Below are 57,671 nucleotides of genomic sequence, written 5' to 3' on the forward strand. Positions count from 1 at the left end.
ATCTTGAGCAAGGAAATAACAGACCCGTAGCAGGTGATGCTTTGGGAAATCCAAATTGGATGGCTTACGAAGTGGCTAATACGGTGGATGTGAGATGGTTAAACCCTGGCCATGATGCTAATGGAAATGAAATTTTCTGGAATGATGCAGGTATTGTAACTAACGGTTATTTCTTCATCAATAAATTTAAGCAAACGGATACAAAAGACCGTTTCATTGGTCAAGCGTCAATTTCTTATGATTTATTGAAAAATTTGACCTTGAAAGCTACCACAACTCGTGACGTTTACAACTATAATTTTACGAGTATCATGCCAACAGGTGGACAGTATATTCCACAAGGACAATATGACGGAATCAAATCGGACGTTTCTGAAACGAACAGCATGATTACCGCTGCTTATAATACCAAATTTGGTGGAGCAATCGGTTTATCAGCTTTAGCGGGAGCAAATACTCGTCAATTCAAAAACAACCAATTTGATTTTTACGGTCAAGAATATACCATTCCTTATTTTTATAGTTTCTCAAACTTGGCTACATCTTCTGCTACGCCAAGTACGAGCAACATTAAAACAAACTCAGTATTCGGTTCTGCGGATATTGATTACAAAGGAATTTGGTTCTTAACATTGACAGGTCGCCAAGACTGGTTCTCGACTTTAAGTCCTAAAAACAATAACGTATTTTATCCAAGTGTAGGAACAAGTTTAATTGTTTCAGACATCGTAACTATGCCGAGAGCATTCGACCAAGTAAAATTACGTGGTTCATGGGCTCAAGTTGGTGGCGGTGGTCCTGACCCATACACAATCAACTTAGCATACAGTAACGTACCAAGTGCAAGTAGTGTACCCTTACAAAACGTTAGTTCGGCTTCAATTACCAACGCAGAGTTAAAACCATTTACTTCTACAACATTTGAACTTGGTTTAAGTACAAGAATGTTTGGTGGTCGTTTGAACTTAGACGTGGCTTTATACGACAAAAAATCATCAAACGATATTGTTAGTGTGCCAATTTCGGGAGCATCGGGTTATACAAGTGCCATCTTGAACTCTGGACAATTAAGCAATAAAGGAGTTGAATTATTGATTGAAGGAACACCCGTTAAAACTGCCAATTTCTCTTGGAACACAAGTTTCAACTTTGCGTATAACAAAAGTGAAGTATTGAAATTAGCGGACGGAATCAACACTTTCTCAATTGGTAACTCTGCCAACGGTAACGCATTTATCAACAACCAAGTAGGAATGCCTTTCGGTGGAATTTACGGTTATCGTAAAAAGACAGATGCAGCAGGTAATATCATTTACGATACCAACTCGAACTTACCTTTACAAACTGATAATAACCAATTCTTAGGAAACGGTGTGCCTCCGTACACAATGGGTTTAACTAACACATTTAAGTACAAAAACTTCTCTTTCGATATGTTAATTGATGGTAAGTTTGGAAGTAGTATTTTCTCTGTAATGGAAGTTTATGCCACTCGTTTAGGTTTATTAAAATCAACACTTCCAGGACGTGAAAACGGTTTAGCTCTTACAGGTGTAACTGCCAAAGGAGATGCTTATTCTTATACAGTACCAGTAGCGAATTTACGTAGTGCGTATTACAATAGCTTAAACAGATACACTGAATTATTTGTACATGATGCAAGTTTTGTAAAATTACGTCAAATCATTATTTCGTACCGTTTGCCAGCAGGATTCTTAAAATCATTAGGAGTTCAATCTGCGAGCGTTTCATTAGTTGGACGTAACCTTTTGATTTTATATAAACAAACTGACAATTTTGACCCAGAACAAAGTTTAACCAATGGGGCCGCACAAGGTATTGAATCTATCGGTTTGCCTCGTACACGTTCTTATGGTATAAACTTGAATCTGAAATTTTAGGTAGAGGTTCGTTTTTCGAGGTTCGACAAAATACTGCGTTGGTAAAACTTCCCGAAAGTAAAAAAACTTTCGGGAAGTGGGAAAAACTTATTAAGGGAAATTGTAAAAATAAGAGTATCGTTTAACTTCCCGAAAGTAGAAATAACTTTCGGGAAGTTCCTCCAAGTCAAATATCGTACTTTTAAATTTACAACTTCCCTAAACAGTGTACAAAATACCTATAATCGACATTCTCCATAAACTACTGATTATAAGCATTTTATAAAATTTCAATTGTCAATTATTCATTATCAATTACTTATATGAGACATATACTATCAAAATATAAATTTCCATTATTCGCAGCGTGTAGCGTTATGCTCCTATCATCCTGCGATAAAGATTTCGCTGAAATCAATACCAATCCTAATGCCGTATCAGTACCAACAACTCCATATATTTTCAGCAAAGCTCTTTATGACGGTGCTGCCAATAGTGGAAACAAAGGCAACCTTTTGTTTGGATTGATGCAGTACACAACCAGTTACAATGACGTAGAAGGTTTTGGTTCTAAATACACGGCTTCGCAAGTTAATGGTACAGGGGCAGTTTTCACGAACTCCTACCCTGCTCAAATTAATGAAATTGGCGAGGTTATTAAAGCCACCAAAGACGACCCAACGAAAGTTAATATGTACGCAACGGCTCGTATTTGGCGTGCATATTGTTTCAGCCGTCTGACCGATTTATATGGAGACATTCCATATTTTGAAGCAGGACAAGGTTATAATCTTTCATTATTTCAGCCTAAATATGACGCACAAAGTGCAATTTATGCAGACTTATTGAAAGAATTAGAAGCAGCAGCAACCGCTTTGACAACTTCTAATACCAATACATTTGGTAAATCTGATTTGATTTATCAAGGAAATGTAACCCAATGGAAAAAATTTGCCTACTCGCTTATGCTACGTTTGGGAATGCGTTTAACAAAAGTTGATGCTACTTCTGCACAAAGTTGGGTTAATAAAGCCATTGCTGGTGGTATCATTAGAGACTATGCAGATATTGCTAAAATGACTTATGTTTCAGGACAAAACATCAATAAAAACCCTGTTGCTTGGCAATTTTTGAGTGATAACTATCTTCGTGCTGATGGTGTCAATAATACGGAAGGCGGTAAATATCAACAAGTATTTATCAGCTCTTTGAAAGCAAATAATGACCCACGTTTGAGCGTCCTATCGGTTGTTTATGTAAATGGAACGGCAAGTACAGACGAAAGTATTCAAAAAGGAATGCCTGCTACTATCAACGGTACAAAACCTTCTGATTTTGTTACGTATTCAGAACCAAGACAATCGACGGTTTTAAAAGTTGATGCTCCATTATTGTTGTTCACAGTGGCAGAAGCTAACTTTTTGTTATCAGAAGCAGCTTTGCGAGGCTGGTACACAACCGAAACGGCTACCAACTTGTATGAAGCAGGAATTCGTGCTTCTATGAAACAATGGGATTTAATTAGCGGAGTAACCAATATCATTCCTCAAACACGTATTGATAGCTATGTAACGGCTCATGCTTTGAAAACTTCTGGTTCAGTAGCAACTCAAACGGAACAAATTTATAACGAATTTTGGGTAGGTCTTTTCCCAGATGCACAAGAAGTTTACAATAACTACCGTCGTACAGGATACCCTGCATTAGTACCAAATGTTTATCCAGGAAATGCAACAGGCGGTAAAATTTTCCGTAGATTTTTATATCCAGTTTCTGAACAAACATTGAATAGAACATCATACAACGAAGCCCTAACTCGTCAAGGCGTTGATGATTTATTGACTCGTGTTTGGTGGGATAAATAATTGTGTAAATTAGGACACAGATAATGGAACACAGACAACACCCACAATGGAATTGAGATGCTTCGCAACACAGATTTAAAAGGATTTTTTTTCTGCAAAAATTTGTGTCGTTCAACTTCCCGAAAGTTTAAAACTTTCGGGAAGTTCCTCCAAGTCAAAATGAGTAAGTTTAAATTTATAAGCTTCTTTAGCTGTGTCCACTTTTTCACACTTTCGTTAAATAGTTATTTGATAAATATTTTGCAATTTTCTAAATTGACCAAAATCAACCGTTTAGCTCAATCTTATGTTTTCAAAAAAGATAATTGCCTTCTTTATTTGCTCTTGCTTTTTGTTTCAAATTAATGCACAAAAAGTTCAGATAAATAACAAACCAGAACGTATCAACTGGTTTCAGGATTTAGCATTTGGAATGTTCATCCATTGGAATGTTGACGTTTCTTTAGGAGCAGTCATTAGTCATTCGATGGCAGGAGCATCAAACGAATACGTTGAAAAATACATCAATGAACTACCAAAATACTTCGACCCCAAAAAGTTTAACCCAACCGAATGGGCAAAAAATGCCAAATTAGCAGGAATGAAATATGTAGTTTTTACAACAAAACACCATTCTGGTTTTTGTATGTTTAATACCCAAACTACGCCTTTCAATGTAATGAACACGCCTTATGGCAAAGATATTACGAAAGAAATCATTGATGCTTTCAGAAAAGAAGGTATTGCCATTGGTATCTATTTTTCGCCCGAAGATTTTAATTATTTTCATAAAAACAATATTCAAATTGGTCGCTTGCAATTACCTGAACATTTTCCTGCAAACAACAAAGGTTTAATGGATTATGACAAAAAGCAATTGCATGAGTTATTGACCAATTACGGTAAAATCGACATTTTATTTATCGACGGCCCAGGTGATGGATTACGTGAATACGCATGGAGTTTGAATCCAGAATTGGTCATTACTCGTGATATTATGACAACGCCAGAGCAAAATACACCCGATGAACCAATGGCTCGTCCGTGGGAAGCTTGCTACACAATGGGAACTGATTGGCAATATAAACCAACCAACGACCCACACAAATCTGGCACTGAAATCATCAATATGTTGATTGAAATCAGAGCAAAAGGTGGTAATTTTTTATTGAATGTTGGACCAAAACAAGACGGTGAATTACAGATTGAACAACAAGCTCTTTTACAAGAAATTGCCCTCTGGAATTTTGCCAATGCAGAAGCCATCCATGCAGTAAAACCGCTTTCTGTGGTGCGTGAAGAAAATATTTGGTACACCCAGTCCAACGATGAAAAGTACATTTATGCTTTTGTACAAAGAAGCGGATTTGAAGATTGGAAATACGGTACTCGTAAAAATTTGGTCTTAACACACATCGAAGGAAATACCAATACAAAAGTGAGTATCTTAGGTTATAAAAGTGAATTAGTGGAATATAAAAAAGATTTCGACGCTAAAATTTACACTGCTCCCACCAGCATTGGTTTGGTAGTAAGTGCGGTAAACGGGCAACGTTTTTACACGAATAATCAGTGGAAAAATGCCGTTGTTCTAAAAATCGAAAATGCTAAATTTAGAAAACTAAATACTCCAACCACAAGTCAAAGTAAAATAGACGGAGCAAAATAATAAAATTAATATTTAAAATTAAGGTCGGGATTAAGACGGACAACATTTAATCAGATATTCGTAACCTTGCGAAAGATGAATTGTACGAATAATTTATCTACCTTTATCAACATCCAAATTGAAACAAAAACAACATTAAAATGACTACAATTGAACAACTTACCCCTGAAGCTGCCTTTGAAACTCTTGGATTATCATTACCTCCTGCCCCACTTCCATTAGGCGTTTACAAACCTTTTTTAATTGATGGGAAATACTTGTATTTATCTGGTCATGGGCCTGTAAACGATGATAAAAGTTTAATCATTGGCAGAATTGGAAAAGATTTAGACATCGAAGAAGGTAAATTAGCGGCTCGACAAGTGGGTTTAACAATGCTTTCAACCATTAAAACACACGTTGGAAGTTTAGACAGAATTAAGCGTGTTATTAAAATTTTGGGTATGGTCAACTGTGTAACAGAATTTGAGCGTCACCCTTATGTAATCAATGGTTGTAGCGAACTTTTTGCCCAAATTTGGGGAACAGAAAACGGAATTGGTGTAAGAAGTGCCGTAGGAATGGGAACATTACCTGATAATATTCCCGTAGAAATTGAGGCTTTATTTGAACTTCACGAAGACTAAGGAACTCAACCGAAATAACTTATCCATCTATGAATCCATCTTTTAACCTTACTCTTCGGTAAAAAAACTTAGTTTAGCGGTGCATACGTCTGTTTTTTTACCTTGATTAAGTCTAAAATATTAACTCCTAAATTGGATAAATATTTCAGTTGCGTTCCTATGCCATACGCTATGAGTAAAACTATTGAGTACAATATAAAAAACATAAATACGCTCGACACACCCGCTTTGGTAATTTATCAAAGCGGTGTTAAGCGTAATATCGAAAAATTAGTTGCTTCAATTGATGATGTAACTCGCTTACGTCCGCATATCAAAACGCACAAAACCAAAGAAGTAACCAAGCTTTTACAACAAGCAGGCATCCAAAAATTCAAATGTGCTACCATTGCCGAAACTGAATTATTAGCTTCTTGCCAAGCACAAGATGTACTTTTAGCCTATCAACCTGTGGCTAAAAAACTGCTACGATTCATTGAAATTATTAAGACTTTTCCAGATACAAAGCTTTCTTGTTTGGTAGATGCTTTGCCTGTTGCAGAAGAAATGTCAAAAATTGCTTCTGAAAATGATATAACGCTTTCTGTTTATATTGACCTAAACGTAGGAATGAATCGAACAGGAATTAGCCCCGAAAATGCTTTTGATTTAATTCTTTCGCTTCAAAAAACACCTTCTTTAAAAATTGAAGGATTACATATTTACGATGGTCATATTCACGATGCTGATATTGAAATTCGTAAACAAAAATGTAATGAGTATTATCCAAAAGTTGAATTGCTTGTAGCTAAACTTGAAAACGAAGGAATCCAAAACCTCAATATTGTAGCAGGAGGAACGCCAACGTATCCAATTCATTCGCAAAGAGAAACCATAGAATGTAGCCCAGGAACTTTTGTTTATTGGGATAAGGGTTATCAAAATTTATTTCAAGAACAAGATTTTGAGCCTTCTGCTTTGGTGATAAGTCGGGTCATTTCTCTGCCTGATAAAGATAAAATTTGTTTGGATTTAGGTCATAAATCTATTGCGGCAGAAAACCCGTTAGAGAGAAGAGTTTTTTTCTTGAATGCCCCCAATGCAACGTTTATCGGACAAAGTGAGGAGCATTTAATTTTAGGGGTTTCAGAAAATCATTCTTACAAAATTGGTGATATTTTCTATGGTCTGCCCATTCATATTTGCCCCACTTGTGCCTTGTACGAACGAGCTTATATTGTTGAACATGAAAATCTTACGGGTGAAGAATGGAAAATTATTGCCCGAGATAGAAAAATTAGTATTTAACAGCACAACAAGTTTTTGGTACAAACTTCCCGAAAGTTTAAAACTTTCGGGAAGTTAATCCCCTTAACTAAACGAAATTGGGTTTTAACCATCATCTTTATTTGACGGGGTAGAAACCCGTCCTACATATTATGTTTACAATTGACGCACATCTTGACCTTAGCATGAATGCAATGGAATGGAATCGAGATTTAAGATTATCGGTTTCAGAAATTCGTGAGCGTGAAAAAGGTATGACTGATAAACCCGACCGTGCCAAAGGAACAGTTACTTTTCCAGCATTAAGACAAGGAAATATTGGCTTAGTGGTCGCCACTCAAATCGCTCGTTTTGTAAAACCAGATAGCACTTTACCGGGTTGGGCGTCTCCAGAACAGGCTTGGGCTCAAACTCAGGGGCAAATTGCTTGGTACAAAAGCATGGAAGAATGTGGCGAAATGGTTCAAATCAACAATCTGGAATCATTAGAAAAGCATTTGCTACTCTGGAACGACGGAACGCCCAATGACAATAAACCAATCGGTTATATTTTAAGTTTGGAAGGTGCTGACTCAATTGTGACGATTAATCACGTTGAAAAAGCCTATCAATATGGTTTAAGAGCCATTGGTCCCGCTCATTATGGAGCAGGTCGATATGCACAAGGAACTGATGCAACGGGTTTTATGGGTAAAGCTGGGCAAGATTTATTGAAAGAAATGGAAAGGCTCAACATCATTTTAGATGCTACCCATTTATGTGATGACAGTTTTTGGGAAGCCATGAATCACTTTAACGGTGCTGTTTGGGCGAGCCATAATTTATGCAGAAGTTTAGTAAATCATAATCGTCAATTTAGCGATGAGCAAATCAAAGAATTAATCAGCCGAGATGCTGTAATTGGTGGAGCTTTAGATGCTTGGATGATGGTGCCAAATTGGGTAAGAGGCAAATCAACTCCCGAAGGCATGAATTGCAACTTAGCCGTAATGGTTGACCACCTCGACCATATTTGTCAATTAGCAGGCAATGCTCTTCATGTGGGTATTGGCTCAGATTTGGACGGTGCTTTTGGTCGTGAACAAAGTCCTTATGATTTAGATACCATTGCAGATTTACAGACCCTTCCTTCCATTCTTGAAAAAAGAGGATATACCCAAACCGACATCGAAAATATTATGCACGGGAACTGGCTTAGATTTTTAAGAAAAAACTGGAGTAAATAGAAATTATGTTATTATGAAAAATTGTATTTGAGAACCTTACAAAAGATTTTCTCAAATACAATTTTCGTTTTTCCCCTCTCCCCCATGTCAAAATCAACTATTTTTTTTTGTAAACTTATCACGTTGATGTTCATTTTGGTAACAAGTGTTTCTGTTGCTCAAGAAGTTGCAATCATTCCCAAACCCGTATCTATTACTTTAAATCAGGAGAAATTTAGCTTAAACTCATCTACCACAATTCAACAAACTTCAATTCATTTAAAGGGAAATGCACAATTTTTAAAAGAAGCTCTCAACGGAATAACTAAATTTAATTTTGCGGTTTCTACCAATTCGACGCACAATTTCATTGTCTTAAAAATTGACTCTACAAAAGTTTCGCCCAAAGAAGGCTATCAATTAAATATTACAAAAAAATCAATTGAGGTCATTGGACATGATGAAGCAGGTGTTTTTTACGGAATACAATCGTTAATTCAACTTGTTTATGATGCTCAAAGTAATCATTATCAATTACTTGGTTGTCAGATAAATGATTATCCAAGATTCTCCTACCGAGGTTTACATTTGGATGTAGGTCGAAATTTCTTTCCAATTTCATTTCTCAAAAAATACATTGATTTACTCTCATTTTATAAAATCAATACTTTTCATTGGCATTTAACTGACGACCAAGGCTGGCGAATTGAAATCAAAAAATATCCCCTTCTTCAAAGTATTTCTGCATACAGAGACGAAACCATTATTGGGCATAAAAAAGATTCTCCGCACCGTTTTGATGGCAAGAAATATGGTGGATTTTATACACAAGAAGAGGTAAAGGATTTAGTAAAATATGCTTCAAAAAAGTATGTAACCATCATTCCAGAAATTGAAATGCCGGGTCATGCACAAGCAGCATTAGCGGCGTATCCACATTTGGGATGCGTTGGAGCTACGTATAAATCTGCCACATTTTGGGGCGTTTTTGAAGACGTTTTTTGTGCAGGAAACGACAGTACCTTTACTTTTTTGCAGGGAGTTTTAGATGAAGTTGTTCAACTTTTTCCTTCCAAATACATTCATATTGGTGGAGATGAATGTCCGAAAACTCGTTGGAAAGTTTGTCCGAAATGCCAAAAACGCATGAAAGATGAACATTTAGCGGACGAACACGAATTACAAAGTTATTTTATCCAAAAAATGGAGAAATATTTAAACAGTAAAAATCGTGAAATTATTGGTTGGGACGAAATTTTGGAAGGCGGTTTGAGTCCAAAAGCAACTGTAATGAGTTGGCGAGGAGAAGCGGGTGGCATTGCAGCCGCCAAACAAAAACATGATGTAATTATGACGCCCGAAAGTCACCTGTATTTAGATTATTATCAATCTCTTCGGGGTGATGAACCGACGGCTGCGGCAAGTTTTACGCCACTCTCAAAAGTTTACGGTTATGAACCCATCTCAGCGGAGTTACAATCGCAAAACGAAAAATATATAAAGGGAGTTCAAGCAAACGTCTGGACGGAATATATGCCAAATCCAAAACAAGTTGAATACATGGTTTTTCCTCGTGGAATCGCCTTATCAGAAATAGCATGGTCGCCAAAAAGTAGTCGTAATTATGATGATTTTTTGAGTCGATTACGTAATCATAGAAGCATTTTACAAGATAAAAAAGTAAATTTCTTTGACCGATTTGAAGAATTAACTTACGATTTTTCAATGCAAAAAACGGGAGAAACCATTGTTCATTTTGCTACCACTTTACCAAATTCAAAAATTCATTACACCCTAAATGGACAAAATCCGACGATTCACGATAAAGTTTATGAAAAGCAAATTCGTATTTCAGAAAGTACAGTTTTAAAGGCACAAATTTTTCAGCAAAATAAACCTTATGGAAAAGTTTTTGAGCAAGCTTTTGAATATCACAAAGCAATAACCAAAAATGTTACCTTGAAAAATCAAGCCAAAGCAGGGTACAATCCTACAACTCCTTTTGTTTTGGTGAACGGAATTACAGGAAATAGTCGCTACAATAATACGCAGTGGGTAGGTTTTAGCGGAGAAAATTTAGAAGCAATTATTGATTTGGAAAGTATTCAATCCGTTTCAGAAGTTGGCTTAAATATCTTGAAATATCATTGGCAAAGAATGTGGGAACCCAATTCCCTAAAATTCGCAGTATCGGAAGATGGAGTAAATTATCAGGAAGTATATCAAACCAGTAATTTCCCCGCCAATGGAATTAATCAAATCAGAGCAAAAATTTCTACAAAAAAAGCTCGATTTGTCAAAATTCAAGCGGAAAATAAAGGAATAATTCCTTCGGGTGAATATGGTGCAGGTGGAAAAGCTTGGCTATTGGTTGATGAATTTTATGTAAAATAAGCAAGTCAAAAAAGCGGGAGAAGCTATTCAGTTTCTCCCGCTTTTTTAAATCTATACAAAAACGGAGCTTTATTGGCGGCACCCGTAAATTTCTTTTCAAGACGGTCTAAGACGTTCAAATCCAACATTTTCTTCTGAAAATTATTACGTGCAAAAGGCTTATCATAAACCGCTTCGTACAACTCTTGAACTTCCCGCATCGTAAAAGTTTCTGGCAATAAATTAAAACCAATCAGCTTTTCATCTAAATTTTGTCTGAGCGTTTCCAAAGCAAAACCAACCATTTCATTATGGTCCATTATCAGTTTTGGCAATTCTTTGATATTATACCAATCAATCGACTCATCAAAATCTGTGCATTGCGGATGAACTTTATTTATATCTACAAGAGCATAATATCCAATTGAAATAAACCTTTTGGTGAGCCAATAGAGGTTTTCATCATCAAAAAAACCTTTTTTAATAATCTCATCCTTCACACAATTCAAGCCTTCAAAAATTTCCTTATTTATTCTATTAGGCTCCCCAAAAACACGGAACTGCTCTAAATATATATCTCTAATGCCTGTTCGTTCTTCTAAAATACGCAAAGCCGCTTGGTCAATGCCTTCTTCCTGCAAAATAAAACCTCCCGGTAAAGCCCAAAGGTTTTCCATCAAATCCAACTTCGGAACAAGAACTTTTAATGCTCCATCCTTATATCCCAAAATTACACAATCAATAGAAAACTGATGAATAAAGTTATGTTCGTCAAATAATTTCATTTAGATGTTTTTTAAACTTACAAAGTTAGTTTATATCCTTAAATACTACCGTTTGTAAAATATCACTATTCAAAGATATAGTAAAATTAAAAATATTGTCTAAAAAATAGACAATAAATTAAAAATGTTTTTACATTTGTTGAATAAATTGAAAAGAATATATGAATGATAAAAATTTAAAAGTAGCAGTTGTTACAGGTGCCGCACGTGGTATTGGTTTTGAAATAGCCCAAAGATTTCATTCAGAAGGTTATCATGCAATTATCATCGACAACGATTATACAACGATGGAGGATTGCCAAAACCGTTTGAAAGGTAAAAATGGTTATTCTTATTTTCTTTGTGATGTGTCGAACCCTGAGCAAGTAAAATCTACTTTTGAGAAAATTACAGAACAATTTCCAGCCATTCATGCACTTGTCAATAATGCAGGCATTGCCATTTTCAAACCTGCGGAAGAAGTTACTTTTGAAGATTGGACTGCCGTAATGAATGTCAATTTAAACGGAACATTTCTTTGCAGTCAAGCCAGCTTATCGGCTTTAGTTTTAGGAAAAGGAAGCATTGTAAATATTGCCAGTATTTCGGGTGTGCGTGCAAGCACTTTACGCATTGCTTACGGAACAAGTAAGGCGGCAATTATGCACTTAACCAAACAACAAGCCGTAGAATATGGTAATAAAGGCGTGCGTGCCAATGCAGTTGCCCCCGGTCCAGTTGAGACAGAAATGGCAAAATTGGTACACTCAGCAGATATTAGAACATCTTATGCTGACGCCATTCCATTAGCTCGATACGGTTCTACTGAAGAAATATCTAACATGGTTTATTTCTTATGTAGCCCACAAGCAAGTTATATCAACGGACAAATTATTGCGGCAGACGGAGGTTTTGATGCAGCGGGAGTTGGTTTGCCAAGTTTACGAGTATAAAAAACACTCATTCAATCATTCATACAACCACTCATTTAACGTGAAAAGACACATTTGGTTAGCCATTATCGCCTCTGCATTGGGCTTTTTTGTTGATTTATACGACATTATTATTCTCAGTATTGTTCGCTCTAAAAGTCTTTTAGAAGTTGGTGTACCCGAATCGGAGTTACTAACCAAAGGTGTTACGCTCATTAATATTCAGATGGTCGGAATGTTGATTGGTGGATTTATTTGGGGAATTATTGGCGATAAAATGGGACGACTTTCAGTTCTTTTTGGGTCAATTGTTTTGTATTCATCTGCCACGTTTGCCAATGCCTATGCACCCAATTTTGAGATATATTTACTTTTGAGGTTTTTAGCGGGAGTTGGTTTAGCAGGAGAATTAGGAGCCGCCATTACACTCGTAACTGAACAAATGCCTCAAAAATATAGAGGAATTGGCCCTGCCTTAATTGGAGGTTGTGGAATGTTAGGAGCAATTTTCGGAGCATATATTGGCGGAAAATATTCATGGCAATTTACCTACCAATTAGGCGGTGGATTAGGTTTTGTGCTTTTATTGTTAAGACTTGGTGTGCTGGAATCTGGTTTATTCAACAATATGAAAGAAAAAACTTCCTCAAAAGGAGACTTGCGATTATTGTTCAAAAATAGAGATTACATTAAAAAATATATTAGTATTTGTGTGTTAGGTTTTCCCGTTTGGTTTGTGAATGGCGTCGTGATGACTTTCACGCCCGAAATTGGTAAAGCTTGGGGCATGAATCCAATTCCTTCAGTATCAGCGGTTTTTACTTATTATTTTATTGGACTGACCTTCGGAGATTTGACGGGTGGATTTGTAAGTCAATACCTAAAAAGTAGAAAAAAAGCGATTCGTTTATATTTATCTCTTTACGCTGTCGGAGCGGTTGTTTTCTTTACCGTTGCCAATCAGTCATTAACCCTTTATTACGGATTATTACTGTTTTTAGGTTTTTGTGTAGGATATTCAATTGTATTGCTCACATTGGCAGCAGAACAGTATGGAACAAATATTCGGGCAACGGTAACAACATCCTCTTTAAATATTTTAAGAGCAACTGTTATTCCTCAAACTTTATTATTTGGAATGTTAGTACCGAGTTTAGGAGAACCCAAAGCGGCAATGGTTGTAGGCGTTTTAGCCATTTTAGTGGCTTTCTGGGGCTTGAGCAATTTGGAAGAAACCTTTGATAAGGATTTGAATTATACCGAATAAAGAAGCCTAATTATACTGTTTAATTAGTTATCTGGATAATTTTTATTCCAAAATCTTGTAGAACTTCCCGAAAGTAGAAAGAACTTTCGGGAAGTAGTCGAGAGGTTCACTTCCCGAAAGTAGAAAAAACTTTCGGGAAGTTGAAGAAACTTATTAAACACTGTACTAATATAATACAACTAAAATAATCTCAATTAACTTAACCTTCAATTTTGCAATTTCATGAAAAACAAAAATTTCTTTAACTTAAAAATGCTCGTACAAGCACTTTTTATGTTAATCATCATCCACAACGTTTCCGCCCAAAGCAAAATCAATGTTTTGGTGTTTAGCAAGACTGCCGCTTTCCGACATCAATCAATTGGTGCAGGAAAAATTGCTCTTGAAAAATTGGCAAAAGAGAAAGGTTTTGGGGTGTCTTTTACAGAAGATGCTTCACAATTTTCAGAATTAAACCTAAAGAAATTCAATACGGTCATCTTTTTGAATACAACAGGCGACATTTTGAACAATGAGCAACAAAACGCTTATGAACGTTACATTCAAGCGGGTGGTGGCTATGTTGGTATTCACGCAGCGACAGATACCGAATACGAATGGCCTTGGTATAATCAGTTGGCTGGTGCTTGGTTTTTAGACCATCCTTCTACGCCAAGTAATGTACAAAAAGGGAAGTTTTTTGTCACTCAGAAAAATGAATTTACGGCAGGAATGCCTGATACTTTTGAAAGAAGTGATGAATTTTATAGTTTCAAAAATATCTCTCCAAAAATTAATGTAGTGCTTAAAATTGATGAGAAAAGCTACATTGGTGGACATAATGGCGATAATCACCCAATCAGTTGGTATCAAGAATTTGAAGGTGGACGTTCTTTTTATACCGCAATGGGACATACGGATGAGACTTTTGCTGAACCTCTTTTCTTAAATCATCTTTGGGCTGGAATTAAATATACGACTGGTGGAGAGAATCCAAAACCGCTTGATTTCTCAAAAGCAAAACCAGAGGAAAATCGTTTTACAAAAGTAGTTTTAGAAGAAAAACTTGACGAACCCGTTGAATTAACTTTGTTAGATAAAGACCGTGTGCTTTTTATTCAACGTAAAGGGGAAGTAAGATTGTACAATACAAAAACGAAAACGCTTAAAACGATAACAAAACTGCCTGTAAGTTTAAAATACGTAAACAAAGAAGGAAAAGAATCAGTAGCTGAAGATGGACTTTTGGGTTTAAACAAAGACCCGAATTTTGCTCAAAATTCTTGGATTTATATGTATTATTCTTCTTTGAAAGGCTCGTACAACGTACTTTCAAGATTTACAATGAAAGGTGATGACATACTTTTAGATTCTGAAAAAGAAATGCTTAAAGTAGAAACGCAACGTGAAGAATGTTGCCATACAGGTGGTTCGATTGCATGGGATAAAGCAGGTAATTTATTCCTTTCAACGGGAGATAACACCAACCCTCATGCTTCAAACGGATATAGCCCAAGTGATGAACGTCCGGGAAGAAGTCCTTGGGATGCTCAAAAATCTTCGGCAAATACCAACGATTTACGTGGTAAAATCATTAGAATAAAACCTCAGGCTGACGGTACTTATACCATCCCAGAAGGAAACTTATTTCCAAAAGGTACTGACAACAAAACTCGTCCAGAAATTTTCACAATGGGACACCGTAACCCATACAGAATTTCAGTTGACCAAAAGAATGGTAAATTATATTGGGGAGATGTTGGACCAGATGCTTCAAAAGCAGACCCAAATCGTGGTGCAGCAGGTACTTGTGAGTTCGGACAAGCTCCAACGGCAGGAAATTATGGCTGGCCTCATTTTGTAGGAGACAACAAAGCGTATCACAAATTCAACTTTGAAACTAATCAGTCGGGTGATAAATGGGATTATTTAAAACCAATGAATACCTCACCAAACAACACAGGTTTAAGTTTATTACCACAGGCAAGAGCTGCCATGATTTGGTATGATTACGGAAATAGTCCAGAATTTCCATTATTAGGTGCAGGAGGTTGTAATCCAATGGCAGGACCAGTTTATGACAAAGCCGCTTTTGCCACTGCAAACAGAGCATTTCCGAAATATTATGATGGAAAATTCTTTGCTTATGAATGGATGCGTGGTTGGATTATGGCAGTAAGTTTTGATAAAGATGGCAATTATTCATCAATGGAGCGTTTTATGCCAAGCTACAAGTTTAGCAACCCAATGGATATGGAATTTGCTGACAATGGCGATTTATATATGCTTGAATACGGTAGTGGTTGGTTTACTGCTAATGACGATGCACGTTTAATTCGTATTGAGTACAATGGCGGAAACCGTAAACCACAAATTCAGGTGGCGGCTAACCAAATGGGTGGAGCAATTCCATTTAATTTAAAATTGAGTGCTAAAGGTACAAACGATGCTGACGGAGATATTTTGAAATATACTTGGAAGATTACTTCTAAAAACGGTTTTGTAAAAATCTTCCCAACACAAGATGCCAATCTTTCTTTAACAAAAGCAGGCGTTTATAAAGCAACGCTTACAGTTGACGACGGTAAAGGTGGAATCAATACACAATCAATGGAAATTACGGCAGGAAACGAACCGCCAGTATTAAGCCTTGATATGCCAAAAGCAAACAAAAGTTTTTATGTTGCCAATAAGTCTTTCGACTACGAAATCAAAGTAAAAGACAAAGAAGATGGTGAATTAAACAAAGGGATTTCACCAGAAAACGTTGCCGTAAACATTGATTATTTAGCAGAAGGTTTTGATAAAAATATGATTGCAATGGGTCACCGTTCGGCTGATGCAAGTGCAGCGTATGCAACAGGTAAAAAATTAATTGAAGCAAGTGATTGTATGGCTTGCCACAAAAAAGACTCAAAGTCAATCGGGCCAGCTTATCGTGAAGTATCCACAAAATATAAAGGCGATGCCAAAGCATTAGAAACACTTACGAAAAAAGTAATTTCAGGCGGAAGTGGCGTTTGGGGAGAAACAGCAATGGCTGGTCACCCTCAACTTTCAACGGCAGATGCTTCGGAAATGGTAAAATATATCTTGAATATTACCAACGAAAAACCGAAAGAGAAATCGTTACCTGTAAAAGGTTCATTTACGACAAAAGCTCCTGCATCTGATAAAAACAAAGGCGTTTACATTGTGCGTGCCGCTTATGAAGACCAAGGTGCAAATGGTTTACCTGCCTTGAAATCAGAACAAAGTTTTGTATTAAGAAACTCGAAAATTGACCCACACGGATTTGATGAATACGTGGACATCAACAAAATGGCTTTTGGTGGAAACAACTTAGCAATTCCTTCAAAATCTGGTGCTTACATGATTTTGAAACAAGTTGATTTAACAGGCGTTTCTGAAATTCAAGTAGGTGCAACTGCTCCAAAACCACAATTAAATGCAGCAGGCGGAACAATTGAAGCACGTTTGGGTAGTCCAACGGGGGCATTATTAGGACGTTCGGCATTTTTAGAACCTTCTGATAAAATGGATTTCACACCAAAAACAGTGGCTATTCCGCTTCAGTTACCCAATAATTTAAACGGAAAACCACAAGATGTTTGTATTGTATTCTCGAATCCGAAGGCAGATGCAGGTTCGTTGATGGTGGTAATGGGTTTTGATATAAAATTGTTGAATGTAAGCGATGCCGTTGAAGCTCCAAAAGTTGAACAAGTAAGCGGTGCAAATACAGATTTCTTTGCGGGAAAATGGACGACTACTTTTATCGGAACACCACAAGGCGATGCTGAACTTTTGTTAGAATTAAACAGAAATAACGGAGTTCTTGAAGGAACAATTACTGCTAAAAATGATAGCAAGGCGGTTAAATTAGATAAGATTGAAGAAACATCGGATAAACTTACCCTACATTTCAAAATGGGAGGTTTCGATATAAATACTACATTTGAGAAGGTTGATAACGATAATTTACAAGGTTCGTTAATGGGGATGTTTAAAACAAAAGCAGTTCGTATTAAATAAGTGAAACCATAATTAAACAATCGAAAAATGAAAAAAGTAAGCATCATTCTAATTGCACTATTCTTCGGAATAGCCATGAACAGTTTTTCACAAACAACAGCACCTGCGACAGATTTCTTTGCGGGGAAATGGGAAATTTCTATTTTTGGAACGCCACAAGGTGACATCAAAATGGTTACTGAACTTGTTCGTAAAGAAGGAAAATTGACAGGAGAATTAAAAGACGCAACAGATTCTTCAAAACCTGTCATTCCAATTTCGGCAATTGAAGAGAAAAACGGAGAAATCGAAATTTCTTTTTCAGCATCGGGATATGATTTAACATTGCCTTTGAAAAAAGAAGACGACGACAATCTGAAAGGTCAATTAATGAATATGTTTGATGCTAAAGCAAAAAGAGTAAAATAATTAATTAAAAAGCAGGTGATTGGCTTCACCTGCTTTTTTTCTAAAATTTATAGTCTTCTCTCACTGGACTAAACACATCTAACAGTTTACAATCAGTTAATGCCTTCCCTCCATGCACAACATTGGGTGGAATTACGGCAACTAATCCATTCTCATAAATTTTGGTTTCATCGCCAATTGTTAACTCAAATTTGCCTTCAATAACGGTGGTAATTTGCTCATGAAAATGAGAATGAAGTGGTAAAGTTGCTCCTTCTTCAACATCCCAATAGCCCAAAGTAATTGTATCTGTGTGAATGAATTTGCCTACAAAACCTTTCACTATTTCTTTTTCTGGTAAAGTTGTTATTTCAATCATTTTGTGTTTGTATGGAAAAACTTGTTCTTAATTTGTGAATTTAAGGGATTTAAAATTATCATTTTACCCAATCCACCATAATTTCCTATTAATTTAGGCTAATCAGACTTCTTGAATTAACCAAAATAGAAATAACGAATGCAGGCAATATTTAACTATTTTCAAAAATATCTTCCCTTCAGTTTAGAAGAAAAAGAATTAATAGCATCAAAATTTACCCTTCGCAATATAAAACGCAAGCAAATGATATTGCAGGAAGGATTTGTGTGCAAACACTACTTTTTTGTAATGGAAGGTTGCTTTAAAATGTATGCCATTGATGAAAAGGGGAATCAACATAATCTGCAATTTGCCGCTGAAAATGACTGGATTGCAGACATTGGTAGTTTTCATTCCGAAAAACCAAGTAAATTATTTATCGAAGCCATTGAGCCATCCGTTATTTTGCAAATCGAACAGCAAGATTTGTATTTTCTCTACCTCAATATCACAAAACTTAATATTATTTTCAAAGTAATTACTGAGCATAAATTCATTGAATTACAAAATAGAGTTTTGCAAAACATTAGCTCTACGGCTCAACAACGCTATTTGATTTTTTTGGAACAATATCCTCATTTGGCACAAAGATTACCGAATACACAAATTGCGTCGTATTTGGGAATAACGCCTGAATTTTTAAGTAAAATCAGAAAAGACTTATCTATGAAGCCCATTTCTTAAGATAGTTTAAGGGTAAGTGCTGGCTCATCGGCATAATTTTGTATTGTCAATTTTAACATAAAAGATAATGCAAAAACTTAGAATAATTTTATTTTTAACCATAAGTACCATCACCACTTATGCTCAAAAACTTACGCTCGGAAAGCAAACTTTCGAGCTTAACAATGTAACAGGCTCTATTATTGAATTTCAAGGCAAAAAAGTCTTGAAAATAGAACGAGATTTAAAAGCACTCCCTTTCGATGCTAACCGCTTGGAGGCTACGGTAGATGAACCCCACTTTGCCCGACTTGTTGGTTTAGACGACTTTGAGAATGGAACAATCGAAGTAAAAATGTATAGCCAAATACAAAACCCTTCTCCATATCCCCCAGCAGCAGGATTTATCGGTATTTTCTTTAGAGTTAATGAAAATAATACCGCTTTTGAGTCCATCTATCTTCGTCCGAAAGTAGGCAGAATTAATAATCAAATGGCGAGAAATCATGCGGTGCAGTATTTTTCTTATCCTCATGCCAAATTTGAAACATTACGCAAAAACTACCCTGCTGGTTCTTATGAAGGCTCAGCTCCTGTTGCACTCAATGAGTGGATTACGATGCGAGTTGAAGTAAATGGCGAAACTGCCGAAATGTTTATCAACGACTTGAAATATTCCTCATTTGTGGTTGATAAAATGTTAGGTAAAACCCAAAAAGGTGGTATAGGATTGTACGTGGATATTGCCACAATCGGCTATTTTAAAGATTTGAAAGTGACTAAAAAGGCATTGAAAGTGGAGAAGTCAGCAGAGAAAGTAAATGATATTTAAGTTTGAGGGTTTTCTTATTATTTTATTAGACTTCCTGCGAAAGTGTTTTATGATTGAAAAATGGTATATTTTCGAGTGAAAATAGCAGGAATTTTGAAAGCATAGCAGAGCTACGGTTGAAAAATTTTCGCTATTTGTAGCCGAAAAGATGTTGTTTTACGACTTAAAACACTTTCGCAGGAAGTCTATTGTTTAACGAGCAAATTTAATTACGCTGAAGGAACTAATAATAAGAAAATCAACTTGTTAACTTGAACTATATTATCCAATTAAAAAACTCAAAAAACATGAAAAAGATTACTTTATTACTTGCAATGATTTTTGCATTAGGAACATCTCAATCGGTGAAGGCTCAAGCCTCAATAGATGAAATGGTGAAAGAATGGGAAAGAGCAAGAACTTATACGAAGGAGTATTTAGACGCTATGCCTGAGGCAGGTTACGCCTTGAAACCAACGCCAGAAATGCGTTCTTTTGCTCAACAAATGTTGCACTTGACAGATGGAAACTATGGTTTCGCATCGGCAGCAACAGGCGAGAAAAGTCCAGTAGGAATGGGAGAATCTGAAAAAACGACGGATATTTCTAAGGCGAATGTAACTAAATTAGTATTGGCTGGCTATGATTTTGTAATTGAAGGAATTAAAAAAATGACTCCTGCTCAATTAAACGAAAATGTAAAACTTTTTGGACGTTTTGAAATGACAAAAGGAACGGCATTAAATAAATGTTTTGAGCATCAAACTCACCACAGAGGACAAGGAACGGTTTATATTCGTTTGGCAGGTGCAAAACCACCACAAGAAAAATTATTCTAAGAGTGTATTTACCAAGAAAAAACCCCGAATGTTGAATAGAAACATTCGGGGTTTTTCTTGGTAAAACTTATTGATTATTCTTTTCTAAAATAAAACGTCCAACCCGAAAGATAGTCAAACCCAAAACCGCACAACCTGCCATTACAGCGGTCATTGGGATGCTTGTTCCATTGCTTAAAAAACCGACCAAAGCAGCCGCTAAAGAGCCGATTCCCATTTGAATCGCCCCTAAAAGTGCCGATGCACTTCCTGCTTCCTTTGAAAATGGAACTAATGAAAGTGCCGAAGAATTGGGAAAACTAAATCCTTGACAACATAAAAATATAAAAATCAATAAAATGGTCGTGTACAAATTAAGTCCGTCTATTACACTTCCCAAACATAACAATATTCCTACCACCGTCTGAATAGTTAGAACGACTCTAACAATCTGTTCAGAACGATATTTTCTCAATGCTAAATTATTCAATTGACTGCTCAATATTAATCCGCCTGCTAACAAGCCGAAAATCCAACCATATTGTTGTTCAGTAACTTTATAAATTTTCATGAATACAAATGGCGAGCCTGATAAATACGCATACACCCCACCCGATACCATTGAACCCGCAAAAGCATACGTAAAAAACTGTGGATTCTTGAAAATATTAAAGAATGTTGGAATAATATGTTGCGGTTTCAGCGAGATACTTTGGTCTGCTTGTTTACTTTCTGCTAATCTAAAAATTACAGCAAAAAATAATAAAAATCCCATGCCCGCTTGCAACCAAAATACTGAGTGCCAACCCATTGCCGTAATCATATAACTACCCACAGTAGGAGCAATAATAGGCGAAACACCCAAAATCAATATCAAGGTTGAAAATATTTTGGCACTTTCTTCCACAGGAAAACTGTCTCTAACAATTGCTCTTGGAGCAACCATTCCTACACAACCACCCAAGGCTTGTAAAAAGCGTAAAGCAATCAACATCTCAATTGAGGTGGCTAATGCACAACCCACCGAAGCTAAAAAATAAATGACTAAGCCAATAATTAGGGGAGTTTTCCGACCAAAACGGTCGAGTAAGGGGCCATAAATAAGTTGTCCAACGGAAATTCCTATGAAAAAACTTGACAAGGAATAAGAAACATCATCAACAGTTACGTTTAAATCAGTAGCAATACTCGGAAATCCAGATAAATAAGTATCAATCGAAAAGGGTCCGATTGCTGATAATAAACCTAAGATTAAAATTAAAATAGTACGATTGTTCATATAATATGTAATTGAGGTACAAATTTACCTCTAAATCTATTAATATCCACTGTTATGAATATTCTCAAACCTGAAAGATTTGCCTTTAAACATAAATTCGTAAATATGATTAAATTATCAACCATACTTACGAATTTCAATCAATGCTCTATAATCCTGTTGATTTTTCCATAGCTTCGGTGTATCGTGTTCCCATGATTTTAATTTCCTCCGAAGCTTTGGTTAATTCTGCCAACTCATCGGTTGATAATTGAACATTTAGCGAAGCGTTGTTTTCAATCAACCGATGGATTTTTGTCGTTCCCGGAATAGGAACAATCCAAGTTTTTTGAGCTAACACCCAAGCCAAAGCAATTTGTGCATGGGTTGCATTTTTTAGTTCTGCAAACTTACCAATTACGTCTAACAAACCTTTATTGGCAATACGTGCTTCTTCAGTATATCTTGGTAAAACGGCACGAATATCACCTGCTTCGAATGTACGATTTTCGTCAATTTTCCCTGTTAAGTATCCTTTTCCAAGCGGACTAAATGGTACAAAACCAATGCCTAATTCTTCGATAGTCGGGATAATATCCACTTCATGTTGACGTGTCCACAAAGAATACTCACTTTGTAAGGCAGTAACTTTTTGTTCTGCATGAGCTTTGCGAATTGTTATCGCTCCTGCTTCTGAAAGCCCAAAATAGCTTGCTTTGCCTTCTTTTATTAAGTCTTTTACCGTTCCTGCTACATCTTCAATGGGTACATTTGGGTCAACACGGTGTTGATATAGCAAATCTATACATTCAATTTTTAAACGTTTTAAGGAAGATTCAACTACACGTCTAATTGTGTCTGGACGGCTATCAACTCCTAATATTTTTCCATCTATGATGTTAAAACCAAATTTAGTAGCAATTTGAACTTTTCCTTTAAATGGAGCAAGAGCCTCTCCTACTACTTCTTCGTTGGCGTAAGGGCCATAAACTTCGGCGGTATCAAAAAAAGTGACACCTTCTTCTACTGCTTTACGGATAAGAGCAATAGAATCTTCTTTTGCTGGAAATGGAGCGTAACCAAAATTCATTCCCATACAACCCAATCCCAAAGCTGAAACCTCTAAATCGCTATTTCCTAATTTTCTTGTTTGCATAACTTTTATGTTTGAGCGTCTCACGACGATATAATCTTTTTTTTACACAACAAAATTGATAATTTCCTATTAAATTCAACAACGAAAAAGAAATAATATATTACGAAAATCAAACATTTCTAAATTTAGTCGGACTTACTTCTACATACTTTTTAAAGAAATTATTAAAGTGGGTAACTTCAGTAAAACCTAAGGCAAAGGCAATTTCTGCAACGTTCCATTTACTGTACCTAAGCAAAACTTTGGCTTCTTGCAAAAGCCTTTCGGCAATGAGTTGCGTAGTCGTTTTCAGGGTCGTTTCTTTTACGGCTCTGTTCAAATGATTGACATGAATATTTAACTGGTCGGCAAAATCAGAAGCAGAGCGTAAATTTATTTTGGGGTGATTTTCTTCTATCGGAAATTGACGCTCTAAAAGTTCTAAAAATAGGGTTGCAATACGTTGAGAAGCATTTATCTGTATTTTTTCATGCTCTGATGCGGGTTGCATCTTCATCGCAAAATGAATTAACTCAAAAACTAAATTTCTCAAAACATCATACTTGAATGCATAATCAGACTTTAATTCATCATTCATTTTTTGATAAATGACCCGAACTTGTTCTGCCTGTTCATCCGTAAGTTCAAAAACTCGATTTCCATTGGGTTGAAATACTGAATATTGACTTAAATCGCCAAAATTCAGAAAGAAATTACGATTAAAAATACAGTAAATACCGTCCTCAATTAACTCCAACTGCCCACATTTATATGGAATTTGGGGATTTGAGAAAAATAATGCCTGCTTATTAATGGTAACAACCCTGTCGGCATAAGCCATTTCAAGATTGCCAACGACAAACATAATTTTAAAAAAATCACGTCTTTTATAGGGCAAAGGTTTTGTTTTGCCAACTTCGTATTTTTCGTGTGTGAAAACATTAAAATGCCCTATCTCGTTACGAATATTTTCAGGCATCCAATCAAGTTTCCTTTTATAAAAATCCTCTAAAGATTCTATATTTTCCATAGTACTATTATTACAAAATTCAAACTATCAACAATTAAAACGAATAAGTCATACTTATATTCCAAACAAAATCTTCACTTGGAATAGTTGAGTCAATTTTTTTATTCATTATTGATGAAAGACTTATCGGAAAGTTTCTTTTGGCTAAACTAAAAGTAGAGGTAACGTAGTAGCCTTCTTTGTCGTCCATTTGCAAATAGTAAAGCTGCGGAGCTATCTTAAATGTGACATCATTGCTAATCTTAATATTTGACAATGAGGCACTTAATGCAACAAAATTAGTATTTTTAGTGGCATCGGCTAAGCCACGTGAATACAAATAATAAATTCCGACATTCACATTTTGGGAGATTTTATACGTAGGGGTCAATTCAGCAGCCCAAAAACGGCGAACAGTTATTAAGTCTTTGGTAACACCGTTGACTGTTCCGACTGTACTTGAAAATACGGTGGACGGGTGAGCTCCAATGCCCATTTTAAACTTTTCTGATTGGACTAATTTATACCTAAACCAAAAAATAAATGACCAAGGTTTCACATCTTCGATAGCAAAACGAAATTGTGGCTCAAAACTAAATTTGTTTTTTGCAACGACTAAATCAAAAATTGTGGCAGGCTTACCCAACATGAAGGTCGGAATGACCGAAATGCCATTGTTTGTAGCAGTTATTGCCCCATGTACACTAATTTTTGAATGCAAACTATCTGCATTTTGGGAAAAAGAAAGGAAGGGGAAAATAATTAGAAGAGATAAAAAAAGTAATTTTCTTGATTGTTTTTGAGATTTTAAAGAATTCATCTGATTGTTTAATATTCTAATACCAAACTACAAAATTCTTTACAAAAACTCTGAAAAAACAACATTATTCAAACGAAATGTTACGAAATTCAAACAATTGATTATTTGATATTTGTAAGGTGTAGAATGTAAAAAGGGCAGTTTTTATCAATTTTAATGATAAAAAACTGCCCTTAAAACTCAATTAAGCTGTTTTCTTGCCAAATCTTGAAACTCTATTTTTCAAAGATTCAATGATATAATACATACAAGGCACTAACAATAAGGTAAGAAACATTGAACTTGTCAATCCACCGATAATTACCCACGCCATCCCATTTTTTACTTCTGCTCCTGACCCTGATGCCAAGGCAATTGGTAACATACCCGTAATCATGGCGATGGTTGTCATTAAAATTGGACGTAAACGTTCTTTGCCCGCTTCAACTAATGCCTCTTTTACAGACAATCCCTGTTCTTTTAAGTGATTAGTAAAGTCAACAATTAAAATACCATTTTTGGCAACTAAACCCAACAACATAATCAACCCAACAATGGCGAAAATGGTTAAGGATTCCATCGTCAATGCCAAGGCTAACAATGCCCCAATTAAAGCAACTGGAATTGAAAAAAGTACCACAAAAGGATAAACTACGCTTTCGTAAAGTGCCACCATAATTAAGTAAACCAATAAAATACCTAACAACATGGCTAATCCTAAACTACCGAAAGCATCTTTTTGACGTTGTGCTTCTCCTTGATAATCAATGATTACCCCTTCTGGAATTTTGAGTTTTGAAACCTCTTTCTGAATATCAGCCACAATTGTTCCCGTTGGACGACCAACTGCTGATGCTGTTACTTTAATCGAGTTCATTCTATCCGAACGTTCCAAAACTGATTGACCGACAATTTCTGAAACTGTTGCCACATCTTTCAATTTTATAATTGCTCCACGACTATTTCTAAGCGTTAATTCTCTTACATTTTCAATGGAACGCTTATCTGATTTTTCCAAAGAAATATTTATCGGATACTCCTCCCCTGCCTGTTTAAATTTCGATTGGTCGTTTCCTCTAAATGCCAACTGAATCGCCCCTCCTACTTCTGGAATACTCAAACCTGCATTACCAATTTTATCACGGTCAAGTTGAATCGCAATTTCTGTCTTTAAATTTTTTGTACTAAATTCTACGTAATCCGTTCCCGGAGTTTTCTTCACAATCGCTTTAATTTGATTTGCCACTTCTTGAATCATCTGCATATCAACTCCTTTTACCGCTACTTGAATCGGAGCTTCACTCCCACCCGTCAACGAAACTGGACGAATTACCACTTTTACTCCCGCAATTTTATTGATTTCATCTCTGATTGCGGTACTAAAAGCGTCTGTTGAAACTTTACGTTGCTCTTTGGCTACCAATGTTACCGAAATTTCCGAAATATTGGTATTGGCACTTCCTGTACTTACTGCTCCCGTTTGCGTTCCTACGTTCGCAAAAACCTTTGCAACTTCTGGCTTTTTCAATAGTAATTCTTCGACCTGTTTTGTTACTAAATTGGTTTGTGCCAACGGTGTTTGTGGAGCCATATCAAGCTGAATGGCAAACTCGCCACGGTCGCCCGAACCTGCAAATGACGAACCAATAAAACCTGTTGCCAATAAAGAAACCGAACCGATAAACATCGCAACGATGGCGATTAAAACCCATCTTTTATGCCCCAACGACCAAGTCAATAATTTGCCATATTCTTGTTGAACTTTATCCAAGAATTTCTCGAATCCTAAGTTTATTTTTCCCCATAAATTATTGTTGCTCAATACTTCAACTTTCCCCCATCTTGAAGCCAAAAGTGGCGTTAAAGTAAATGAAACAAACAAACTCATTAAGGTTGAAAATACAACAACCAATGAAAATTCACGAAGAATATTTCCAATTAAACCACCACTCATTGATAATGGTAAAAATACCACAACGTCCACTAAGGTAATGGCAATGGCAGTAAATCCGATTTCTTGACGACCTTCAATGGCTGCTTCAACCTTATTTTTACCCATTTCGAGGTAACGATAGATATTTTCCAAAACTACAATACTATCATCCACCAAAATACCTACAACCAATGAAAGCCCCATCAATGTCATCAAATTGAGTGAAAATCCGAAAACATACATCAAAATAAAAGTCGGAATCATGGCTGATGGAATTGCCACCAAAACAAATAACGAACTTCTAAAACTGTGCAAGAAAAACAACATTACTGCTCCCACGATGATAATTGCCAAGAATAAATCGTGCATAACGGCATCGGCTGAAGCTAATGTGTAAATTGATTGGTCAGCCGCAATATCATAAGAAAAGTTTTTAGAAGCATAAGCAACTTGAATTTGCTTCAATTTGTCTTTTACAGATTTACTTACATTTACGGCATTGGCATCGGCTTGCTTTACAATTTCAATACCAATTCCTGCCTTTCCATTATTACGGTTTAAAGTTTTAGTTTCAGTTTGTCCGTCGGTAATAATCGCAAGGTCTTTCAATAACACTCTACTTCCATCTGCATTCTGACGAATAATCAAATTTCTAAGTTGTTCAACCTTTACTAATTTGGCATCTAAACGAATAGAAGTTCTACTATTATTACTCAAAACACTTCCCGCAGGATACGAACTATTACTATTGGCAATCGTTTGATTTACTTGTGCCGACGAAATATTGTAAGCCTGCAACTTGTCATTGTCTAAATCAACCTGAATTTCACGCTCATTTCCACCAATCAAACGCACTGTACCCACACCTGCAACGTTTGACAAAACAGGTTTTATTTTTTGCTCAATCAAATCGTAAAGTTGTGGTTCAGACATATTGGCTGACGCACTGATTCTCAAAACAGGAATTTCATCAGTATTAAAACGATTGACCACTGGGTCGTTGGCATCGTCGGGCAAAGTTGATTTAATTTGATTAATTTTTCTCTCCGCATCTCTTTGTGCATCAAGTGTATTGATTCCAGATTTTAACTGAATCGTAACTAAAGAAAGTCCTTCTGACGATGACGAAGAAATCTTATCAATTCCTTCAATCGCAGAAACGGCTTCTTCAATGGGTTTGGTAATAGTATTCTGAATTTCATCTGAAGATGCTCCACGATACGTAGTTTGTACAATGATTACATTTGCTTCAAATTTTGGTAAAAGGTTATAATTCAACTGTTTATAACTCACAAAACCAAACAAAATCAGCGTAACGAAAATTACTGAAATGAGTAATGGTCGTTTTATAGATATTTCGGTAATTGACATATTGATATTGGTTAATTGGTGATTAGTTACTGGTTGATTTGTACTGTTAACAGATTAATCTACTGGGTAATGAAAACATTTTTTCACTCTTGTAAAACCAATTTCCAGTAACTAATAACTATTTCGTTTTACTAATTTTACTTCCGTCAGTCAAGTTGATTTGTCCGCTTGTTACTACCTCTTGTCCTGCTTGTAATCCAGAAATAACTTCAATATTCTCCCCTATTTCACGACCAACTGTTAATTTTTGAATCTTAGCAACATTTCCATCAACCACATACACATAAGGATTTTTTGTTCCTTCGACTAAAGCCAATTTTGGAATTTGTAAGACACTCGTTTTTCTTCCCAAATCAAAGCCAACCATCACATAAGTACCTGCACGTAATTGATTGGTATTTAATTGTAATTCAACTCGATAGTTGTGATTTTCGTCACCTTTTGGTGAGATAAATCTGACATGACCAACAAAGTTTTTACTCGGAAAAACATCTGAATTAATTGAAGCTACCTGCCCTAACTTTAATTGATATACGTCTTTTTCATTCACAAAAACGACTGCTTTTAAATGTACATCGTCCACAACGGTAGCAATAACAGTTCCTGGACTTGCAAATTCACCTGCCATCAATTTTCGAGAAGTAACAATTCCACTGATTGGTGAGATAATATTTCCGTCTGTAATTTGTTGTTTTACTTGCTCAATCTGAATTCTGGTATTTTCAACATCGTATTTTGAGTTAGTTACGCTCAATTCCGTACCTGCATTTCCTTTAAATAATTCGGTATTTCTTTGTAAATCTTTTTCTAATTTAGAAAGTGTTAACTCATTGGCTTTTAAATTGATAAGTTTCAATTTTGAATCTAAATGTCCAACAACCTGACCTTTAGCAACCCTTGAGCCAACCTCAATGCCAAGTTTTTCAATTTTCCCTTGAATCCCAATGGCAATGGTTGCTTCATTGTTCAATTCCAAATTGGCAGGTAATGATACTTTCCCATCAAAAAGTTGATATTCTGCTTTAGTAGTTGCAACTGCCACAGGAATAATCGAACGGTCAACAACAACTTTATTGGCTTCAATTTTTTTCTTATTTTTTGCAAGGGTAAATCCAATAAAACCGCCCACTGCAAGAACTGATAATATGATTATGAATGTCTTTTTCATTGATATAAATGATTAGAATTGACTGATATAGCTTTTTAAATTCCCTTTTGATTTTTCAAATTCGAGTGTTGAACTCAAAACATTTATCAAAGAAGTGATATAATTACTTTGTGCCTCTTTATATGAATAGTCGGCATTTAATAAATCTGAAAGTGTGGAAACTCCTTTCTGATATTCTAAAGTGCTACTTTCTAAAACCTCCTTAGCAAAACTTAAATTTTCACGATTGATACCTAAATCTGATTGCGATTTTTGTAACTGAGAATTTGAATTTCTAAAAGCCAAATTCAAATTATTGTCGGTCAATTTTAAGTTCGTTTTAGCACTTAACAAACTCAATTCCGACTGCTTCAATTGGCTATTTTTGCGGTATCCACTAAAAATTGGAATATTTGCTTTTAAACCAATCGTCGAGAAATCTACCCAATTTGAAAAAGCCGTTCCTAAATCATTTCCAAAACTCATTACCCCATAACGTGCGTACATAGAAACTGTGGGCATAAAAGCCGCCTGTTTACGTTTTACGTCAAATTCTTGCAACAAAATATTATTCGTTTGAATTTTATGGTCTAAAATATTACTTGCTTCAAAAACTGATTCCTGTGCAATATTCACCAACGATTCATAATTTGTCATTGGCAAAATAACGATTTCCTCATTTAGTGGCATTCCAATGGCATTTTTCAAACGATTCAAGGCTACTTGTTTGTTGGTTTGCAAAATTGATTTTTGAGAAACAATATTGTTTAAACTCGACTGCGTTCTATCAACATCTGTTTTTTTGATAACGCCTTTCTCAAATCTCAACTTCAAAATCCCTAATAATTCTTTGTATTTTTTCTCGTTTTCAAGTGTAATTTTTTCTTGTTCCAAATACACCAAAACTTGAAAATAGGCATTAACGGTATTGTAAATCACCACATCTTGGTTTTGCTCTTTCTTCAATAACGAAAGTTGATTATTTGGTTCGGCAGCTTTTATACCTACCAACATCGACTTGTCATAAATCACTTGGTCAACTTGTGCCGTGATGTTGGTATTGTACTGATTACCAAACTGTACTCTGATTTCGTTAGGACTAAACGCACCCGCTGGAATGACAGAAACTTGTCTCTTTAAATTATCGTCAAAAGTTACATTTGTTGATACTTGTGGTAAATAGCCCGCCAATGCTTCGGTTGATTTTTGCTTGGCAGAAGCAATTTCATTATCATATAAAGAATGACTCACATGATTTTTGAGTGCATAATCCACACATTCTTTTAACGATACCGTTTGCTGACCGTGAATATCAAAGCCAAAAACCGCTAATATCAGATAAAAGATTACTTTATTCTTTTTCATAAATTATAGTTGATTATAATATTATTGACAATTGACATAGTTGATTTTATCAACTATTAATTCAAAAAAAAACTACTTCTCAGCGTTTTCTTTCATTTTACTTAATACTTTCTTAAAAGTTGTCAGTTCATCATCTGATATTCCTTGCAAATTTTTCACCATTAAATTAGCAATAACGGTTTCACATTTTTGGAGAAGTTCAGTTCCTGCTTCTGTAATAACAATGTGTTTTTTACGACGGTCAACGGCATCATTTACTCTCACTACATAACCCGATTTCTCTAATTGGTCAACATGACGCATAATGGCGGATTTATCTTTTTGCATAATTTCAGCTAAATCCGACTGTATTGATTCTTCCTGAGAAGTTAAAATTCTGAGTAAATAATGCTGCTCAGGCGAAAGATTTAATCCTTGATTTTCAAACTCTTTTCCTGACTGCTTGAACAATGCCCTAATGGTACTTCCAAATAAGAATTGTAATGAATTTGTGTTTATTTCCATTTTAAAACAAATTGTTGACTTTCAAAATAGTTGATATAAAATATAGTTGACAAAATCAACAATTCAAAATTACTACTAATTTTGAATAAAACAAAAAAGTGTCATATAATTTTTGCAAAAATTATATGACACTTTCAAAATCCTGAAAACTAAAAAAATAGTTTGGCAAACGTTTTCTATTTACTCCCCTCCTATTATGCCAAATTTTGTTGCTTCAAACACCGAAATTGTGTCGGAGAAATTATTATCAATAATTGTTTCTTCGGGTAAATTTCTGAGTATTTTCCAAATGGATTCCAATTCATTTTTAACCAAAAAACTTCCCTTTACACTAATCGTCAATTCAGAATCATCTGCATTTTTTATACTTTCTCTAAATTTTCTTGCCAAATCGCTCGACTCAACTTTTTTGCTCTCCCTTATTCCGTCTGTTAGCTGATATAATTCTTCAATACTTGTGATTGGGCTTTCAGTTGAACTTTTAGCCAATTTTTGAATTGCTTTTTTATCAACTTTTGTTTTTCCTGTTAAAACCTGTGCTTTCAAAGCGGGAGACATTTTTTCTAATCCTTCCGCAAAAACGGCATCACGTTTTATCGTCGCAGGACTTACATTAAATTCTTCTGCCAATTTTTGAGCCGTGTTTTCCAAACCACTTTCTTCAATTGACTTTCCTGTTCTGATTCCGCCTTGACCTGTTTTTAATCTTTGATATTTTAACCCTCTAAAATATGAAATCTGTTCAGAAGTCATATTTCTACGTCCAATCTGAAAATCAATCATGAAGTTTTTCACTTCTTCAATCGATTGAAAAGTCATCAAATCTATCTGAAAATCTACATTATTTCTTTTGCAGATTTCATAACGGTGATGCCCGTCAAATAAAATAAATACGGGTTCGTTTGGGTTTTCGGCATCATTATAAACTATTCCTTTAGTTGTATCCCAAACTAATATTGGCGTGCGACAACCACTCAAAATAATACTTTCTTCTAACGAACGATATTCGTCGTCATTCAATGGCGGTATAAAACTTTTGAGTTCTGGTAATATCGTAAGGTTATTTTTTACGTTTTCAGAACTAATCAATTTGTTATTTTTAAGCGTATTAGCAGTATTTACGGCTAATTGTTTCTTGAAATCTATCCCTTTCATTTTTCCTATTTATTAACCACTTGTAAATATTCAATGTATTCATCGCAAAAATCTTTGTAACATTTATACGCTTCAGAATTACTACTTAAAGTTCCCAAAGTAGCTTGCAATGCCTGAGACTTTTGGAAGTCAATCAGATGCCTAATTTCGGTATCAAACACTCTAAATTCATTACCTATGCTACTTCTTACGGCATCTTTAAAACCATCGTGAACGGTATTTTTTTTCACCATTGTAAACACAATTCCATCCAACATCAAATCACGATTAGTATGTCTTTTCACTTCACTGATTCTGTTTAATAATGAATTTAAACCTTTTAATGAAGATGATTCTGGTAACATCGTAATCAATGTTGAATTTGAAGCATTCAAAGCAGAAACGGTCAATTTGCTCAAACTTGGAGGGCAATCAATTAAAATATAATCATAAGCTTCTAAAAGAGGTTCTATTTTGTGTTTCAAACGGACATCACCGCCAACTTTCGACAGTAAATCTACCTCTGTTTCTGCCAAAGAAATATCCGACGGAGCTAACCAAAGATTATTTAGAATTTCGATAACAGGCAAATCTAAATCTGAAAATAGACAATCTGCCACTTGAACTTCTGGACTTTCAACGCCTAAAATTTGTGATAAATTCCCTTGTGGGTCAAAGTCAATTAAGAGAACTTTAAATCCTTTTGAAACCAATGTTTCTCCCAAACAAGCCGTTGTAGTGGTTTTTCCAACGCCTCCTTTATGATTAACAACCGAAATCACTCGGGCGTGTTGATACAAAAACTCGTTGTATCCATATTTTTTTAAGATAGGTTCAAGTTTCAATAAATCTTCTTCGCTCAATTTCCGAGAGCCATTCGAATTGAAAACTAAATCTAATTTTCGCTTCGGAAGTCCCGCTTCATCATTTACACCATTTACGTTCAAAGAAGGATTATGACGTAAAAAATTGGTAATTTTTTCTAATGTAAGATTAGTCTTCATTAATTTTCAGGTAAATACAGTTTTTAAAAATTTATATTTTGTGTTGTTATGCTTTATTTAGTTTTGTCCAAAGTATCACAATGAGCTTTTGGTTTTTCTATCCAAAGTATCACAATGAGCTTTTGGTTTTTCTCTCCAAAGTATCATAATGAGCTTTTGGTTTTTTGTCCAAAGTATCACAATGAGCTTTTGGAGTCGGAACAATAAGTGGTTTGTCACAAGACTAACGATAGACCACTGATGAAACGGATTATACAGATTTTCGCAGATTCTTCTTTATTTTACGGAAGTATGTACTTAATGTCGCAAAACCTCACCCGTGCGACATTAAGTTATACTTCTATTATTTTATCTGACTATGTGTCCCAGTGTAAATCTGTAAAATCAGTGCAATCCGTGGTCTAAATTTGTCCGTTTGGAATAAATCATTGAGCTTTCCAATCACCGCTTCGTTGTTGCAAAATCCTAACTTGAAATTTATTCCAAAACCATTCTTGAAAGATATTTTCTTTCGATTTCTGTTCAGTTTCTAACAATTTTATTCCAACAGAACTATTTAATGACTCTTCATTTACCGAACCATCATTAAACATGAATAAGTTATTAAAAAGCTTTTCAGAATAAGTTGCTCTTAATTCATCTACTTTTTTATGATAAAGAACTTTCTCACAATTAATTGCCAAGTTTTGGAGGTAAATAACAAACCAGTTCGCAAATTCACCATTCCAATAAAAGTTAATTTGTTTAGATGTGTATTTAGGCTCTTCTTTGACAGGTGTCTCAATTTTACTAACGGGTTCGGCTACATTACCAGTGATTTCAGGATTTTGCAAAGACCAAACTACAAATCCCATCGGATTATGAATTTTCTTGCCTTCGCTTATTTGTTTATTGGTCTTTTTAATTTGAGCCAAAACGGTTTCAAATCCGTAAACATTTCTCCATTGCTCAACCACTGTTTTTGAAACTCCTTCCCAGCGTTGGGTTAACGTAAGTAATTGGGAAATTTCTTGGTCGGTGTCTTCTACAATCGTCGAAGCAACTTCTGGTAAGTATAACAAATTTCCCGAATCTTGCTTTTCCCGATTAGGAATAATCCAAAATACTAAACCTGTTACCGCCCGACCTGATTTAACTTCATCAAAAGTGAATTTAATATCCGTAAATTTTTCTAAATCTTCCTGAGCCTTGACAATTACTCGCTGTTTGAAATTGCCGTACAAGGGATATTTATCTACGACATCTAACATTTCTTTTAATTCTTGAACCTTCAATGTCCGCTTTCCAATGGTTTCGTATTGCTTCAAAAGTTCATAAATACGAATTGAAAAAGAACTTTGGAGCTTCAAAATATTACGAACATCATACATCAAAAATTGACTTTGAAGTTGTAGGAGGTAGGGCTTCATGTCGGGGTGGAAGGAAATATCTAAATATTTCGCTGTTTTTTCTTCCACAAAACTCTTTACACCCGTAGCAATATGGGTAAAAAGCTCCATTTTTCCATCTGGTGTATCCATCAAAACCCGTATTTCACGCCTACCCAAACGTTCTGCACCTTGTTTCAAAAACTTGTACGAATGTCCATCTTCTTGTAATTCAAAATCTTGGATTACTTCATGCAGGTAAATTCGATATACTTTAAAGTCTTCATCGTCACGATGAATTTTCATGAGCATTTTTGTAAAAACACGCATTTCCCAAATATCAAAGCGGTATTTTCCTTCAACAAGTCTATTCGCTTTTCTGATTAGTTTAACTACATCAGTATCTTTTTTTATGGTTTGATTATTATCTAATTTATCTTTTTTGAGCTTTTTCATATTATAGAGGCTAACAAAAAAATGTTTTTGGGAATTTTGTTATAATTAGAGTCAAATTAGGCTATTTTTTGGTAAATATGTTATAATAATTAGGTAAAATTGTTATAGTTCACGGTAATTTTGTTATACTTATAGGTAATTTTGTTATATTTAGAGCTATAACTTATTGATTTTGAACACGTTATGACCTCCGAAAATACATAAAACAATAATTAAAAAGAAAAACAACAAACACAATTAAAAAAAAATGACTTGAGATGTGATTCTTTTATTTTATTATTATTACAAATGGTTTTAATTGATTGTCAGAGGGCTTTTTTGAAAAATATAATGCTGGTAATATTAAAATCTAAAATCCAAGTATAACATTTTTACCAAAATTATTATATGGATTTTTGTTATACTTATCTTGAAATGGGAATAACGTTTTTTGGTAAAAATGTTATATTTCGTATTGTTGGGTGTGTGTTAAATAGATATGATTCGGATTTGTATCAAATTTACTAAAATAAATTTATTTAACAACTTGTTTTGATACAAATTTGAATCTTTTTAAGTATCCAAAGTATCACAATGAGCTTTTGGTTGAATAAATACAGTAAATAAATAAAGGTAAAGCTCGATGGGGAACAAAATGGCATAGAAATATCTTATTAAAAATGCTTTTGAAACCCTTGTAGTTGATGAAAAAGGAGGAAAAATGTTATATTTTAAAATAGGAGTATGCTTTTAGAAATATAATTATAAATATTTGAACTTATAATTATCTGTTTCTAATAAATGTAAAATAATGCTCGAAGTGAAAGCCATAAAACTACGAAGTATAACATTTTTACCAAAAAAGCGTCGGTAAATTTGGTATAATAGATAAATGAAATCGTGATGATAAAAATTTAGAATAAACTTAACTGACCTAATATTTTTGTTTGGGCTTTGAGGTAAGGTTTACGTTTTTCGGATTCAATTAGTTTTACGTCAATTCTAAAAACTGTTCCGAGTGTCATTTGCTGACGTTGAGCTTTAGAACAACTTACACACAATTGAGGTACATCTTGTCCCTCAGTAGGGCGGACACGAATCTTTTTACGACGATTATCGTAGTAAGTTTGTAGGCTAATATTTGGGAAGACTCTTGACAAGCGTATTTTTTTTCTTGTAATAAATTTACAATTATTCCACCATAACACAAAATCAGCCCTTCAATTTATTGAAAGGCTGATTGTTGATAAATACTTTGAAGAAGATTTATTTAGAGCTATAAACTTGTTTTAAAAAGTCGCTAACAGAAACAGGTTTTTTGCCAGTCAAAGATTCAAGCGTATTACTGGTTTTGTCAAATTCATTTTGCTTAAATGCTTCAGCGAAACCTGCAAACATTCCAACGTATTCCATCGGTACACCTGCTGAAGAAAGCGTTTCAATATAAACTTCTTGAGTAGGAGAGACGTAGTTGATGGTTTTGCCCAAAATTTCACTTAAAATGTCTGCTATTTCTTGAAAAGTAACCGTTTGCTCAGTGTTGAAATCATACGACTTATTTTCGTGTCCTTCGCTTGTTAAGATGGCAACAGAAGCCTCAGCCATATCTTGACGAAGGGCAAATGAAACCTTACCATCGCCAGCAGGGAAGAAAACTGTACCCGTTTCCAAAACTTGCTCTCCTAAAAACATAGGTACAATGTCTGTATAAATACTATTTTGCAAGAATGTATAAGTAATTCCCGCTTCTTTAATCCATTGTTCGGTTTTTAAATGAGATTCTGCAATAAAGGCAATTGGAGAATCTGGCGTTTCGTTTTTACGTTGAAAACTTGTATAAATAATGTGCTTTACGCCTGCTTTTTTGGCGGCATTTATGACATTTTGGTGTTGTTGAAGACGATTTTGAATGTCATTACTTGACACAAAATATAATTTATCAATTCCTGCAAAAGCAGATACAAGTGAATTTTCATCGTTATAGTCGCCAATACGAATTTCTACGCCTTGTTCATTTAAGTGTTCAACTTTTGAAGCTTCTCTTGCCAAAACTGCAAGGTCAGATTTTTGTGTTTTGTTAATTAATAATTCAATTACAGCTTTGCCTAATTGTCCTGTTACGCCAGTTACTAATATCTTACTCATGATTTTCTAAATTTAAAATTGTTAAAATTTTCTTGCATACTAAAAGTTAGTTGCTTACTTTTAGTATGCAAATATTCTTAAAGTTTAGCATAATAAACAAGAAGGCACTGTAAAGTGTAAAACTTACTTTTAAGTAACTAATGTTGAAAATCAAATTGTTATGAAAGAAAATATTTTAGAAAAAAATAATTGGAACGTTAAAAACTGCCCTGTTAGAAATGTATTAGATAGATTTGGAGATAAATGGTCTATCCTTATTATTATGGTTTTGGGGGAAAGAGAGCGAATGCGATTTAATGAATTGAATAAAGAAATTCATGATATTTCGCAAAAAATGCTGACCGTTACTTTACGGACATTGGAGGCTGATGGTTTAGTAAAAAGAACGGTATATCCAGAAGTTCCGCCGAGAGTTGAATATGAAATTACAGATTTGGGAAGAAGTTTAGTGCCGTATATCAATAGTTTAGCGGCATGGGCAAATGTAAATATCAAAGAAATTCAAGAATCGAGAGAAAGGTACGGAGTTACGATTTAGAAACCATATTGCCATTAAAACAGAAATTGAAGCTTTTGGATTAAACCATAGAGCTTCAATTTCTATTCTATTTTTGCGTATTTCTTAAAATTTACAAGAACTGTTATCTGCTTTCACAAAGTAGCTTTTATAGTTTTTAGCTTTTTTGTTCATACAACCTTTTAAATTCAGCAACTGAACTCCTTTAAACTCAACAGGATGGCTTTCACTTTGTAAGGAAATTGTACCAGAAGTTAAAGGCTGCCCATCTGGTTTCATAGCTGGGTCAAATCCGCTGACCACTCCACCACCGATGACAGGCTTTGTATAAGTCATCACCAATTCACCGTTAATATAATGACGAATTAAAGAATCTCCCAAAACTTCAACTTCCGCATGAACCCATTGGTCGCCATCATAAGTTTTTGAGGTAGAATTAATGCAATGTCTGGTATCAAATTTATTTTCATACGTCACATTAGTACCCGGAGTACACAAATTACAAGTGGTTCGAGGTTTTTGGTCATTTTTTCCACCGAGCAATTGAACTTCTATCGAAATAGGAAAATCTTGGTCTTTGCCCATTGTTTTGGCAGGTTGACCATGAATCATAATTCCACTATTTCGCCAAGCCCAGTCTTCGCCACCTTTTGCTTGTTCTCCCACAAAACGATAATCGAGGGCAATTCGGTAATACGAGTATGAATTTTTGTAGAATAAATGTCCGTATCTGAAATTAAAATTATCGTAAGCATCATAATTCACCACAATTTTTTTGTCTTTTACACTAAAGGTTTTACCAAAATTATCGTTTAAATCATATCCTCGAATCTTAATTTCCCACCCATCCAGATTTTTACCATTAAATAACGGCTTCCAATCTTTCGAGGAAATTTTGCTTTGGGCAAAGACATTGATAGTGATTAAAAAGAAAAATAGAATCTTTTTCATGATTGATTTCTTGTGTTTTAATAGTAAGCGTGAAAATTTTTGAGGTAAAGTCTAAACAAAAAGGTTTGTTATAAATTGAAGTATAACAATTTTACAATGATAACCAATTTTGTTATTTTTCTTGTCCTAAGTCACACGCAAATTTACATCAAACCAAATTTACATTAGGATATTATTAGAATGATAGGAGGGAAGTCGTTGAAGATAACTTTCATGAATCTCTATGAGTATCTTTGTTGGGGGATAAATTATTAAATTATGACAATTTAGAAACGGGCTTCACGGAATATCAACAAGACTTTAATATTTATAAAATGAAAATAACAAGATTGTTTAAAGAATTTGCAGAAAGTGAAAAAGCTGGAGGACTGACTTTAATTGGTTGCACAGTAATTTCCATGATAATAGCTAATACTTTTTATGGAAATGAATACACACATTTTTGGCATTCTGCTTTGGGCAATCAAAGCGTAGAATATTGGATAAACGATGGTTTAATGACCATATTCTTTCTGCTGATTGGACTCGAATTAGAGCGAGAAATTTACATTGGAGAACTTTCTAAAATTAAAGACGCCCTTTTGCCAATTTTTGGAGCAATAGGAGGAATGCTAATTCCCGCTACTATTTATATGTACATAAATCATGGCACAAATTTTCAAAATGGGGCAGGCATACCTATGGCAACAGATATTGCTTTTGCCTTGGGTGTGCTTTCATTATTAGGCAATAAAGTTCCGACTTCATTAAAAGTATTTTTGACGGCTTTGGCAGTAATTGATGATTTGGGAGCAATTTTGGTGATTGCCATATTTTATACTAAAACGATTATTTGGATGAATCTCCTGATTGCATCAGGAATATTTTTAGGCTTGATTGTACTCAACAGATTGAAAATAAGGAACTTAATTCCTTATATGGTAGGAGGTTTTGCCATGTGGTATTTTATGTTGCATTCGGGTGTTCATGCAACTATTACGGGTGTTTTATTGGCTTTTGCCGTTCCTTTTGGCAATGGTGATGAAAAGTCAAGCTCATATATTTTACAGCATTACCTTCATAAACCTGTGGCATTTTTGATTTTACCATTATTTGCATTAGCGAATACTGCTATTGAAGTAAATATAAGTTTTCAAGAAATTATAACTCAAAAATATGGAATTGGTATATTGTTGGGACTCGTCGTTGGAAAACCTTTAGGAATTATCGCTCTAACTTTTGTGGCGGTAAAATTGAAGATTTGTAAACTTCCAAGCGACTTAAATTGGAAAATGATAGTAGGAGCGGGGTGTTTGGGAGGAATTGGTTTTACGATGTCAATATTTATTACTTTGCTTGCTTTTGATGAATTTGAGTTACAAAATAATTCTAAAATAGTGATTTTAGTTGCTTCTGTGATAGCCGCAATCATCGGGTTTGTTTATCTTTTATTCGCTTCAAAAACGTCTCGAAGAAAATTGAGTGTTTAGAATAATTAGGTGTTGGATTTTAAACTTTTCTGCAAAATATTATACTAATTTTAAAGATTTGATGCGTACTTAACGGAAGTCGTCGTTCAAAATGACGACTTCCGTTGATACTCAGGTACGTAATACATTTTTTAAATCCCAATTATTGGGATTCGATTAGCTATTTGTTTGAATAAACTGTTCTTCCGAAATTTTATTCTGTTTTTGCTTATTTCTTCGTCCCCACCAAATGTAAAATCCTGTAAGGGGTAAACTTGCTGAAATTAGACTTACACAAAAAGCTAATAATTTCCCTGCAAACCCAAAAATCGCTCCAATGTGAACATCATAATTCAATCTAATTGTTTTGTCGGCGAGTTTTGCGTCTTTGAATCTTCCGTAAATATGATTGACAGATAATTCTTTGAGGGAATATTGGTCGAAATAACGATAATCAATTTTCCATAGTGTTCCAATTTCCGAATTTGTATTGATGGCAATTGATGCCGAATCAGAATCTGGAATATGCACTTCAATGGCATCAATATTCGGGTCTTCAGATTTCACTTTTTGCCAAGCTCTATCAATATTTGGCGAATTTTCGGTGTAGGTCTTTTTTAAAGTTGTATCAGAAATAGCTTCTGTAAAAACAGTTGATTTTTCACCTCCTAAACGCCAATAAACCGAATTGGCAAACCATTGAAAACCCCAAACTAAACCCGTAAGTGCAATAATTACCACAACCCAAGAAGCGTAAAATCCTAAAACATTGTGCAAATCATAGTTTTTACGTTTCCATTGCGTATTTGGTTTCCATTTAAACTGAAATCGTTGTTTGGAAGCAGCTTTGTTTTTAGGCCACCACAAAATTATTCCAGAGATTAAAAGTAAAACAAAAATAAGTGTGGCAGAAGCTACAATTGGTTGCCCAATAGTTGGCGGAAGCCATAGATAATAATGCCCAACAAGGATAATTCTGAAGAAATCGGTATCCATATCCTTGACCTCCAATACTTCAGCAGTATAAGGATTGAAATAAATGATATTGTAATATTCGGGGTCAATACCATAAAAAATCGCTTCTACGCTTCGTCCTTTTCCTGCATAATTTACAGCGTGTAAGTGTTTTTTTGGATAGATTTTTTTGGCTTTCAACTCAAAAACTGAAGGTGGTAACTGAGCTTTATTTTGGGTTTCAACAAATAAATATGGCTTAGTTAGTTCTTCAATCTCAGTTTTAAAAGCATACAAACAGCCCGTAATGCTGACGATAAACACCACTAACCCAGACGAAAGTCCGAGCCAGAGGTGTAGTTGATGAGTAATTTTTTTAAAAGTCATCTTGAATTAAAACTTATAGTTAATACTCAATCGAGAATTACGCATCGCTTCAACTTGCGAATAATAATATTTGCTCCAAGTGTAATATGAACCACCCGTAATTAAATAAGTATTGAATAAATTATTTACGTTTAGAGCCACGCCAAATTTGCCAAATTGGTAAGACATCGCAGCGTCAAAGCGAGTATAATTTGGCATAGTTGCATCAACCGTTTTGTCGTAAGCACCGTACCAATTGCTTCTACCTGCACTATGTTGTACACCAAATGAGATACCCAAGCCTTCCATCGCACCTGATTGAAAACGGTATTTTAACCAAGTATTAAAAATATATTTATCAGTTCCTGACACTTGGCGACTAACCTGAGAACCATCTGTATCTTTGGTCACTTTTGCATCTGTTACAGCATAATTCATCGTTAAGTCTAAACCAGGAAGAATTTGTCCTCTTACATCAAATTCAATTCCTTGCGTTTGAGTTTGCCCTAACTGAATTGAAAAATATTGATGATTTGGGTCTTCAGTCAGAACATTGTTTTTGGTAATTTTATAAGCCGCAACTGATGCGTTCCAACGTCCGTTCAACCATTCTCTTTTAATACCAATTTCTTTGTTGTCACCAATAATTGGGTCAAATTTCTTTCCTTCAAAAGTTCCGCCTGCTTGTGGAATAAACGCTTCGTCATAAACCGCATAAACACTTGTATTTTTATCTACCGAATAACTTAATCCTACTCTTGGCGTAAATTTCTCAGCTTTTACAGTGCCAGAATATGGGTCTGCGTCATTGGTTGTGGTAAATCTTCCTGCCAAAGTGAAGCGTAATTTATCATTCAAAACTCTAATTTCGTCTTGTGCATATAACGCCGTATAGCTATTATTGTAATGAATACCACGTTCTCTAATGTCTAAACTTCTATCAAAAACAGGGTATTTACTGGCAGAAACTTGTCCATAAACAGGTTTATAAACATTTAAGTCTCCAATGATACCGCCTTGGTTCCAATCGTGATAATAATCTTTATTTCCCATATCCAAGCCCACCAAAATACGATGTTTCAAAGCTCCAGTTTCAACATCTCCATTTACAAAAAACTGCCCTACTTTTGTTTGTCCTAAAATATCCCAAATAGAGGTCGTTCTTTTTAAAGTATCACCGCTAAAACCAGATGCCCACAAACTTTGTCCAACTTGGTCATAATTCAAATATGCTAATTGACCTGTAAATTTCCAATTGGCATTAATACTGTGTGAAAGTGTCACGAATAATGATTGGTCTTTGATAGTGGTTGGTTTTAGATTTCCTTCCAACATGGTAAAATTGTATGGTAAATCACTAATACCTTTTGCCGAGAAAGCATAAGCCGACCCAATTGGCGACATTTCAACACCTTGATACGTGTATTCTGCTGTTAATGACGTATTTGGGTTGATTTGATATTTAATCACAGGAGCAATTGATACACGATTGTTATACTCAAATTCTCGGTGAGAACCCTTCATTTGTCCCATTACGTTCAAACGATACAGAATTTTACCATCTTTACTTAGTTTCCCGTCAAAATCTGCCGTAGTGCGATACGTTCCAAAACTACCGACAGTCATACCCACTTCAGCTTTAGAAATTCCCGTAGGTTTTTTGGTTACAACGTTATAAAATCCACTTGGTTCGCCGCTTGCAAGCATGAAACCCGCAGGTCCTTTTACAATTTCGATTCGCTCAACCATACTCATGTCTTCTGTGAGTGGACCCCAAACTTCAGTTACATTCATACCATTTCTAAATGCAGCGATTCTTGAACCACGCATCACAATTCGGGCATAAGTTTCCCAATGTTCTGAACGAGCAGCACCACTGACATTTCTCGTAACCCCTTCCGACATATCAAAAATTTGTTGGTCTTTAAGTGCTTGAGAAGTAACCACTTGGATATTTTGTGGGATTTCCAAAAGTGGAGTTTTTAGACGTAATGAAATCGAAGGATAATCGGTAACATATTTACTTGGATTACTCGAAACCAACACTTCTTGTAATTGTGTGGCATTGGCTTCTAATGTAAAATCAAGACTTTGTGTTTCGTTGGCTTTGATAGTAACTTTTTTTGTTTCAGATTTTAACCCTACAAAACTCACAAGAATATTATAAGTGCCAGATTTTAAATTGTTTATCTGATAATTTCCTTCAATATCAGCTACTGTTCCTTTGTTTGTTCCTTTGAGGCTTACACTTACAAATTCAGCAGGTTTACCATCTGATGTAACTACTTTTCCTTTGAGTATCGCATTTTGAGCGAATACTCCCCAACTCATTAAAAACAGAATGCCTGTAAAAATCGCCTTGTTCATTATTTTTTTGTTAGATGAAAATATTGTTTTAAAATTTATAGGCACAAAGTTTATATTAATTTAGACTTATTCCAAATAAAAAACTGAATTATTTAGATTTGTTCTAAATAATTCAGTTTTTTATTCTATTAGTACAATATTTGGAGATGATTTATTGTGAAAAAGATAAATGAAATACAGTGAGGAAAAAGCGTAAAAACTTCGTTTGAATATTGGCAAGGCATTGTAGTCTTTTATAACAAACTAATTTTTAACCAAAACTTTTCTAAGCTGCAACCTGATAATGAATTGAATATGGAATATTATGAGCGGCACTAAAAACAGCTCCCAACATTTCAGAAGGTGAAAAGGGTTTGGTAAAATGCTCATCAATAGAATGATAAATGACTCTTCCTTTTTTGTCAATTACATAAGTTGCTGGTATAGGAACATCCTCCGTAATGCCAGCTATTCTATCCCAAACGGCATTTTCTTCTGAATATGTACCTAATTGTTTGGCAATCTGATTAGTTGGGTCAGCAATTAAAGTGAATGGTAAATTGAAATATCGAGCCATTTGCGTAACTTCTTGATGTCCCGCTTGCACAATTACGAGTAAATTTCCACCTAAACTCGAAATCTCTTGATAACACTCACTCAAAGTATTCAGATGATTCAAACCATATTGATTCCAACCTTCTGATAAAAAGCTGATTGTCAAAGGTTTGTTTCCTTGTATTTTTTTCAATGAAGGAGTTTTATCAAGCGTTTCGAGGTTGATTTTACAAATTTGTTTTGTTTGATTGAAAATCAAATTATTAATAACAGCTCCAACCTTTATTGGATTGAACTGTAAGTTTTTTCCTTTAAAAATAGTAATTGGAAGAATTCTGTCCCAATTGAGTGTAAAGATGTTATTGTAAGGATTCATTTTAAATATATTTTGGATAATAATCTATGGATTATATAGACTATTTAGGTTTGAAAAAATGGATTAAGTACATTGACGATTTAAGATTGCAATAGATTTGATTACCAATAATTTATGAATAGACTTCCTGCGAAAGTGTTTTACGACTTAAAACACTTTCGCAGGAAGTCTAATAGTAAAAGGTACTTTATGTTGTCTCAATGCCTACTTATATTAAACGATATTGCATCCTTAAAATGTAAATCTCAACGTAGTTCCGTAAGTAGCAGGGTCACCCAAAACCGCAGCGTAATGTCCTGCATTGCCCGCAGCAGGTAATAGTTGTTCAAAATAGTTTTTATCTAAAATATTTCTACCCCAAAGTAAGATTGAAACCCCATTTGAAGCTCTAAAACCAACTCGTCCGTTCAATAATGCGTAACCCTCAATATTTAAGAATTGTGATGGCGAAGCACTTGACGAGAATGACGAACGATAATATGAATCAAGAGCAATGAAATAATTTCCTTTTAAATTTAATAGTTTTCCTGCATTGCTATATTCCCCACCAATTGAACCAGCCCATTTGGAAATTCCCGGTAAATCTCCACCCGAAATATCTTTAAATGCTGACGTTCCGCCTGTTTCTTCCAATGGTACTGGGGCATTTGTGAATGAAACATATTTTCCATCGGTATAAGAAACCGCTGCATTGAAAGTTAAGTGATTGGTTGCACGAATATTTCCATCTACTTCAACTCCTCTAACTCTTACTTTTTCGGCATTTGCCAAATATCCTCTGTTAACGCCCACTTCAGCAGTTTGAACTTGTGTTTGATAATCTTTGATGTCTGTGTTGTAAATAGTGACATTCAACATTGATTGTGGCGTTGGACGAGTTTTAATACCGATTTCAGTATGTGTTACAAACTCAGGATTTACCCTTGCCAATTCAATTAAAGTAACACCATTGGCAGTTGGTAAACCACCCAAATTCACCCCAACGGGTTTGTAACTATTTGAGTAAGTTGCAAATGCGTTGAAAGCTTTGCTCGCTTTATACGCTAAAGTAACTTGTCCAGAAAAATTGTTTTCGTTTACACTAAAATTAAACGCCTGATTGCTGTAAACTCCATTTTTTAGAGCGATAAGTGCTGGGTCTGTTGTTTGTAATCCACCGTAAGTTTCACGTTTGTAGTCCACATCTTTTTTATCATAGTTAAAACGCAAACCGGGCAATAAGTGTAATTTATCGGTAATAGTCCAATCAACTTGTGTGAAAATGGCTGCTCCCAATGTTTTCAATCTTGACGTTGTTTTTGTGCCAAACCCATCAAATAAACCTGTTGTTTTCCATAAAGCCGAAGTTGAACTTTGCGAAAATCTCCATTGAGCCGAACCAGATTCTTCTGTTTGTACAGGGTCAGAAGTTAGTAATTGGTCAATCAAGAATACTCCCAAAACACCACTTAACTTTTCCGAAAACTGCCCTGCATAGCGGATTTCTTGCGTCCATTGATCATGTCTTGAATTTCCTTGTGATTTTGTAAGTACAGGTAAACCGATGAAATCTCTATCATTTGAAGGGTCCCAAATCCAATAACGCCATGCCGTTGTAGAAGTCAATGTACCTTTTCCGATTTTAGCATCAACGTTAATAGAAGCTCCACCAAAATCGTTATTCACTCTCCAAGGTGAATCCGCATCTGTGATTCTGTCGAAGGGATTTGTGGTTGGTAATTTATAGCCCAAGTCAGCAATAATAGCATCGAACTGACGATAAGCGGCTCTTTTGGTGGTAACTACCCCTGCCACTACGGTAGCATTGCCATCAGGTCTTTGTCGTGCATTATCTCCTGCAAAAGTAATATTTACATTCTCAGAAGGCGTGTATAAAAGTTGGGTTCTAATGCCTAAGTTATTTAAAGAATTAGTGGGTTTTAAGGTAGTGGTATTGAAAATAGTACCATCTCGTTGAGTACCAGAAAATGAAACTCGTGCCGCTAATTTTTTGCTCAAAGGCCCTGTGATAGAAGCTTTTGCTTGGATATAGTTCAAATTTCCGTAGCTTGTCTCAAAACTTGCCCCTGTGGTAAAACTTGGAGTTCTTGTAGTAATATTGAATGCTCCCGCAGTGGTATTTTTCCCGAAAAGAGTTCCTTGTGGTCCACGTAAAACTTCAATTCTGTCAATATCCACAAAGTCAACCGCTGTTGCTGCTGGTCTTGCATAATAAACGCCGTCAACATAAAAGCCAACTCCGGGGTCGATACCGTCGTTAGTTAGTCCAAAAGATGAGCCTAAACCTCTGATATTCAAAGTTGTATTTCTACCATTTGAAGAATATAGTTGCACAGAAGGGATTAATTCTTTCAAGCGATTGGGGTTGAATGCTCCCGCATCTTCAGCGGTAAAGCCACGAATTACAGAAATCGGAATCGGAATTTCTTGGACAGATTCTTGTCTTCTTCGAGAAGTAACAACCACATCTGAAAGTTGATTAGTGTTTTCTTCGAGTTGAATTTCAACTTTTCCATTGTTGATTAGAATTTCTTTTTTCAGATAACCAACATAAGAAACAATCAAAGTAAAAGGTAGTTTTTGTCCAGTTATTAGTGAGAATTCGCCGTTGGCGTCGGTTGTTGCTCCGTTGGTTGTTCCTTTAATCGAAACAGTTGCCCCGATTAATAGTTCGTTAGTTTTGGCATCTGTTACCTTTCCCCAAACGGTGGCATTAATGATTGGTTTATCTTGTGCGGATAGAAAAAATGGCAGTAAAACTGCGATTGTAAGAATAGAGCGTTTTAAAAATTGTTTCATTTTAAGGATTTTTTGGTTTAAAATATTTATCCGATAGATTTTATAGATTTAAAGATATTAACAATAAAAAATTTCGGGTGTGTGATGATTGTTTGTATTACTCATTACTGAGATTTGTGTTTGGCAAAACTAATAAAACTATTTAATCTATGGACTTTATAGACTAAAAATATTTGCATATTCTTTGAAAAATCAAGGAGATTCTTTCAAAAGTATAAAAATGCTAATGAATTGAGGGAGATTTGAAGCGTAATGAATTAGGTTTTTAGGGGTGGATTCAATTATTCATTTGGAAATTGACCTGAAAAATATCCTGCAAATTTCCACATTTCTTTGATGTCGTCTCCCAAAACGGCATAGGGAGCGTAACGTTCATTGTTAGATTTTAACACAACTAAGTTTTTTTCTTGTAGATAATTGTAAATTCTTTTCAAGACAATTCCTTCATCTTTGGTAACGACAATGCAGACGGTTCCGTTTTTAATATTCCACCAATCTTCCACATATTCTGCAAAAACTAATGAACCTTCCTTTAAGGGTAACATTGAATCGCCTTGAATGGGAAACACTCGATATTTTTTATCTTTTGGCAAAAATGGAACTTGAAAAACAGGAAGCTTTTCGATAAACTCCAAATCTCCAAAACCCGCAACATAACCAGCAATCGCTTTTAAAGGAACAAACTCTATATTGTTTTCATTTTGCGTATTTACTGTTGTTGCCAATACTCGAAAATTATTAGCAGTATTTTCAATAGGTTGAGAAGGTTCTTTCGATAAATCTTTGGTTAATAAATCACCAATATTTACGCCATAATAATTTGCCAACTTGATAAGGTCAGCATATTTGGGTTCTGCCCTGCCACTTTCATAAGAAGCTAAGGTTGGCTTTTTGATGTTGATTTCCTCAGAAAACTTCTCCTGAGACATTTTATTGGGTAAAGCTCTTCGTAAATATTGTAAGTTGCTGCTGAAAAAAGTGTTCATCGATTTAGGGCTTTTGAATAAAAAATGAATATTTTTTTGCTTTTCATTTTCTAACAAAAATACATATTTTACTTAAATGATACAAATTGTATTTTTGTTTTATTGGCAAGACCTAAAATCTTCAGAAATCTATTTTTGAATCAAAAGTTAAATGGATTTTTAAACCACACTTAGTCTGAATTCATTTGGCGTTAAGCCAACTTCTTTTTTAAACAATCGGCTGAAATAGGGCGGATTCTCAAAACCTAATTGGTAGGCAGTTTCTGCAATGGTTTTATCACTGCTGAGTAACAAGTTTTTGGCTTCGTCAATCAAATAAATATGAATATGTTCTAAGGCTGTTTTGCCCGTTTCTTGTTTCAATAAATCGCTTAAATATCGAGCTGACAAATTTAATTCTCCCGCAATGGCATTGACACTTGGTAAGCCGTGAAGTTTTGTTTTGCCTGATTCAAAATACTCAGAAATTGTTTTATGGAATTTTGAAATCATATTGCCCGAAAGGCTATTCCGATTAATAAATTGTCGCTTGTAAAACCTTTGAGCGTATTTTAGAATAGAATCTATGTGCGTCAAAATTATGTCTTTGCTAAATTCGTCTTGATTGTTCCTATATTCAAGTCCGATTTTCTCATACAATTCCCAAATAATTTGTTCTTCGGCAGGCGATAAATGCAACGCTTCGTTGATTTCGTATTCAAAAAAGCCATATTTTTTAATTTCCTCATGTTGCAAATGTCCCAAAAGGTAATCTTCATGAATAAAAATGATAAACCCTTTTTCTTCCAACTCCACATTGCTGATTTCAATAACTTGTCGAGGTTTTACAAAAGACATAGAACCATTATCGTGGTCGTACCGAGTTTTGCCATACATAAACGTACCCGATTTCATTTTTTTGAGTGAAATCATGTAAAAGTCGGTCGTAAATTTTTGCTTTCCCCACGTACACATCGTCAATTCCTTGCAAGTCAATAAACTAAGCATTGGATGTTCTGGCAAAGGATAACCATTGTCTTGGTGCAAAGCGGTGATAGTTTTATAATGGTTCATGGTATTGAAAATTGGATGCGAATTTTCTAATGGATGAGTTTTCAAAAAGCGATATGATTTCTAAGGTTACCATATCGCTTTTTGAGAACATTAGTTTATGATTCTTTGTTCACTTATTTACCGTGAGCTTTTACGCTAACTTCTTGCCAAGCCTCCCAAGTTGCCAAACGTTGTTCATAAGTTGCTTTGATGGCGGGATAGCCAATTTTACCCAACAATAATCTGAATGGAGGTTCTGGCGAATCAATGAAAGTTAGTAACGCTTCAGTTGTGGCTGCGGGTATTCCATAATGGTCTGGATTATAGGCATTTCTGAAAGCAGTTTTTAGATTGTCATAAGCCTCAATCGACTGTGATTGTGCCGATGATGCACCCGCCCAGTCGGTTTCGTAACCATTGGGTTCAATTAATGAAACCTTAATACCAAATTCTTTTACTTCGCTTGCTAAAGTTTCGGTAAGTCCTTCAACCGCAAATTTTGAAGCATTATAAAGACCCAAAGTAGGGAAAGTAATATGTCCCAAAACACTCGAAACCTGAATGATATGACCACTTTTTTGTTCACGCATAAAAGGAAGAACTGCTTGCGTTACCCATAACAAACCAAAGAAATTTACTTCCATTTGTTTACGAGCTTCTTCTTCTGAAGCCTCTTCGACTGCTCCAAACAGACCGTATCCTGCATTATTGATGAGAATATCAATTTTCCCGAAATGTGCATGAGCTTTTGCAACGGCTTCAAATGATTGCTCACGATTGGTTACATCTAATTGAAGTGGCAAAACCTGACTGCCAAATTCACTCACTAAATCATCTAAATCTGATAAGTTGCGGGCAGTTGCGACTACTTTATCGCCACGTTCTAATAATGCTTTTGCCCAAATTTTCCCGAATCCACGAGAAGCTCCTGTAATTAAAATTGTCTTTGACATCTTCTTTTTTGTTTAATTTGATGTTGCAAAATTACAGTGGCTCAATGCCCCAAGTCTTATACAAAATTCGGAAGATATGATACATTTTTACGAAAAGGGCTATTGGGTAATATTATTTGAATGAAATTTTTTCATTTGCTTACTTTTCATTTGATATAATTAAATACAATTATCTTTGTTTGATTTTTATTACTTTCAACATGGATAAGATACATACTTTAGAAGACCTTTATCGTCATAAATTAGACTTTGTTCCTGATTCTCTTAAAAAAGACATTGGGCATTTTAATATTTTTAAGGTAGAAGATTTCGTTGGCACATCAGGAAAACCTGTACCGTATAGTCGTAAGGATTATTACAAAATTTCTTTGGTAGTTGGTACAAATCGTTATCATTATGCCGATAAAACGATTGAGATAAAACAAGCAGGAATATCATTTGCCAACCCAATGATTCCTTATAAATTGGAAAGAGTAGGAGAGGGGCAGTCGGGGTTCTTTTGTGTGTTTACGGAGGAATTTCTCAATCAAATTCCTAACATTAAAGAATATCCTATTTTTAAAACAGGGTGTTTCCCAATTTATGAATTGGATGAGGAAACATTGTTAGAATTTCAACATATTTTCAATCAAATGATTAAGGAACTAAATGTTGATTATGCCTACAAATACGACCTTTTGAGGGCTTTGGTGCAACAAATAGTTCATAAAACGATTCGACTTATTCCCAACGAATCTCTCCAAGAAAAAAGTCATACTGCCAATGATAGAATAACCTCATTATTTGTAGAATTACTTGAAAGACAGTTCCCGATTGAGTCATCTCTGCAACAAATGAAACTCAGAATTCCGATGGAATTTGCCACACATCTTTCCGTTCATATAAATCATTTGAATAGAGCCTTAAAAAATGTAACAGGCAAAACCACGAGTCAATTAATTGCAGAGCGAATTTTACAAGAAGCCAAAACTTTATTAAAACACACTGATTGGAATATTGCCGAAATTGGCTATTGTTTAGGCTTTGAAGACCCATCACATTTTACCTCATTTTTTAGACGTTCGGTACAAACTACGCCAAAAGTTTTTAGAGGATAGTAATTCTTTAATTGTTTGATTTTTTATAGTTTCTGTTTCTTATAAGCTACTCTTTGTTTTATTTATTTACCGAATTTTGCATCAGTTTTAAACATTATTCATACAACATTTAATAAATAGTAAACCAAATGAAATATAATTATGTAGGTGAAACAGGGCTTTTGGTTTCAGAGCTTTGTTTGGGAACAATGACTTTTGGAGGACAAGATGCAGGAATATGGAGTAATATCGGAAATTTACAACAACAAGAAGTAAACCAACTGATTAAAGCTGCCATTGATGCAGGAATCAATTTTATTGATACTGCCAATGTTTATTCTTATGGTCAATCAGAGCAGTTATTGGGACAATCATTAATAGACTTACAAATTCCAAGAGATGAAGTGGTGATTGCGACAAAAGTTTTGGGAAGAATGGACGAAAATCCGAACAGTACAGGACTTTCTCGTTATCATATTTTCAATTCGGTAGAGGCAAGTTTAAAGCGTTTGCAAATGGATTATGTAGATATTTTGTATGTTCATGGTGTTGACCCAAGAACGTCGGTTGAACAAATTGTCCGTTCGTTAAATGATATTGTCAATACAGGAAAAGTGCGTTACGTAGCGATTTGTAATTGGCCTGCTTGGATGGTTGTGGAAGCCCAAAACATTGCAAAATATAACGGTTGGCATAAATTTATCGGTTTGCAATATTATTATTCAGCCGTGAGCCGTGATATTGAACATGAACTTGTACCAATGGCGGCACATCACAAATTGTCAATTTTCCCTTGGAGTCCACTTGCAGGAGGTTTTTTGAGTGGCAAATACACTCGTGAGCAATCAGTTTCGGGTTCAAGAAGAGATAATTTTGATTTTCCGCCAATCAATAAAGAAAAAGGGTATGATTTGGTCGATGTGATGACAGAAATTGCAACGGCTCACCAAGCGACAGTCGCCCAAGTAGCTTTGGCATGGGTCAGACATCAAGCAAGTGTAACCAGCACCATTATTGGAGCAAAAACGATTACACAATTGAACGATAATTTAGCCTCTATTAAAATTGAATTATCAGCGGAAGATTTAAAGAAAATTGACGAAGTAAGCCCTTTGCCACTTCAATATCCTGGTTGGATGGTTGCAAGACAGAATGTTTATAGAAATTAATGTTTTGTTCTATTCAAAAAGTGAAGTTGTTTAAAATACGGAACTAATGCTATTTGGGCAATTAAAAAAAGAGGGGAATTTGGACATTTACTATTCAGCTCCCTTTCCTGAACGTTGAATTTGTCCCATTTATTTAGCGTGCCAATGTAGAATTAAGCAGGAGTTGTGATTAGGAATTGATAGTTTTATGTGTTTGATTATCAATGGTTTGTGTGAAAATTGTATGTTCAGTCCGCCAACGTTTCTGCATTAATAATACTCATTTAAAAAAGGGATTGCGTATCTGAGATTCAACGGAAGTCGTCGTTTTGAATGCTACGGTTTATACACAAATTTATAGAATAAAAAAGCCGTAGGCTTGACCGATTTTGGTGGGTTTTAACCCACCAAAAAAGGGAATGACCATTTTTTGAGTTCCGTAGGAACGAGGCATTTAAAAGGGGGCGAGCCTATTGCTCTAAAATGGCTTTTCGCATCATTTTCGATGAGTTAAAACCCACCGCTACAAAATTTAACCGAGCCTATGGCTCTAAATCGATATTCAAATACTTGTGTATAAACCGTAGTGTTTTGAACGACGACTTCCGTAAAGTACGCATCAAATTCTTTAAAATTGATATAAATATAGAATCGAAAAAAATTATTGCGTAGCAACGGCAGTTGTACTTTAAAAGTGCGACTGCCGTAAAGTACGTCCTTGATTATTAAAATCGTAATTTGGTGGAAAATCTCTCAAATATCAATATTGAACTTCGTTTTGGTAATTATAAAAATTATCTCATAAAGCCGTTGGTAAAGTTGATTCCAGACTTTGCGACTTAAAGGGGATAATTCAGCTACTTTTAAACCTTTGAAAAATAAGGTTTTGAATGGTTGAATCTCAGAAATGAAAGCACACATTTACAGAGAATCATCTGTTTTACGACTTAAAACACTTTCGCTGGAAGTCTATTATTAAAAATATTACTCAACCACCTCAAATAAATATTCCCCTGACCCAATATTCAATAGGGTTTTATCCTCTTGAAAATTCGATTTTTTTACGATTTCGCCATTCACTAAAACCTTTGATTTTGTAGTAGTTGGCAAATAAATTGTTGCTGTTGTATTGGCAGGAATTTCTACTTTAAGTGAAAAATGGTCGCCTTTTTTTGTCCAATCGCTCACAATTTTTCCGTAGGGAGATAGATAATTTGCTTTGGCAAATGTTACATCACCAACCACTTGCGGTTTAATAATAATTTTCTTGAAAGCCGTTGCACTTTCATCTTGCTTGATACCTGCTAAACCACTGTAAAACCACTCCATAATGTGTCCGAGCATAAAATGGTTGTTTGAAACCGTGGGTAATGCCTGCCAAGATTCTGTTAAAGCGGTTGCTCCTTGTGCAATTTGATAACCATAGCCAGCCACATCAGAGCGGTTGTTCATCTCAAAAATTACGTCAGACCTACCTTCATCTTCTAACACTCTCAACACGTAACGGTAGCCAATATCACCAGCCGTGAGAGCATTATTCCGACTTTTAATATCTTTAATGAGATTTTCAAGAACGTCTTTTTTGTGTGTTGGCTCAACCAAATTCATGTAAATAGCCATTGCATTTGCCGTTTGGCTACCCGTTGCATAATGTTTTGTTTCTTTATTGAAAAAGGTTTCATTAAACGATTTTTTGACCTCCATTGCTAAAATTCTGTAAGATTCAGCTTCTGTTTTTTTATGTAAAAGAAGGGCAATCTTTTCCATAATTTGTAAATCGTAATAATAAATTGCTGTGCCTGTTACGCCCATTGGAGTTAATTGTGAAACTCCGGGTCTATTGGGCCCAAGGTCAAACCAATCGCCTAAACCTTGTGATAGAATATTTTTTTGAGCTTTTGTTCCTAAATAATCAATGTACTTTTTCATCATCGGATAGGCATCTTCCAATATTTGGGTTTCTCCGTACCATTGATACAAATACCAAGGCACGATAATGCTACTGCTTCCCCATTCGGGTGAATCTCTGAACATTCCGTTGCCATAATCAAACTTCACATATTCGGGTGAAATTTCGGGAATTAGTCCGTTTGGTAATTGCGAATAATTCATATCCGAAACGGATTTTTTGAACAAATTTTGAACGTCATACCCAAACCGAACAGAAGCCCCAACTAAGTGGAGTTCTTCTAACCAACCCAATTTTTCTCGGTGCGGACAATCAGTAAAAACCGAAACCATATTACTTTTTATTGCCCAATCAATCAGCGTATTTGTTTTATTAAAAAGCTCATTTGAACAAGTAAAATCGCCAATTGTTTCGGCTGAATTTCGAGTGTGTAATCCTTTGATTGATAATAGATTAGGTTTGCTTTTAAGATTTGAATTATCATTAAAAACTGCTCCTTTAACTTGTAAATATCTGAAGCCGTAATAAGTGAATTTTGGAGTCCATTCTTCAATGCCATTTCCTCTTAAAATATAAGTGAAAAAGTATGGACTTCCAGACGCTTTTTGATTTGTAGAACCGTCTGCATTTAATAATTCGGCAGGATAAATTTTAACAGAATCACCTTTATTTCCTTGAACTTTGATATTGATAATTCCAGAAAAATTTTGTCCCAAATCAAACACTAAATCGCCTGATGAAAGCGTATTTTGTTTGGTAGGACTAAACGTTTCCATGACTTTTAATGGTGCTGCCATTTGCGAATTTAGCTTTGGAACACCATCGACCACAAGGGCATTTTTCCATGTTTTATCATCGAAATTGGGCGAATTCCAATCAGTTTGTTCTAAATTGGCATTGTAGTCTTCACCTCCATAAATACTTGAAAATGTGGTAGGACTTGGAGCAGTTTTCCACGAAGTATCACTTAAAATATCCTCTGAAGAACCATCTTTATACTGAATTTTTAAACGGCAAATCATTTTGGGATAACCATATTGAACTTTAAGTTTCCGATAACGCCCTTTCACCGCAGGAATATAATAAAACCCGTTTCCAAGCATTACACCCAAGGTATTTTTGCCTTTTTGTAGCTCTTTTGTTAAATCAAAACTTACATAAAGTGCTTGTTTGTCATATTTTGTCCAACCTGCATCTAAAAAATGGTCGCCTACTTTTTTACCATTTAAACTCAACTCAAAATGCCCTAAACCGCTGATAAACATGGTAGCTTTTTCAATCGTTTTTTTTGTTAAAAAGTCTTTGCGAAACATTGGTAAGATATTGTTATACAGATGTTTATCTTTAATGTTGTCGTTTGGTAAAGCATTAATCAAAGAGTCTTCTAATTTTTCAAAAGCAATCCACGAAGCACCTTTCCAATCCTCTTTTTTTAACAAGCCCATTTGCCATTGATTGACTTCACTCCAAGTGGATTCATGTTTTTGATTATCCCAAATTTTTACTTTCCAATAATAGCTTTTTGTTGCTTCCAAAGGTTTTCCATAATAAGCAATTTGGATACTTCCGTCTGAAATTATCTTCCCAGAATCCCAATAATTACCTTGATTTTTTTGTAATAAATTTGGAGAATCAGCTACTAAAATTTGATAAGCGGTTTGTAAAATATTACGTTGATTACTGAGAATTTGCCAACTTAATTTTGGGCTTTTACTTTCAATGCCTGACGGATTTTTGAGGTATTCACAACGTAAATTACTAATCGCTAATTTTTGCGAAAATGAACTCCATGAAATGAGGGTACAAAGGAAAATGAGTAGTTTTTGTTTCACCGTGTGAAGATTTATTTTGAAAATCAATTATTGGAATTTCCTTCTTTTACTTGTCGTTTTCGCCAGTAATTCGCTAAAATACTGCCACTTATATTCATCCACGGACTGAAAACTGCTGCTGCTAAACCAACAGTTCCTAATTTCCCCATGCTTCCTGCCAATCCGCTTGCCATTCCGCCGTTTTGTAAACCAACTTCAAATGCAATGGTTCTACTACTATTTTTGTCCATCCCGAACAAACGACTTAACCAATATCCAAAGAAATATCCTGCGGCATTATGGATAACTGATGCTAAAAACAATAAAAAACCAACTTTCATAAGATTGTCTCGTCCTGCTGCGGTGGTAACGGTAGTAAAATAAATGATACCAAACATGGAGATATAAGGCATGATTTTATCAATAATTGGGAATTTTTTATTGAGCCAATGATAGACAAATCCCGCCACGACTGCTCCTGCAATAAAACCACTCAAAACAAAACTCTGTTTCAGTTCAAGGTTTTGAATAAGGTTAGAAAAAAAGACAACTACGCCAATCCAAATGGCAGAAAGAGCAACTACTTTTAAAGCTTTTTCATATTGTAATGCAGTTGAATTTTTAAGAAAATCGTGAAATAAAGCCGCTCCAATTGGTACTAACACAATTTTGATAATTTCCATCATCATGTCCATAAAATTGATTTTTATGAGCGTGCCTGCCAAAGTTTGCATGAGCAGAGGCGTTAGAAATGGAGCAACCAACGTTGCCATTGCCGTCACAATTACACTTAAAACCAAATTGGCTTTTGCCAAATAAACCATTACATTACTTGCTAATCCACTACTACAACTCCCAATCAAAATTATTCCTGCTGCAATTTCTGGCTCGAAATTGAAAA

The 57,671-nt window shown here is 35.0% G+C and carries 43 protein-coding genes (2 of these 43 running past the window's edge); 18 read left to right on the plus strand and 25 right to left on the minus strand.

Annotated elements, in window-relative coordinates; all coding sequences use genetic code 11:
- From LV89_RS07435 to LV89_RS07465, 7 genes are all read left to right on the plus strand, one after another.
- A protein-coding gene (locus tag LV89_RS07435; RefSeq protein ID WP_109742337.1) for a SusC/RagA family TonB-linked outer membrane protein crosses the window boundary here: on the plus strand, window positions 1-1,901 show its 3' portion. 1,288 nt of this gene lie to the left of the window's left edge; only the last 1,901 of its 3,189 coding nucleotides appear in the window; its start codon lies off the left edge, out of view; it ends in the stop codon at window positions 1,899-1,901.
- A 302-nt stretch (window positions 1,902-2,203) separates the two neighbouring features.
- On the plus strand, window positions 2,204-3,745 hold the full coding sequence (locus tag LV89_RS07440; protein WP_109742245.1) for a SusD/RagB family nutrient-binding outer membrane lipoprotein: 1,542 nt from the start codon (window positions 2,204-2,206) through the stop codon (window positions 3,743-3,745).
- 286 nt (window positions 3,746-4,031) lie between these two features.
- Window positions 4,032-5,393: an alpha-L-fucosidase gene (locus LV89_RS07445; RefSeq protein WP_109742246.1), complete on the plus strand. Its 1,362-nt coding sequence runs from the start codon at window positions 4,032-4,034 to the stop codon at window positions 5,391-5,393.
- Between the two features lie 140 nt (window positions 5,394-5,533).
- Complete coding sequence (locus LV89_RS07450; RefSeq protein ID WP_109742247.1) at window positions 5,534-6,019, plus strand: RidA family protein; 486 nt, start codon at window positions 5,534-5,536, stop codon at window positions 6,017-6,019.
- Window positions 6,020-6,190: 171 nt separating this feature from the next.
- Window positions 6,191-7,306 carry a D-TA family PLP-dependent enzyme gene (locus LV89_RS07455; protein ID WP_211321174.1) on the plus strand — a complete coding sequence of 372 codons (1,116 nt, stop codon included), beginning with the start codon at window positions 6,191-6,193 and terminating at the stop codon, window positions 7,304-7,306.
- Window positions 7,307-7,437: 131 nt separating this feature from the next.
- A complete protein-coding gene (locus tag LV89_RS07460) occupies window positions 7,438-8,511 on the plus strand; it encodes a dipeptidase (RefSeq protein WP_109742249.1) in 1,074 nt (357 codons plus the stop codon).
- A 126-nt stretch (window positions 8,512-8,637) separates the two neighbouring features.
- Entirely contained in the window at window positions 8,638-10,884 is a 2,247-nt protein-coding gene (locus LV89_RS07465; protein ID WP_158279532.1) for a glycoside hydrolase family 20 protein, read from the plus strand.
- A gap of 23 nt (window positions 10,885-10,907) precedes the next feature.
- On the opposite strand, the gene LV89_RS07470 is transcribed toward LV89_RS07465, so the two are convergent.
- Window positions 10,908-11,648, minus strand: coding sequence for an NUDIX hydrolase (locus LV89_RS07470; protein ID WP_109742251.1), 741 nt, complete (start codon window positions 11,646-11,648; stop codon window positions 10,908-10,910).
- A 161-nt stretch (window positions 11,649-11,809) separates the two neighbouring features.
- On the opposite strand from LV89_RS07470, the gene LV89_RS07475 reads away from it, so the two are divergent.
- From LV89_RS07475 to LV89_RS07490, 4 genes are all read left to right on the plus strand, one after another.
- Window positions 11,810-12,580 carry an SDR family NAD(P)-dependent oxidoreductase gene (locus tag LV89_RS07475; RefSeq protein ID WP_109742252.1) on the plus strand — a complete coding sequence of 257 codons (771 nt, stop codon included), beginning with the start codon at window positions 11,810-11,812 and terminating at the stop codon, window positions 12,578-12,580.
- A gap of 40 nt (window positions 12,581-12,620) precedes the next feature.
- Complete coding sequence (locus LV89_RS07480; protein ID WP_158279533.1) at window positions 12,621-13,826, plus strand: MFS transporter; 1,206 nt, start codon at window positions 12,621-12,623, stop codon at window positions 13,824-13,826.
- A 222-nt stretch (window positions 13,827-14,048) separates the two neighbouring features.
- On the plus strand, window positions 14,049-17,840 hold the full coding sequence (locus tag LV89_RS07485; protein ID WP_109742254.1) for a ThuA domain-containing protein: 3,792 nt from the start codon (window positions 14,049-14,051) through the stop codon (window positions 17,838-17,840).
- A gap of 27 nt (window positions 17,841-17,867) precedes the next feature.
- Window positions 17,868-18,248 carry a hypothetical protein gene (locus LV89_RS07490; RefSeq protein ID WP_109742255.1) on the plus strand — a complete coding sequence of 127 codons (381 nt, stop codon included), beginning with the start codon at window positions 17,868-17,870 and terminating at the stop codon, window positions 18,246-18,248.
- A 40-nt stretch (window positions 18,249-18,288) separates the two neighbouring features.
- Here LV89_RS07490 and LV89_RS07495 read toward each other — a convergent pair whose 3' ends face one another.
- Entirely contained in the window at window positions 18,289-18,606 is a 318-nt protein-coding gene (locus LV89_RS07495) for a cupin domain-containing protein (RefSeq protein WP_109742256.1), read from the minus strand.
- Between the two features lie 138 nt (window positions 18,607-18,744).
- On the opposite strand from LV89_RS07495, the gene LV89_RS07500 reads away from it, so the two are divergent.
- The 3 genes from LV89_RS07500 to LV89_RS07510 all read left to right on the plus strand — a co-directional run bounded on the left by LV89_RS07500 (window position 18,745) and on the right by LV89_RS07510 (window position 20,958).
- Window positions 18,745-19,329, plus strand: a complete 585-nt coding sequence (locus LV89_RS07500; RefSeq protein ID WP_109742257.1) for a Crp/Fnr family transcriptional regulator — start codon at window positions 18,745-18,747, stop codon at window positions 19,327-19,329.
- Between the two features lie 67 nt (window positions 19,330-19,396).
- Window positions 19,397-20,140: a 3-keto-alpha-glucoside-1,2-lyase-like domain-containing protein gene (locus tag LV89_RS07505; RefSeq protein ID WP_109742258.1), complete on the plus strand. Its 744-nt coding sequence runs from the start codon at window positions 19,397-19,399 to the stop codon at window positions 20,138-20,140.
- Window positions 20,141-20,427: 287 nt separating this feature from the next.
- Window positions 20,428-20,958, plus strand: coding sequence for a DinB family protein (locus tag LV89_RS07510; protein WP_109742259.1), 531 nt, complete (start codon window positions 20,428-20,430; stop codon window positions 20,956-20,958).
- 67 nt (window positions 20,959-21,025) lie between these two features.
- On the opposite strand, the gene LV89_RS07515 is transcribed toward LV89_RS07510, so the two are convergent.
- The 13 genes from LV89_RS07515 to LV89_RS07570 all read right to left on the minus strand — a co-directional run bounded on the left by LV89_RS07515 (window position 21,026) and on the right by LV89_RS07570 (window position 37,543).
- On the minus strand, window positions 21,026-22,216 hold the full coding sequence (locus LV89_RS07515; protein WP_109742260.1) for a multidrug effflux MFS transporter: 1,191 nt from the start codon (window positions 22,214-22,216) through the stop codon (window positions 21,026-21,028).
- Between the two features lie 148 nt (window positions 22,217-22,364).
- Window positions 22,365-23,351, minus strand: a complete 987-nt coding sequence (locus tag LV89_RS07520) for an aldo/keto reductase (protein WP_109742261.1) — start codon at window positions 23,349-23,351, stop codon at window positions 22,365-22,367.
- Between the two features lie 109 nt (window positions 23,352-23,460).
- Window positions 23,461-24,360, minus strand: coding sequence for a helix-turn-helix domain-containing protein (locus LV89_RS07525; protein ID WP_109742262.1), 900 nt, complete (start codon window positions 24,358-24,360; stop codon window positions 23,461-23,463).
- Between the two features lie 34 nt (window positions 24,361-24,394).
- Complete coding sequence (locus LV89_RS07530; protein ID WP_109742263.1) at window positions 24,395-25,159, minus strand: hypothetical protein; 765 nt, start codon at window positions 25,157-25,159, stop codon at window positions 24,395-24,397.
- 184 nt (window positions 25,160-25,343) lie between these two features.
- Window positions 25,344-28,442 carry an efflux RND transporter permease subunit gene (locus tag LV89_RS07535; protein ID WP_109742264.1) on the minus strand — a complete coding sequence of 1,033 codons (3,099 nt, stop codon included), beginning with the start codon at window positions 28,440-28,442 and terminating at the stop codon, window positions 25,344-25,346.
- Window positions 28,443-28,560: 118 nt separating this feature from the next.
- Window positions 28,561-29,610 carry an efflux RND transporter periplasmic adaptor subunit gene (locus tag LV89_RS07540; RefSeq protein ID WP_109742265.1) on the minus strand — a complete coding sequence of 350 codons (1,050 nt, stop codon included), beginning with the start codon at window positions 29,608-29,610 and terminating at the stop codon, window positions 28,561-28,563.
- Window positions 29,611-29,622: 12 nt separating this feature from the next.
- Window positions 29,623-30,954 (minus strand): TolC family protein, encoded by a 1,332-nt coding sequence (locus LV89_RS07545; RefSeq protein ID WP_109742266.1) that lies wholly within the window; start codon window positions 30,952-30,954, stop codon window positions 29,623-29,625.
- 72 nt (window positions 30,955-31,026) lie between these two features.
- Entirely contained in the window at window positions 31,027-31,458 is a 432-nt protein-coding gene (locus LV89_RS07550) for a MarR family winged helix-turn-helix transcriptional regulator (protein ID WP_109742267.1), read from the minus strand.
- A 180-nt stretch (window positions 31,459-31,638) separates the two neighbouring features.
- The gene (locus LV89_RS07555) at window positions 31,639-32,613 is read right to left on the minus strand and encodes a ParB N-terminal domain-containing protein (RefSeq protein ID WP_109742268.1); all 975 of its coding nucleotides are present in this window, start codon (window positions 32,611-32,613) and stop codon (window positions 31,639-31,641) included.
- Between the two features lie 5 nt (window positions 32,614-32,618).
- Complete coding sequence (locus LV89_RS07560; RefSeq protein WP_109742269.1) at window positions 32,619-33,596, minus strand: ParA family protein; 978 nt, start codon at window positions 33,594-33,596, stop codon at window positions 32,619-32,621.
- A gap of 425 nt (window positions 33,597-34,021) precedes the next feature.
- Window positions 34,022-35,419 (minus strand): replication initiation protein, encoded by a 1,398-nt coding sequence (locus LV89_RS07565; RefSeq protein WP_109742270.1) that lies wholly within the window; start codon window positions 35,417-35,419, stop codon window positions 34,022-34,024.
- An 893-nt stretch (window positions 35,420-36,312) separates the two neighbouring features.
- Complete coding sequence (locus tag LV89_RS24875; protein ID WP_146199101.1) at window positions 36,313-36,558, minus strand: hypothetical protein; 246 nt, start codon at window positions 36,556-36,558, stop codon at window positions 36,313-36,315.
- Window positions 36,559-36,664: 106 nt separating this feature from the next.
- The gene (locus LV89_RS07570; protein ID WP_109742271.1) at window positions 36,665-37,543 is read right to left on the minus strand and encodes an SDR family oxidoreductase; all 879 of its coding nucleotides are present in this window, start codon (window positions 37,541-37,543) and stop codon (window positions 36,665-36,667) included.
- 160 nt (window positions 37,544-37,703) lie between these two features.
- Here LV89_RS07570 and LV89_RS07575 point away from each other — a divergent pair, with 160 nt between their 5' ends.
- The gene (locus LV89_RS07575) at window positions 37,704-38,081 is read left to right on the plus strand and encodes a winged helix-turn-helix transcriptional regulator (RefSeq protein WP_109742272.1); all 378 of its coding nucleotides are present in this window, start codon (window positions 37,704-37,706) and stop codon (window positions 38,079-38,081) included.
- Between the two features lie 84 nt (window positions 38,082-38,165).
- Here the strand turns inward: LV89_RS07575 and LV89_RS07580 are convergent, their stop codons facing one another.
- Window positions 38,166-39,011: a 3-keto-disaccharide hydrolase gene (locus LV89_RS07580; RefSeq protein WP_109742273.1), complete on the minus strand. Its 846-nt coding sequence runs from the start codon at window positions 39,009-39,011 to the stop codon at window positions 38,166-38,168.
- Between the two features lie 314 nt (window positions 39,012-39,325).
- Between LV89_RS07580 and nhaA the strand changes: the two genes are divergently transcribed.
- The gene (gene nhaA, locus LV89_RS07585; RefSeq protein ID WP_109742338.1) at window positions 39,326-40,480 is read left to right on the plus strand and encodes a Na+/H+ antiporter NhaA; all 1,155 of its coding nucleotides are present in this window, start codon (window positions 39,326-39,328) and stop codon (window positions 40,478-40,480) included.
- A gap of 156 nt (window positions 40,481-40,636) precedes the next feature.
- Here nhaA and LV89_RS07590 read toward each other — a convergent pair whose 3' ends face one another.
- The 7 genes from LV89_RS07590 to LV89_RS07620 form a co-directional block, all read right to left on the minus strand.
- Window positions 40,637-41,800: a PepSY-associated TM helix domain-containing protein gene (locus LV89_RS07590; RefSeq protein WP_109742274.1), complete on the minus strand. Its 1,164-nt coding sequence runs from the start codon at window positions 41,798-41,800 to the stop codon at window positions 40,637-40,639.
- Window positions 41,801-41,806: 6 nt separating this feature from the next.
- Window positions 41,807-44,146, minus strand: a complete 2,340-nt coding sequence (locus tag LV89_RS07595) for a TonB-dependent receptor (RefSeq protein ID WP_109742275.1) — start codon at window positions 44,144-44,146, stop codon at window positions 41,807-41,809.
- A gap of 265 nt (window positions 44,147-44,411) precedes the next feature.
- Window positions 44,412-45,056: a redoxin domain-containing protein gene (locus tag LV89_RS07600; protein ID WP_109742276.1), complete on the minus strand. Its 645-nt coding sequence runs from the start codon at window positions 45,054-45,056 to the stop codon at window positions 44,412-44,414.
- A gap of 231 nt (window positions 45,057-45,287) precedes the next feature.
- Window positions 45,288-47,855, minus strand: coding sequence for a TonB-dependent receptor (locus tag LV89_RS07605; protein WP_109742277.1), 2,568 nt, complete (start codon window positions 47,853-47,855; stop codon window positions 45,288-45,290).
- A gap of 281 nt (window positions 47,856-48,136) precedes the next feature.
- Window positions 48,137-48,841 carry an XRE family transcriptional regulator gene (locus tag LV89_RS07610; RefSeq protein WP_146199102.1) on the minus strand — a complete coding sequence of 235 codons (705 nt, stop codon included), beginning with the start codon at window positions 48,839-48,841 and terminating at the stop codon, window positions 48,137-48,139.
- A 159-nt stretch (window positions 48,842-49,000) separates the two neighbouring features.
- The gene (locus tag LV89_RS07615) at window positions 49,001-49,894 is read right to left on the minus strand and encodes a helix-turn-helix domain-containing protein (protein ID WP_109742339.1); all 894 of its coding nucleotides are present in this window, start codon (window positions 49,892-49,894) and stop codon (window positions 49,001-49,003) included.
- Between the two features lie 113 nt (window positions 49,895-50,007).
- A complete protein-coding gene (locus tag LV89_RS07620) occupies window positions 50,008-50,826 on the minus strand; it encodes an oxidoreductase (RefSeq protein WP_109742279.1) in 819 nt (272 codons plus the stop codon).
- Between the two features lie 200 nt (window positions 50,827-51,026).
- On the opposite strand from LV89_RS07620, the gene LV89_RS07625 reads away from it, so the two are divergent.
- Entirely contained in the window at window positions 51,027-51,923 is an 897-nt protein-coding gene (locus LV89_RS07625) for a helix-turn-helix domain-containing protein (RefSeq protein ID WP_109742340.1), read from the plus strand.
- 128 nt (window positions 51,924-52,051) lie between these two features.
- A complete protein-coding gene (locus tag LV89_RS07630) occupies window positions 52,052-53,071 on the plus strand; it encodes an aldo/keto reductase (protein WP_109742280.1) in 1,020 nt (339 codons plus the stop codon).
- Window positions 53,072-54,034: 963 nt separating this feature from the next.
- On the opposite strand, the gene LV89_RS07635 is transcribed toward LV89_RS07630, so the two are convergent.
- Window positions 54,035-56,791: a family 78 glycoside hydrolase catalytic domain gene (locus LV89_RS07635; RefSeq protein WP_158279534.1), complete on the minus strand. Its 2,757-nt coding sequence runs from the start codon at window positions 56,789-56,791 to the stop codon at window positions 54,035-54,037.
- Between the two features lie 23 nt (window positions 56,792-56,814).
- Window positions 56,815-57,671, minus strand: the 3' portion of a protein-coding gene (locus LV89_RS07640) for a bile acid:sodium symporter family protein (protein ID WP_109742281.1). Its footprint extends 418 nt past the window's final position; the window shows 857 of its 1,275 coding nt (coding positions 419-1,275); its start codon lies beyond the right edge, outside the window; the stop codon is at window positions 56,815-56,817.

Source organism: Arcicella aurantiaca, assembly GCF_003148625.1.
Lineage (GTDB): Bacteria > Bacteroidota > Bacteroidia > Cytophagales > Spirosomataceae > Arcicella > Arcicella aurantiaca.

What these genes read in the sequence shown, in the direction of transcription:
- LV89_RS07490 (WP_109742255.1), top strand. Translation starts at nt 17,868, where the DNA reads ATGAAAAAAGTAAGCATCATTCTAATTGCACTATTCTTCGGAATAGCC.
- LV89_RS07530 (WP_109742263.1), bottom strand. Translation starts at nt 25,159, where the DNA reads ATGAATTCTTTAAAATCTCAAAAACAATCAAGAAAATTACTTTTTTTA.
- LV89_RS07550 (WP_109742267.1), bottom strand. Translation starts at nt 31,458, where the DNA reads ATGGAAATAAACACAAATTCATTACAATTCTTATTTGGAAGTACCATT.
- LV89_RS07630 (WP_109742280.1), top strand. Translation starts at nt 52,052, where the DNA reads ATGAAATATAATTATGTAGGTGAAACAGGGCTTTTGGTTTCAGAGCTT.
- LV89_RS07540 (WP_109742265.1), bottom strand. Translation starts at nt 29,610, where the DNA reads ATGAAAAAGACATTCATAATCATATTATCAGTTCTTGCAGTGGGCGGT.
- LV89_RS07620 (WP_109742279.1), bottom strand. Translation starts at nt 50,826, where the DNA reads ATGTCAAAGACAATTTTAATTACAGGAGCTTCTCGTGGATTCGGGAAA.
- LV89_RS07535 (WP_109742264.1), bottom strand. Translation starts at nt 28,442, where the DNA reads ATGTCAATTACCGAAATATCTATAAAACGACCATTACTCATTTCAGTA.
- LV89_RS07590 (WP_109742274.1), bottom strand. Translation starts at nt 41,800, where the DNA reads ATGACTTTTAAAAAAATTACTCATCAACTACACCTCTGGCTCGGACTT.
- LV89_RS07565 (WP_109742270.1), bottom strand. Translation starts at nt 35,419, where the DNA reads ATGAAAAAGCTCAAAAAAGATAAATTAGATAATAATCAAACCATAAAA.
- LV89_RS07505 (WP_109742258.1), top strand. Translation starts at nt 19,397, where the DNA reads ATGCAAAAACTTAGAATAATTTTATTTTTAACCATAAGTACCATCACC.
- LV89_RS07555 (WP_109742268.1), bottom strand. Translation starts at nt 32,613, where the DNA reads ATGAAAGGGATAGATTTCAAGAAACAATTAGCCGTAAATACTGCTAAT.
- LV89_RS07545 (WP_109742266.1), bottom strand. Translation starts at nt 30,954, where the DNA reads ATGAAAAAGAATAAAGTAATCTTTTATCTGATATTAGCGGTTTTTGGC.
- LV89_RS07610 (WP_146199102.1), bottom strand. Translation starts at nt 48,841, where the DNA reads ATGAACACTTTTTTCAGCAGCAACTTACAATATTTACGAAGAGCTTTA.
- LV89_RS07625 (WP_109742340.1), top strand. Translation starts at nt 51,027, where the DNA reads ATGGATAAGATACATACTTTAGAAGACCTTTATCGTCATAAATTAGAC.
- LV89_RS07495 (WP_109742256.1), bottom strand. Translation starts at nt 18,606, where the DNA reads ATGATTGAAATAACAACTTTACCAGAAAAAGAAATAGTGAAAGGTTTT.
- LV89_RS07465 (WP_158279532.1), top strand. Translation starts at nt 8,638, where the DNA reads ATGTTCATTTTGGTAACAAGTGTTTCTGTTGCTCAAGAAGTTGCAATC.
- LV89_RS07460 (WP_109742249.1), top strand. Translation starts at nt 7,438, where the DNA reads ATGTTTACAATTGACGCACATCTTGACCTTAGCATGAATGCAATGGAA.
- LV89_RS07500 (WP_109742257.1), top strand. Translation starts at nt 18,745, where the DNA reads ATGCAGGCAATATTTAACTATTTTCAAAAATATCTTCCCTTCAGTTTA.
- LV89_RS07575 (WP_109742272.1), top strand. Translation starts at nt 37,704, where the DNA reads ATGAAAGAAAATATTTTAGAAAAAAATAATTGGAACGTTAAAAACTGC.
- LV89_RS07570 (WP_109742271.1), bottom strand. Translation starts at nt 37,543, where the DNA reads ATGAGTAAGATATTAGTAACTGGCGTAACAGGACAATTAGGCAAAGCT.
- LV89_RS07600 (WP_109742276.1), bottom strand. Translation starts at nt 45,056, where the DNA reads ATGAATCCTTACAATAACATCTTTACACTCAATTGGGACAGAATTCTT.
- LV89_RS07445 (WP_109742246.1), top strand. Translation starts at nt 4,032, where the DNA reads ATGTTTTCAAAAAAGATAATTGCCTTCTTTATTTGCTCTTGCTTTTTG.
- LV89_RS07560 (WP_109742269.1), bottom strand. Translation starts at nt 33,596, where the DNA reads ATGAAGACTAATCTTACATTAGAAAAAATTACCAATTTTTTACGTCAT.
- LV89_RS07475 (WP_109742252.1), top strand. Translation starts at nt 11,810, where the DNA reads ATGAATGATAAAAATTTAAAAGTAGCAGTTGTTACAGGTGCCGCACGT.
- LV89_RS07520 (WP_109742261.1), bottom strand. Translation starts at nt 23,351, where the DNA reads ATGCAAACAAGAAAATTAGGAAATAGCGATTTAGAGGTTTCAGCTTTG.
- LV89_RS07615 (WP_109742339.1), bottom strand. Translation starts at nt 49,894, where the DNA reads ATGAACCATTATAAAACTATCACCGCTTTGCACCAAGACAATGGTTAT.
- LV89_RS07450 (WP_109742247.1), top strand. Translation starts at nt 5,534, where the DNA reads ATGACTACAATTGAACAACTTACCCCTGAAGCTGCCTTTGAAACTCTT.
- LV89_RS07470 (WP_109742251.1), bottom strand. Translation starts at nt 11,648, where the DNA reads ATGAAATTATTTGACGAACATAACTTTATTCATCAGTTTTCTATTGAT.
- LV89_RS07455 (WP_211321174.1), top strand. Translation starts at nt 6,191, where the DNA reads ATGAGTAAAACTATTGAGTACAATATAAAAAACATAAATACGCTCGAC.
- nhaA (WP_109742338.1), top strand. Translation starts at nt 39,326, where the DNA reads ATGAAAATAACAAGATTGTTTAAAGAATTTGCAGAAAGTGAAAAAGCT.
- LV89_RS07605 (WP_109742277.1), bottom strand. Translation starts at nt 47,855, where the DNA reads ATGAAACAATTTTTAAAACGCTCTATTCTTACAATCGCAGTTTTACTG.
- LV89_RS07515 (WP_109742260.1), bottom strand. Translation starts at nt 22,216, where the DNA reads ATGAACAATCGTACTATTTTAATTTTAATCTTAGGTTTATTATCAGCA.
- LV89_RS07510 (WP_109742259.1), top strand. Translation starts at nt 20,428, where the DNA reads ATGAAAAAGATTACTTTATTACTTGCAATGATTTTTGCATTAGGAACA.
- LV89_RS07440 (WP_109742245.1), top strand. Translation starts at nt 2,204, where the DNA reads ATGAGACATATACTATCAAAATATAAATTTCCATTATTCGCAGCGTGT.
- LV89_RS07485 (WP_109742254.1), top strand. Translation starts at nt 14,049, where the DNA reads ATGAAAAACAAAAATTTCTTTAACTTAAAAATGCTCGTACAAGCACTT.
- LV89_RS07595 (WP_109742275.1), bottom strand. Translation starts at nt 44,146, where the DNA reads ATGAACAAGGCGATTTTTACAGGCATTCTGTTTTTAATGAGTTGGGGA.
- LV89_RS07525 (WP_109742262.1), bottom strand. Translation starts at nt 24,360, where the DNA reads ATGGAAAATATAGAATCTTTAGAGGATTTTTATAAAAGGAAACTTGAT.
- LV89_RS07580 (WP_109742273.1), bottom strand. Translation starts at nt 39,011, where the DNA reads ATGAAAAAGATTCTATTTTTCTTTTTAATCACTATCAATGTCTTTGCC.